This window comes from Nanchangia anserum (genome assembly GCF_015240065.1).
In the GTDB taxonomy this organism is placed as follows: Bacteria; Actinomycetota; Actinomycetes; order Actinomycetales; family Actinomycetaceae; genus Nanchangia; species Nanchangia anserum.
Genome location: NZ_CP060506.1, coordinates 979311 through 1036981, shown reverse-complemented (window position 1 = coordinate 1036981; position 57671 = coordinate 979311). Strand labels below are relative to the sequence as shown.

General features: G+C 66.3%; 49 protein-coding genes and 5 pseudogenes (2 of these 54 cut by a window edge). 40 read left to right on the top strand and 14 right to left on the bottom strand.

All coding sequences use genetic code 11. From position 1 onward, the window contains the following. From H8R18_RS04780 to H8R18_RS04745, 9 genes and pseudogenes are all read left to right on the top strand, one after another. Nucleotides 1-1095, top strand: a pseudogene (locus H8R18_RS04780) (SLC13 family permease); it begins 352 nt to the left of the window's first position. A 9-nt stretch (nt 1096-1104) separates the two neighbouring features. After that, nucleotides 1105-3078 carry a sensor histidine kinase gene (locus H8R18_RS04775; RefSeq protein WP_191070961.1) on the top strand — a complete coding sequence of 658 codons (1974 nt, stop codon included), beginning with the start codon at nt 1105-1107 and terminating at the stop codon, nt 3076-3078. Between the two features lie 4 nt (nt 3079-3082). Then, nucleotides 3083-3562, top strand: a complete 480-nt coding sequence (locus H8R18_RS04770; protein WP_191070960.1) for a response regulator — start codon at nt 3083-3085, stop codon at nt 3560-3562. Nucleotides 3563-3673: 111 nt separating this feature from the next. Beyond that, nucleotides 3674-3889 (top strand): annotated as a pseudogene (locus H8R18_RS09960) (trigger factor family protein); the annotation flags it as partial. A 46-nt stretch (nt 3890-3935) separates the two neighbouring features. Next, the gene (gene tig, locus H8R18_RS04765) at nt 3936-5024 is read left to right on the top strand and encodes a trigger factor (protein WP_265087362.1); all 1089 of its coding nucleotides are present in this window, start codon (nt 3936-3938) and stop codon (nt 5022-5024) included. Nucleotides 5025-5153: 129 nt separating this feature from the next. After that, a complete protein-coding gene (locus H8R18_RS04760) occupies nt 5154-5792 on the top strand; it encodes an ATP-dependent Clp protease proteolytic subunit (RefSeq protein WP_191070958.1) in 639 nt (212 codons plus the stop codon). 8 nt (nt 5793-5800) lie between these two features. After that, nucleotides 5801-6422: pseudogene (locus tag H8R18_RS04755) on the top strand (ATP-dependent Clp protease proteolytic subunit). A 130-nt stretch (nt 6423-6552) separates the two neighbouring features. After that, nucleotides 6553-7803 carry an ATP-dependent Clp protease ATP-binding subunit ClpX gene (gene clpX / locus H8R18_RS04750; protein ID WP_191070957.1) on the top strand — a complete coding sequence of 417 codons (1251 nt, stop codon included), beginning with the start codon at nt 6553-6555 and terminating at the stop codon, nt 7801-7803. A gap of 7 nt (nt 7804-7810) precedes the next feature. Further along, nucleotides 7811-8164 (top strand): chorismate mutase, encoded by a 354-nt coding sequence (locus H8R18_RS04745; protein ID WP_191070956.1) that lies wholly within the window; start codon nt 7811-7813, stop codon nt 8162-8164. On the opposite strand, the gene H8R18_RS04740 is transcribed toward H8R18_RS04745, so the two are convergent. After that, nucleotides 8147-8980 (bottom strand): HAD-IIB family hydrolase, encoded by an 834-nt coding sequence (locus H8R18_RS04740; RefSeq protein WP_191070955.1) that lies wholly within the window; start codon nt 8978-8980, stop codon nt 8147-8149. The two genes, H8R18_RS04745 and H8R18_RS04740, sit on opposite strands and share 18 nt — an antisense overlap. Before the next feature lie 38 nt (nt 8981-9018). On the opposite strand from H8R18_RS04740, the gene H8R18_RS04735 reads away from it, so the two are divergent. Together H8R18_RS04735 and H8R18_RS04730 are read left to right on the top strand one after the other, a co-directional pair. Next, a complete protein-coding gene (locus H8R18_RS04735; protein ID WP_194189166.1) occupies nt 9019-9954 on the top strand; it encodes an AEC family transporter in 936 nt (311 codons plus the stop codon). Between the two features lie 29 nt (nt 9955-9983). Further along, nucleotides 9984-10742: an HAD-IIB family hydrolase gene (locus tag H8R18_RS04730; RefSeq protein WP_191070953.1), complete on the top strand. Its 759-nt coding sequence runs from the start codon at nt 9984-9986 to the stop codon at nt 10740-10742. On the opposite strand, the gene H8R18_RS04725 is transcribed toward H8R18_RS04730, so the two are convergent. Next, complete coding sequence (locus tag H8R18_RS04725) at nt 10719-11558, bottom strand: TrmH family RNA methyltransferase (RefSeq protein WP_191070952.1); 840 nt, start codon at nt 11556-11558, stop codon at nt 10719-10721. The two genes, H8R18_RS04730 and H8R18_RS04725, sit on opposite strands and share 24 nt — an antisense overlap. 136 nt (nt 11559-11694) lie before the next feature. Here H8R18_RS04725 and H8R18_RS04720 point away from each other — a divergent pair, with 136 nt between their 5' ends. Together H8R18_RS04720 and H8R18_RS04715 are read left to right on the top strand one after the other, a co-directional pair. Continuing rightward, the gene (locus H8R18_RS04720; RefSeq protein WP_191070951.1) at nt 11695-12249 is read left to right on the top strand and encodes a hypothetical protein; all 555 of its coding nucleotides are present in this window, start codon (nt 11695-11697) and stop codon (nt 12247-12249) included. Nucleotides 12250-12273: 24 nt separating this feature from the next. Next, complete coding sequence (locus H8R18_RS04715) at nt 12274-13332, top strand: quinone-dependent dihydroorotate dehydrogenase (protein WP_191070950.1); 1059 nt, start codon at nt 12274-12276, stop codon at nt 13330-13332. Here H8R18_RS04715 and H8R18_RS04710 read toward each other — a convergent pair. Beyond that, nucleotides 13313-13906: a DUF3043 domain-containing protein gene (locus tag H8R18_RS04710; protein WP_191070949.1), complete on the bottom strand. Its 594-nt coding sequence runs from the start codon at nt 13904-13906 to the stop codon at nt 13313-13315. The two genes, H8R18_RS04715 and H8R18_RS04710, sit on opposite strands and share 20 nt — an antisense overlap. 55 nt (nt 13907-13961) lie before the next feature. Here H8R18_RS04710 and H8R18_RS04705 point away from each other — a divergent pair, with 55 nt between their 5' ends. The 4 genes from H8R18_RS04705 to H8R18_RS04690 all read left to right on the top strand — a co-directional run bounded on the left by H8R18_RS04705 (nt 13962) and on the right by H8R18_RS04690 (nt 17693). Beyond that, complete coding sequence (locus H8R18_RS04705; RefSeq protein ID WP_191070948.1) at nt 13962-15320, top strand: M20/M25/M40 family metallo-hydrolase; 1359 nt, start codon at nt 13962-13964, stop codon at nt 15318-15320. Further along, nucleotides 15320-16201: a hypothetical protein gene (locus tag H8R18_RS04700; protein ID WP_191070947.1), complete on the top strand. Its 882-nt coding sequence runs from the start codon at nt 15320-15322 to the stop codon at nt 16199-16201. The genes H8R18_RS04705 and H8R18_RS04700 overlap by 1 nt, the downstream gene beginning before the upstream one ends. Nucleotides 16202-16281: 80 nt before the next feature. Next, nucleotides 16282-16635, top strand: a complete 354-nt coding sequence (locus H8R18_RS04695; protein WP_191070946.1) for a HesB/IscA family protein — start codon at nt 16282-16284, stop codon at nt 16633-16635. Between the two features lie 119 nt (nt 16636-16754). Next, nucleotides 16755-17693, top strand: coding sequence for an FKBP-type peptidyl-prolyl cis-trans isomerase (locus H8R18_RS04690; protein WP_191070945.1), 939 nt, complete (start codon nt 16755-16757; stop codon nt 17691-17693). Between the two features lie 68 nt (nt 17694-17761). Here the strand turns inward: H8R18_RS04690 and H8R18_RS04685 are convergent, their stop codons facing one another. Further along, on the bottom strand, nt 17762-18388 hold the full coding sequence (locus tag H8R18_RS04685) for a superoxide dismutase (RefSeq protein WP_191070944.1): 627 nt from the start codon (nt 18386-18388) through the stop codon (nt 17762-17764). A gap of 174 nt (nt 18389-18562) precedes the next feature. Here H8R18_RS04685 and H8R18_RS04680 point away from each other — a divergent pair, with 174 nt between their 5' ends. From H8R18_RS04680 to H8R18_RS04655, 5 genes are all read left to right on the top strand, one after another. Next, nucleotides 18563-18949: a response regulator gene (locus tag H8R18_RS04680; RefSeq protein WP_227712753.1), complete on the top strand. Its 387-nt coding sequence runs from the start codon at nt 18563-18565 to the stop codon at nt 18947-18949. A gap of 15 nt (nt 18950-18964) precedes the next feature. Then, nucleotides 18965-20275, top strand: a complete 1311-nt coding sequence (gene trpD / locus H8R18_RS09740) for an anthranilate phosphoribosyltransferase (protein ID WP_338089183.1) — start codon at nt 18965-18967, stop codon at nt 20273-20275. Nucleotides 20276-20458: 183 nt separating this feature from the next. Next, nucleotides 20459-21247: a lysophospholipid acyltransferase family protein gene (locus tag H8R18_RS04665; RefSeq protein WP_191070940.1), complete on the top strand. Its 789-nt coding sequence runs from the start codon at nt 20459-20461 to the stop codon at nt 21245-21247. A 61-nt stretch (nt 21248-21308) separates the two neighbouring features. Beyond that, nucleotides 21309-22526: a pyrophosphate--fructose-6-phosphate 1-phosphotransferase gene (locus tag H8R18_RS04660; protein WP_191070939.1), complete on the top strand. Its 1218-nt coding sequence runs from the start codon at nt 21309-21311 to the stop codon at nt 22524-22526. An 80-nt stretch (nt 22527-22606) separates the two neighbouring features. Beyond that, entirely contained in the window at nt 22607-23998 is a 1392-nt protein-coding gene (locus H8R18_RS04655; RefSeq protein WP_191070938.1) for a class II 3-deoxy-7-phosphoheptulonate synthase, read from the top strand. Between the two features lie 3 nt (nt 23999-24001). On the opposite strand, the gene pknB is transcribed toward H8R18_RS04655, so the two are convergent. Next, entirely contained in the window at nt 24002-25900 is a 1899-nt protein-coding gene (gene pknB, locus H8R18_RS04650; protein WP_191070937.1) for a Stk1 family PASTA domain-containing Ser/Thr kinase, read from the bottom strand. 85 nt (nt 25901-25985) lie between these two features. Here pknB and H8R18_RS04645 point away from each other — a divergent pair, with 85 nt between their 5' ends. Next, a complete protein-coding gene (locus H8R18_RS04645) occupies nt 25986-26330 on the top strand; it encodes an Rv2175c family DNA-binding protein (protein WP_191070936.1) in 345 nt (114 codons plus the stop codon). On the opposite strand, the gene H8R18_RS04640 is transcribed toward H8R18_RS04645, so the two are convergent. Further along, the gene (locus tag H8R18_RS04640; protein ID WP_191070935.1) at nt 26327-27385 is read right to left on the bottom strand and encodes a polyprenyl synthetase family protein; all 1059 of its coding nucleotides are present in this window, start codon (nt 27383-27385) and stop codon (nt 26327-26329) included. The two genes, H8R18_RS04645 and H8R18_RS04640, sit on opposite strands and share 4 nt — an antisense overlap. A 207-nt stretch (nt 27386-27592) precedes the next feature. Here H8R18_RS04640 and H8R18_RS04635 point away from each other — a divergent pair, with 207 nt between their 5' ends. Beyond that, the gene (locus H8R18_RS04635) at nt 27593-28957 is read left to right on the top strand and encodes an RNA polymerase sigma factor (RefSeq protein ID WP_420846902.1); all 1365 of its coding nucleotides are present in this window, start codon (nt 27593-27595) and stop codon (nt 28955-28957) included. Nucleotides 28958-29034: 77 nt separating this feature from the next. On the opposite strand, the gene H8R18_RS04630 is transcribed toward H8R18_RS04635, so the two are convergent. Further along, nucleotides 29035-29244 carry a DUF7455 domain-containing protein gene (locus H8R18_RS04630; RefSeq protein ID WP_191070933.1) on the bottom strand — a complete coding sequence of 70 codons (210 nt, stop codon included), beginning with the start codon at nt 29242-29244 and terminating at the stop codon, nt 29035-29037. Between the two features lie 120 nt (nt 29245-29364). Between H8R18_RS04630 and H8R18_RS04625 the strand changes: the two genes are divergently transcribed. The 3 genes from H8R18_RS04625 to H8R18_RS04615 are packed head-to-tail and all read left to right on the top strand — an operon-like array spanning nt 29365 to nt 33549. Further along, complete coding sequence (locus H8R18_RS04625; protein WP_227712752.1) at nt 29365-31485, top strand: DNA gyrase/topoisomerase IV subunit B; 2121 nt, start codon at nt 29365-29367, stop codon at nt 31483-31485. A gap of 57 nt (nt 31486-31542) precedes the next feature. Beyond that, on the top strand, nt 31543-32559 hold the full coding sequence (locus H8R18_RS04620) for a GNAT family N-acetyltransferase (RefSeq protein ID WP_191070931.1): 1017 nt from the start codon (nt 31543-31545) through the stop codon (nt 32557-32559). Nucleotides 32560-32589: 30 nt separating this feature from the next. Further along, on the top strand, nt 32590-33549 hold the full coding sequence (locus H8R18_RS04615) for a GNAT family N-acetyltransferase (RefSeq protein ID WP_191070930.1): 960 nt from the start codon (nt 32590-32592) through the stop codon (nt 33547-33549). Here H8R18_RS04615 and H8R18_RS04610 read toward each other — a convergent pair. Then, the gene (locus H8R18_RS04610) at nt 33546-35990 is read right to left on the bottom strand and encodes a DNA gyrase/topoisomerase IV subunit A (RefSeq protein WP_191070929.1); all 2445 of its coding nucleotides are present in this window, start codon (nt 35988-35990) and stop codon (nt 33546-33548) included. The genes H8R18_RS04615 and H8R18_RS04610 overlap by 4 nt on opposite strands. A gap of 62 nt (nt 35991-36052) precedes the next feature. Between H8R18_RS04610 and H8R18_RS04605 the strand changes: the two genes are divergently transcribed. Next, entirely contained in the window at nt 36053-37201 is a 1149-nt protein-coding gene (locus H8R18_RS04605) for an alkaline phosphatase family protein (RefSeq protein ID WP_191070928.1), read from the top strand. On the opposite strand, the gene sepH is transcribed toward H8R18_RS04605, so the two are convergent. Beyond that, nucleotides 37198-38169 (bottom strand): septation protein SepH, encoded by a 972-nt coding sequence (gene sepH, locus H8R18_RS04600; RefSeq protein WP_191070927.1) that lies wholly within the window; start codon nt 38167-38169, stop codon nt 37198-37200. The two genes, H8R18_RS04605 and sepH, sit on opposite strands and share 4 nt — an antisense overlap. A gap of 192 nt (nt 38170-38361) precedes the next feature. Here sepH and H8R18_RS04595 point away from each other — a divergent pair, with 192 nt between their 5' ends. The 5 genes and pseudogenes from H8R18_RS04595 to H8R18_RS04575 all read left to right on the top strand — a co-directional run bounded on the left by H8R18_RS04595 (nt 38362) and on the right by H8R18_RS04575 (nt 40369). Next, nucleotides 38362-38667, top strand: a complete 306-nt coding sequence (locus H8R18_RS04595) for a DUF4193 domain-containing protein (protein ID WP_191071939.1) — start codon at nt 38362-38364, stop codon at nt 38665-38667. Between the two features lie 16 nt (nt 38668-38683). Continuing rightward, entirely contained in the window at nt 38684-39334 is a 651-nt protein-coding gene (locus H8R18_RS04590) for a DUF3710 domain-containing protein (protein ID WP_191070926.1), read from the top strand. A 5-nt stretch (nt 39335-39339) separates the two neighbouring features. After that, nucleotides 39340-39693, top strand: a complete 354-nt coding sequence (locus tag H8R18_RS04585) for an OB-fold nucleic acid binding domain-containing protein (RefSeq protein WP_191070925.1) — start codon at nt 39340-39342, stop codon at nt 39691-39693. Next, nucleotides 39690-39890: pseudogene (locus H8R18_RS09955) on the top strand (hypothetical protein); the annotation flags it as partial. The gene H8R18_RS04585 and the pseudogene H8R18_RS09955, both read left to right, overlap by 4 nt. Nucleotides 39891-39952: 62 nt before the next feature. Then, nucleotides 39953-40369 carry a DUF3159 domain-containing protein gene (locus H8R18_RS04575; protein WP_194189165.1) on the top strand — a complete coding sequence of 139 codons (417 nt, stop codon included), beginning with the start codon at nt 39953-39955 and terminating at the stop codon, nt 40367-40369. Here H8R18_RS04575 and H8R18_RS04570 read toward each other — a convergent pair. Continuing rightward, nucleotides 40366-41067 carry a potassium channel family protein gene (locus tag H8R18_RS04570; protein ID WP_191070923.1) on the bottom strand — a complete coding sequence of 234 codons (702 nt, stop codon included), beginning with the start codon at nt 41065-41067 and terminating at the stop codon, nt 40366-40368. The genes H8R18_RS04575 and H8R18_RS04570 overlap by 4 nt on opposite strands. Nucleotides 41068-41070: 3 nt before the next feature. Then, complete coding sequence (locus tag H8R18_RS04565) at nt 41071-41736, bottom strand: potassium channel family protein (RefSeq protein WP_191070922.1); 666 nt, start codon at nt 41734-41736, stop codon at nt 41071-41073. A gap of 106 nt (nt 41737-41842) precedes the next feature. Between H8R18_RS04565 and H8R18_RS04560 the strand changes: the two genes are divergently transcribed. The 5 genes and pseudogenes from H8R18_RS04560 (at nt 41843) to H8R18_RS04540 (ending at nt 50443) form a co-directional block, all read left to right on the top strand. Continuing rightward, complete coding sequence (locus H8R18_RS04560) at nt 41843-43867, top strand: APC family permease (protein ID WP_191071938.1); 2025 nt, start codon at nt 41843-41845, stop codon at nt 43865-43867. Next, entirely contained in the window at nt 43864-45090 is a 1227-nt protein-coding gene (locus tag H8R18_RS04555; RefSeq protein ID WP_191070921.1) for a class I SAM-dependent RNA methyltransferase, read from the top strand. The genes H8R18_RS04560 and H8R18_RS04555 overlap by 4 nt, the downstream gene beginning before the upstream one ends. A 139-nt stretch (nt 45091-45229) precedes the next feature. Beyond that, nucleotides 45230-47934, top strand: a pseudogene (acnA, locus tag H8R18_RS04550) (aconitate hydratase AcnA). An 83-nt stretch (nt 47935-48017) separates the two neighbouring features. Next, nucleotides 48018-49007 (top strand): NAD(P)-dependent oxidoreductase, encoded by a 990-nt coding sequence (locus H8R18_RS04545; RefSeq protein WP_191070919.1) that lies wholly within the window; start codon nt 48018-48020, stop codon nt 49005-49007. A gap of 11 nt (nt 49008-49018) precedes the next feature. Then, complete coding sequence (locus H8R18_RS04540; RefSeq protein ID WP_191070918.1) at nt 49019-50443, top strand: L-serine ammonia-lyase; 1425 nt, start codon at nt 49019-49021, stop codon at nt 50441-50443. Between the two features lie 18 nt (nt 50444-50461). On the opposite strand, the gene H8R18_RS04535 is transcribed toward H8R18_RS04540, so the two are convergent. Then, complete coding sequence (locus tag H8R18_RS04535; protein WP_191070917.1) at nt 50462-52447, bottom strand: S9 family peptidase; 1986 nt, start codon at nt 52445-52447, stop codon at nt 50462-50464. Between the two features lie 134 nt (nt 52448-52581). Here H8R18_RS04535 and dxs point away from each other — a divergent pair, with 134 nt between their 5' ends. Beyond that, a complete protein-coding gene (gene dxs, locus H8R18_RS04530) occupies nt 52582-54444 on the top strand; it encodes a 1-deoxy-D-xylulose-5-phosphate synthase (protein WP_191070916.1) in 1863 nt (620 codons plus the stop codon). Here dxs and H8R18_RS04525 read toward each other — a convergent pair. Both H8R18_RS04525 and H8R18_RS04520 read right to left on the bottom strand, forming a co-directional pair. Beyond that, nucleotides 54441-55649, bottom strand: a complete 1209-nt coding sequence (locus H8R18_RS04525) for an HRDC domain-containing protein (RefSeq protein ID WP_191070915.1) — start codon at nt 55647-55649, stop codon at nt 54441-54443. The genes dxs and H8R18_RS04525 overlap by 4 nt on opposite strands. A gap of 14 nt (nt 55650-55663) precedes the next feature. Next, on the bottom strand, nt 55664-56212 hold the full coding sequence (locus tag H8R18_RS04520) for a DUF3000 family protein (RefSeq protein ID WP_191070914.1): 549 nt from the start codon (nt 56210-56212) through the stop codon (nt 55664-55666). 146 nt (nt 56213-56358) lie between these two features. On the opposite strand from H8R18_RS04520, the gene H8R18_RS04515 reads away from it, so the two are divergent. Then, on the top strand, nt 56359-57671 hold the 5' portion of the coding sequence (locus tag H8R18_RS04515) for a hypothetical protein (RefSeq protein ID WP_191070913.1). It continues 10 nt past the right edge of the window; only the first 1313 of its 1323 coding nucleotides appear in the window; its start codon is at nt 56359-56361; the stop codon falls past the right edge of the window.

Here is a 57671-nt window from a genome sequence, read left to right as displayed (position 1 = left end):
ATGCTGTTCCTCGGCGGCTTCCTCATCGCCGATGGTGCCGCCAAATACGGGCTTGACCGGGGCATCGCCGCCGTATTTCTCAAGCCGTTTAAGGGTTCGCCGCGCGCGACGGTGCTCGGCATCATGCTCGTGACCGGTGTCTTGTCGATGTTCATGTCGAACACGGCGACGACGGCGACAATGTTCGCCGTCCTTACACCCGTCATTGCCTCGCTGCCACCCGGCAAGGCTCGCACCGGTGTGGCTCTATCTATCCCCGTCGCCGCCAATATCGGCGGCATCGGCACGCCCGTGGGAACCCCGCCCAACGCCATCGCTCTGGCGGCGCTGAGTCAACGTGGCATCGACGTGTCCTTCTTTGACTGGACGCTGGCCGCCACGCCGTACATGCTCATCATGCTGTTCCTGGCGTGGGCACTCATCGCCTTCACGATGATCCCGAAGGACGCAGTCATCGAGGTCGGGCTCGACGCCCACTTCGGCACGTCCAAGAACGAGATCATCTTCTACGTCACGGCCGGCGCCACGATCTTGCTGTGGATGACCGAGGTCTTCCACGGGGTGTCGTCCTACATCGTCGGGTTCGTGCCGGTCGTCGTTCTGCTCGGTGCCTCCGTCATGACGGGCAAGGATTTGAAGGCGCTCGACTGGCCCGTGTTGTGGCTCGTCGGCGGCGGTATCGCCCTGGGCGACGGCGTGGGCGCGACGGGGTTGGACAAGTGGCTGGTCGGGTCGATCGACTGGGCGAGCCTGCCCGGCGTCGCGCTCTTCCTCGGGCTGGCGCTGTTCGCCCTCGCCCTGTCAAACGTCATCTCGAACTCGGCCACGGCGAACCTGCTGGTTCCGTTGGGGCTGTCGCTGGCGACGGGATCGCTGGCCGATTCCGCGGTCCAGATCGGCGTCGTCTTGGCGATCGCGTGTTCGCTGGCCATGTGCCTGCCGATTTCGACCCCGCCCAATGCCATTGCCTACTCCTCGGGCGAAGTTACGACGAAGTCGATGGCGATCAACGGCCTCATCGTTGGCGGCGTGGGCGTGCTGGTGCTCGTCTTCCTCATTCCCGCCTATTGGTCCCTCATCGGCTTCATCGGATAGGACAGCGCCGTGGCATCACAGATTCAGCCGTCCGCGTCGGCGGGGATTCCGCGCCTCATCGTCCCCGTCATTGGCGAATTGTCGGCCCTTGACGAAGCGCGCGCCCACGTTGGGGCCATCATCGATTTTCTCGAGCTGCCCGATTTTCCCGACGTCGAGGCAGCGCTCGCTGGCTTGCCGCCCATCGGGCGCGAGGCCCATACCTATATTCCCGCGTGTATCGTCACCTCCTCGGTGGGCAACATCGACGATGCCATTGATCGGTTGGCCGCCTCGGAACAATTTGCCGAGGCACGCTTCATCCTCGTCACCACCCGCGAGAGCCACGACGACCTGGCTCGTTCGCTGGATGCCGGGCAGATGCTGTCGGTCATGACCGATCCCGTGACGACGCAGGTGCTCGGGCGCCAGCTCGCACGCCGCCTCGTGCGGTGGGCCACGTATCGCCACCCGGACGATCCGTGGTCGCCCGAGCTCGATCAGCGTGCCCACCACCTGCTGACCCACGGCGCGGTCGAATTCTCGCGCCAGCTCGAGATGACGTCGGCCCAGCTTGCCGCGCACCTGCTCTCGGTCATTGAGGAGGAGCTGGGACCGCGTCCGCGCCTGGAGCTTCCCGCAGGGGTTCACCTGACCCGGCAGGGCTGGCCCGTGCACGGCGTGTTCCTTGTCCTGTCGGGTTCGGTCGCGCTGCACCAATCCTCGTCTGAGGGCGCCGATGTGCTGTTGCACCACGCGTCCTCGGGGCCGCTCATCGGACTGAACTCGTTCACGCGGCGCTCGCTGGCGTCGTTTACGGCGAAGACGACGACGCCCGTGCAGGCCGTGCGCATCACGATGGAGCAGCTCGAGCGCGTCATGGCGAAGCAGCCCGGCATCGCCTCGCTGCTGGCGATGGTGTCGATGCGGGCGCTGTCGGACCGGCTCGTGCGTGCCGAGCAGCTGCACATCGAAAAGGAACGCCTAGCCGATCAGCTAGAAATCGAGCACGAGACGACGGCGAGGGCCACGGCCGAGGAGCTCAAGGCCGCGCGCAGTGAACTTGAGGAAGCGGCCCAGTTCGCCATGCTCGGCCAGATGGCGGCGGGTATCGCGCACGAGCTGAACAATCCCATCGCCGCGATCACCCGCTCGGCCGACCACCTGGCCACCGATACGGCGGCCCTGGTCAGCGCCCTACCGGCGCTCGAGGCGGGGCGCAGCGTGCTGGACGCGGCACGTGAGGGGGAGTGGCTGGCCCCGCGCGAACAGCGTCGCCTCACTCGCGACCTCGCCCAGACCATCGGGGATCGCCGTGTGGCAGCGCAGCTTGTTCAGATGGGAATCACCGACGTTGCCGCAGCACAGGCGCTGGTGCGTCGGGGCGACGATTTCGCCCCGCTACAGTCGCTGCACCAGATCGGCTCATCTATCCGTGACATTGAGCTAGCCGCGCGGCGCATCACCGGTCTCGTCCAGTCGCTGCGCTCCTATTCGCGCTCCGGGGACTATCTCGTCCACGACGTCGACATCCACGAGGGAATCGAGGACACGCTGCGCCTTGCCGGCCCCCAGCTGGCGGGCGTGACGATAACGCGCCACTATGCCCCCGACCTGCCACCGATCACGTGCTACCCCTCGCGGTTGGAACAGGTGTGGACCAACGTCGTCATCAACGCCGCCGAAGCCATGGCTGAGGTGACCGATTACCCGGAAATCGCCATCACGACTGCCCGGCGCGGCAACGACCACATCCGCATTCGCTTTGAGGACAACGGTCCGGGGATTGCCGAGGACCTGCTCGAACGGATCTTCTTGCCACGCTTCACCACCAAACAGGGCACGGTCCACTACGGCCTGGGAATGGGGCTGGGGATTTGCCGCCAGATTATTGACGCCCACGACGGGTCCATCAAGGCGTCCAACGGCGCGCACGGGGCCTGCATGACCATCACGCTGCCAATCGCGGGGCCTGCCCCCGAGGCAGCACCGATTGAGGAGTAACACCATGAATCTTGCCGTCATCATTTTGGAAGACGAACCCGAAGTCCGCCACGCCCTGCTGCGAGACCTCGATCCGTTCGCGTCGCTGATCCGCATCGAGCCGGCCGAGGACGTTGACGACGCGTGGGACGTCGTCGAGGAGGTTGATGCGGATGGCGACGTCGTCGCCGTCGTCATGGCCGATCACCGCATGCCGGGAAAGACCGGGGTCGACTTCCTCGTCGAGATGCAAGACGACGAACGCACCGTCGACGCGCGCACGGTCCTCGTCACCGGTCAGGCGGATCTGGCCGACACGATTCGCGCGCTCAACGAGGCGAGCCTCGACCACTACATCACCAAGCCGTGGGATCCCGAGGACCTGCGCTCTACGCTACGCGATCAGCTCACGGAATACGTGCTGCGCACCGATCTCGAGCCGCTGCGCTACCTCAAGGTGCTCGACTCCCAGCGCGTCCTTGACCACATGCGCGGGGCAGACTAGGGGGGAAGAATTGTCTGAGGGCCGTCAACGTCACTAGGATGGGGCGCGGATTGTGCCCACACTCGTGGGGCTCCCATCGGGAGTGAGAGACCAACGTTTGGAGCGAACTGCATGAAGAGCAGCGTGGAGACCCTGGAAGCCACCAAGGTCAAGATCTCGGTTGAGGTTCCCTACGACGAACTGAAGCCGGCCCTCGACTCGGTGTACAAAGACCTGAGCGACCAGGTCAACGTTCCCGGGTTCCGCCGTGGCCACGTGCCCGCGCAGATCATCGACCAGCGGATCGGTCGCGGCTATGTCATCGAGCAGGCCGTCAATCAGAACCTGCAGGACTACTACGCGCAGGCGATCACCGAGAACGACCTCGACGCCGATGGGCGCCCCCGAGGTCGACGTCACCGACCTGCCCAACGTCGAGGGCAAGCGCGAGGGCGACCTCAAGTTCACGGTCGAGGTCGAGGTCCTACCGACCCTCGAGATCCCCTCCTTCGAGGGCGTGGCCATCGAGGTCGCTCCGGTCGAGGTAACCGACGCCCAGGTGGATGACGAGATCACGGCCCTGCGTCAGCGCTTCGGCACCCTGAAGGCCGTCGAGCGCGCCGCCCAGGACGGCGACTTCACGTCGATCGACCTGAAGGCCGAGATCGACGGCGACGAGATCGATTCGATGTCGGGCGTGTCCTATGAAATTGGCTCGGGCACCCTGCTCGAGGGCATCGACGAGGCGCTGACCGGTCTCGAGGTCGGTCAGGATGCGACGTTCACCTCGCAGATGCGCGGTGGCGAGCATGCCGGCGAGGACGCAACCGTGACGGTGAGCCTGAAGGCCGTGAAGGAACGCGAGCTGCCCGAGCTCGACGACGACTTCGTCCAGATGGCGTCCGAGTGGGACACCGTTGACGAGCTCAAGGAATCGGTGCGCGGCGACGTCGCGAAGTCGATGGTGTCCGAGCAGGCTGTCGAGGCACGCGACAAGGTCCTCGATCACCTGCGCGAGGCCGTTGAGGTGCCCCTGCCCGCCGGCGTGTTGGCCGACGCGCTGAAGAATCGCGTCGCCGAGGACGCCTCCGACGAGGACAAGAAGCAGGCCGAGGACGAGCTGCGTGCTGGCCTGCGTGACCAGATCCTCCTCGACAACGTCGTGCGCGCCCGTGGCGTTGAGATCGACCAGAAGGAACTGTTCGACAACATCCTCGCGATGACCCAGTCCTATGGCATCGACCCCATGCAGCTGCTGGGCGATCGCAACCAGGTGGCGATGATCCACGACGAAATGGCCCGGTCGAAGGCCGTCGGCGAGCTGCTGAAGGAAGCCGATATTCGCGACACCGAGGGCAACGAGATCGACATGTCCGTCGTCTTTGGCTCCTCCGCGCAGGATGCCGAGGCGAACGCGGCGGCGGCCGCCGAAGCCGCGGCCGAGGCCCAGGACGAAGCCGACGAGGAGAACTCGGAAAACTGACGAGGTGAGGAGTGGCGGGGCGCCCGGTGCCCCGCCACTCACGCCAACAGCGAAACCACGCCGCCCCGCTCCATTCGGGGCGGCGTGCTGCGTTAAGTTGGGTGGGAATCACATAGGAGGACAAAGCTCGTGACGACTCAGGTACCGCAGTCCCATGGCGAGGAGGCCCGCCCTAGCGCCTTCTCGGACGGGGTATTCACCAAGCTCATGAAGGAACGCATCATCTGGCTCGGTGAGGACGTGCGCGACGACAACGCGAATCGCATCTGCGCCCAGATGATGCTGCTGGCTGCCGAGGACCCGAAGGCGCCCATCTACCTCTACATCAACTCGCCCGGTGGTTCCGTGACGGCGGGCATGGCGATCTACGACACGATGCAGTACATCGAGCCCGAGGTCGTCACTGTCGCCATGGGGATGGCCGCCTCGATGGGGCAGCTGCTGCTGACAGCCGGTGCGCCCGGCAAGCGATACGCGACCCCGCACACGCGCATTCTCATGCACCAGCCCTCGGGCGGTGTCGGAGGCACGGCCTCGGACATCCGCATCAACGCCGACCTCATCTTGCAGATGAAGCGCGAGCTGGCGGGCATCAACGCCGAACGCACGGGCAAGACCGTCGACCAGATCAACGCCGACTCGGACCGCGACCACTGGTTTACGGCGGAAGAGGCGCTCGAATACGGCTTCATTGACCACATTGTCTCCTCCGCTGCCTCCGTCTCGGGCGGCGGTTCGGCGTCGGCAAGCTCGAAGGAGGACGCGTGAACCCTCAGATGATCTCCGGTCCCACCCCGACCTCGCGCTACGTGTTGCCGCAGTTTGAGGAGCGCACGAGCTACGGGTATCGCCGGCAGGACCCCTACGGGAAGCTGTTCGAAGACCGCATCATCTTCCTCGGCGTGCAGGTCGACGATTCCTCGGCCGACGACGTCATGGCACAGCTGTTGGTGCTCGAGGCCCAGGACCCCGACGCCATGATCACGATGTACATCAACTCGCCGGGTGGGTCGTTCACGGCCATGACGGCGATCTACGACACGATGCAGTACATCAAGCCGCAGATCCAGACGGTGTGTCTCGGACAGGCCGCCGTCGGCCGCGGCCGTGCTGCTCGCCGCGGGTGCGCCGGGGCGCCGCCTCGCACTACCGAACGCGCGCGTCCTCATTCACCAACCGGCGATGGAGGGCATGCGTGGGCAGGCCTCGGACATCGAGATCGTCGCCGCCGAGATCGACCGGATGCGCGGATGGCTCGAGAACACCCTGGCCGCGCACTCGAACCGCGACGTCGAGCAGGTGCGCCGTGACATCGAGCGCGACAAGATCCTGACGGCTGCGGATGCCCTCGACTATGGGCTCGTCGATCAGGTGCTGCAGCCGCGTAAGGCCGACTAGGCGGCGATAATATGTGCTCGCGCGGGCCGGTGCTTTTGCCGGCCCGCGCGAGTGTCATGTCGCAAGGTTGCCAGCGGGACTCTAGGGTGGAAAGGACGACGCGGAAAGAGAGGCGCACGTGGCCCCGACCATGCCTGACAACATCGAGTTGCTGACCTGTTCGTTTTGCGGCAAGTCGCAAAAGCAGGTGCGCAAGCTCATTGCCGGACCCGGCGTGTATATCTGCGATGAGTGCATCACGCTGTGCCAGGAGATCATGGAGGAGGAGCTGAGCGCGGCGGCGAGCTCGCAGCTGACGCGCCTGCCGACTCCGCGTGAGATCACGGATTTCCTCGACCAGTACGTCATCGGCCAAGACCGCGCCAAGAAGTCGCTGGCCGTCGCCGTCTACAACCACTACAAGCGCGTGCGCGCCAAAGGCCGCGGCGACGACGTCGACATGGCGATGACGAAGTCGAACATCTTGCTGCTCGGCCCCACGGGGACGGGGAAGACCCATCTGGCGCGCTCGCTCGCCAAGCTTCTTGACGTCCCCTTCTGCATCGTCGATGCCACGGCGCTGACCGAGGCCGGTTACGTCGGCGAAGACGTCGAGAACATCTTGCTGCGCCTCATTCAGGCTGCGGACAACGACGTCGAGAAGGCTCAGCACGGCATCATCTACATCGACGAGATCGACAAGGTTGCGCGCAAGGGCGAGAACGCCTCGATCACGCGCGATGTCTCGGGTGAAGGCGTCCAGCAGGCGCTGCTGAAGATCATCGAGGGGACACAGGCCTCGGTGCCGCCGCAGGGCGGACGCAAGCACCCGCACCAGGACTTTATCGAGATCGACACCTCGGGCATCCTCTTCATCGCGGCAGGGGCATTTGCCGGAATTGAGGAGATCGTCAAGGCGCGCCTGGGGCAGCGCTCGACGGGCTTCGGTTCGGACCTGAAGAGCGCGAAGGAGCACGGGGACCTGTACGCGAAGGTCACCGCAGACGACCTGCACAAATTCGGCCTCATCCCTGAGTTCATCGGGCGGCTGCCGGTGCTCACGACCGTGACGGCATTGGACGAGGACGCACTGGTCCGAGTCCTCACTGAGCCGAAGAACGCGCTGATTAAGCAGTACCAGTATCTGTTCTCGCTCGACGGGGTCGATCTGACATTCACCCCCGATGCGATTGCCGCGCTGGCCCATCTCGCGCAAGAGCGGGGGACGGGTGCACGTGCGCTGTCCACGCTCATGGAAGACGTCCTCAAAGACACGATGTACGAGGTGCCCTCGCGCCCGAACGTGCGCGCGGTCACGATCACGGCCGACGTGGTCAACCGCGAGGCCGAGCCGACCATGCTCGAGTCGGTGAGCGACACCGGCGAGCGCCAATCGGCCTAGGAGAGCCATGAGTCCGCACGATCGCCCCCTCCGCGAACCCGCCGACATCCCCGCCGAGCTGGCTCAGGCCCGGCGGACGATCGACAATATCGACGCCGCCCTCGTCCATCTCCTCGCCGAGCGCTTCGCCTGCACGAAGCGCGTGGGCGTGTTGAAGGCCGAGAAGAACCTACCTCCGGCCGATCCCGAGCGCGAAGCGCGCCAGATCACGCGGCTGCGTGGCCTGGCCGACGATTCGGGGCTGGACCCCGTGTTTGCCGAGAAGTTTCTGCGTTTCATTGTCGACGAAGTCATTCGCCACCATGAGGCCATCGCCGTCGAGGTTCGCGGCGACGAGGCGAACTCAGGCGAGACCAAGTAGACGCTGAAGCACCTGAATGACTCCCGCCTCGGTGTTCGCCGGTGCCTCGTAGGCGGCTGCCGCTCGAACGTCGGGGTGTGCGTTGGCCATGGCGAATGACCACGGGGTGAGCGTCATGAGCGACATGTCGTTGAGGAAATCGCCAAACGTCACGATGTCCTCGGCTGCGATGCCCAGCGACTCGGCGAGTTCCAGGCTCGCCCGGCCCTTTGAGGCGACAGTGGGCATGATGTCGAGCCAGTTCTGGCCCGAGACAATGAACTCTGCGCACTCAGCGATCTCGCCCAGCTGGGCTACCCGTGCCGAGGCGTCGACGGCATCGTAGATGGCGATTTTGACAACCTGATCTTCGATCTCGAGCAGGTCCTCAACGGTGCGCAACCGGTGATAGTAGCGGGATGCCTCGCGGGTGATGTCCTCTCGCGAATCCTCGATATAGGCCGAGGCCACGCCGCACACGATGATGCCGACGCGCGGGATGCCGGCGAGCGTGCGAGCGCGCTGAACGACGTCGCGCCACACGCCGTCGGGCAGCGTGGTTGTTGCCCGCGCCCGGCCAGCATGCGAGATGATCGTCCCGTTTTCGGCCACAAAGCTATCGAGGTCGGGAAACATGTCGGTAAGCGTCGCCAGCTGTCGTCCAGATGCCGGGGCGAAAACGATGCCACGCTCGGCCAGCTCCCGCGCGATATCGGCAAAACCGTCGGGGATACGGCCCTCGCCATCCAACAGGGTGCCGTCCATGTCGGCGACGACGAGGCGCATTGTCGGCAGGGCGGGCAAGGTGGACCAGGATCGGGAACGGGAAGCGGTCATGTGTCCTACCGTAGCGGGCTGCGGCATATTCTGGCCGCATGGATCAGGCAGCACAGGGCGTCAGCGTCATCGCGCTCCTCATGGTGTGCGGATTCGTTCTTCAACGCACTCGTGCTCTCCCCGCCAACTCCGTCGCCGCGTTGACGGCCGTCGTGTACTGGGCGACGACCCCCGCTCTGCTCTTTCATCAGCTGGCGACGGCGAACGTGCGCGAGCCCTGTCCGGCCCGCTCCTCGCTCCTCGTCGCCGCCGCCTCGGGCACCGCGACGGCGCTGCTGTGTGCGCTGGCGATGGGAATCGCGCGGTGCGGGCGCGAGGACATCGTGCTGGGGACGATGGCGGGATCGGTGACGAACGCCGTCCATATCGGCCTGCCGATCGCCATCTACGTGCTCGGTCGGGGCGAGGCCGTCGCGCCCATCGTTATCTTTCAGCTGGCATTTCTTACTCCGCTGTTTTTCACCCTGGCCGAGTGGGTCGGGCAGGCGAGGCCGTTTTCTCTGACGTCATTTGTGCACACTCTCGTGACCAACCCCATGGTCATTGCGATGGTTGCCGGGGTCGCTGTGGGACTCAGCGGCATCGCGTTGCCCGGCCTCATCGAGAAATCGACGAATATGCTCGGCCAAGCTGCACCGCCGCTCGTCCTCATCGCTTTCGGCGCGTCGTTAGTTGGCAATCGCCTGCACATCGAGGCTCGTGACGCCCGCGCAATCACGATCTCGGTGCTGGCAAAACTTGTCCTGCACCCACTGTTGGCCTACGCGATCGCCGTGCTCATCGGTCTCAGTCACGCCCAGGTATTCCAGGTGTGTGTTATGGCGGCACTGCCGTCGGCACAAAACGCCTTCATTGCCGCTCAACGCAGCCGTTCCGGTCTCGACGTCGCGCGCGCGGTGGTGGCGCTAACGTCGGTAGCCTCGCTCGGCGTCGTGCTCGTCATTGCGTGGCTCATGCACGCTCCGGCTTCATAGACTGGTCACAGCTGTTAGGAAGGAACCGGATGTTACCCGCGCTTGTCGCTTTCGATCTCGACGATACCCTCACCGCCTCGAAGGCGACCATTGACCCCGAGATGGCCGCCCTCTTCGCCGACCTCGCCGAGCGCACCCAGGTGGCCATCATCTCTGGCGGAATGCTTAGCCAGTTCCAGCGCCAGGTTCTCGATCACGTGAGTCTGAGCGAGCGCGCTCGCGAACACCTGCACCTGCTGCCGACGTGCGGGACTCGCTACGTGCGCTGGCGCGGCGACAGATGGCAGGAACTGCGGGCGGTGAGCCTTACTCCCGACCAGGTGGAGGCGGCGTGCGCCGCGATCGAGCGGCGGGCACGCGAGCAGGGCATATGGGAGGACGAGACGTGGGGACCGGCCATCGAAAATCGCGGTTCACAGATCACGTATTCGGCACTTGGACAGTCCGCCCCCGGTGAGCGCAAGGCGGCCTGGGACCCCGATGGAGGCAAACGGGCCCGGCTGGCGCGAGCCGTCGGTGCCGATCTGCCCGAATTGTCGGTGCGCTCGGGCGGGGCGACGTCGGTCGATATTACGCTGGCGGGAATCGACAAGGCCTACGGGATGCGTCACCTCCTGGCCGACGCGGGCCTTGATCCCGACGATGTCGTCTTCTTCGGGGATCGGCTGGATCCCGATGGCAACGACTATCCCGTCTTATCCACGGGGGTCACCTGCCGCGAGGTCACCAATCCCGCAGATACGGCAGCGCAGCTGCGCGCGCTGTTAGGAGTTGCGGGGTCGCAGTGACCAGAACGTCACGGCCGCCGCGGCAGCGACGTTGAGGGAATCGACGCCGCCGGCCATGGGAATGCGCACGACGTAATCGGCGGACGACGTCGTGCGCGCGGGCAGTCCGTCGCCCTCGGTGCCAAGGATCACGGCCAGACGCGACCTCGGGTCGCGAACGACGTCGAGGCGCTCTGCCTCGTCGAGCGATAGCGAGTTCTCGGACAGCGCCAGTGCCATCGTCGTAAACCGCTCGCGAGCGAGCACCTCGGTCGCGGGCCACGAGTCCAGGCGTGTCCACGGCACTTGAAAGACCGTCCCCATCGAGACGCGCACGGCGCGTCGATAGAGGGGGTCGGCACAGCGAGGCGTGCATACGATCGCATCGATTCCCAGCGCTGCGGCCGAGCGGAAGGCCGCCCCGACGTTCGTGTGATCGACGAGGTCTTCGAGAACACAGATGCGATGGGCATCGCGCACAAGCTCGCTGAGATCGGGCAGCGGCGGGCGGTGCATGGCGGCGAGCGCGCCGCGATGCACGCGGAAGCCCGTGAGCTGGCGCACGGCGTCTTCGCTGCCGACGAAAATGGGCACGTCCCCGCCCGTCGGATCGCCGAGCGTACGGGTGAGCAGGGGAGCGGCGTCGTCGAGCCAGCGCGGCGTCAGCAGCATCGAGCGCGGTCGCATGCCGGCTTCGAGGGCACGCGTGATGACGGTGAACGATTCGGCCATGAACAGGCCTTCGCGCGGCTCGATAACCCGGCGTAGGGCGACGTCGGTGAGGTCGCGGTAATCGGTGAGACGGGGATCATCGAGGCAAGATAGCTCCACAAGCACGCCCCGATTGTGTCACGTGTCCCCATGAGGGAATAACGGGATCCTCATCCGGGGAGCCCGAGTGCCGCGACGCGAGCACAACGATGTGTGAGCGAAGCTGGGAATGACCACGCGAGAACGAGTTCAAGGACATGCCATGACGACACAGCTGACGGGGACGCCCGCGAAGACCCTCTATGGGCCGGCGGGGTGGACGCGTGCCATCGGAGCCGCCTCCCTCTTGCTTCCGGGCCGAATCGAGGCCACCCCCTCGTTCGCGCGCTTCGACCATCTGCAGGCCGACCACGCGCGTATCCTGCTGGATCGCATGCCGCACGCGGCGTTGGCAGATAGACAAAACGAGGCGCCCAGCGTCGGTCATCTGCTCAAGGCTGCGATTGCTCACCCGGACGAAATCGAGCTGGCCGGTTATCTCATCGGTCCCACTCGTGCCGATGAGCGCATCAGCCTCGACATGATGGCCATGCGCTCGCCGTGGAGTCACTTTGCCCGCACAGGCGACAGCGAAATCGACAGCTTCGCAAAAATGCCGGATTTCTGGCTGAATCTGCCCTATCACTGCACCCGCTCGCAGTTGTGGAGTCGCGTCGTTGAGTATTTGGATCTTGGCGAGTGCGGCGAACCAGACGAGATCGAGTTCTTTACCCCGCTCACCGGCACGCTCGGTGGCTGGTGGATGTGGTGGGACTAGCTAGCGTCCTTCTAAAGTGGAGGCATGATCTATCGCGTTGCCTTCGATGCCGTCATCTCCAAGCTTGACCCCGAGCAGTGCCACGAGGCCGCAATCGCAGCGATGGATATCGCCGGGCGGATCCCCGGGGTGCCCCGGCTCGTGCGGGGATTTTACGGGCGTGGCATCGCGACGCAGCGCGGCGCGGAGGCCGTTGCTCACTCGCCGGCACTGGCTCGTCACTTCGCCCGTCCCGTTCCATCAGCGCTGGGTGTAGCCGCGGGGCTCGACAAGGACGCTCGCGCGGTGAGTATCTTGTCGGCCCTGGGGTTTGGCTTCGTCGAAGTCGGCACGGTGACGCCGAAGCCGCAACCCGGCAACGAGCGCCCCAGGTTGTGGCGACTCCTCGACGAGAGGGGCATCCGCAACCAGATGGGGTTCAACAACGACGGTGCCGAGGCGATGCGTGAGCGTTTGCGGAAGCTGCGTTCCACCCCGGCCGGGCGTCGACTTATCATCGGGGTCAATATCGGCAAGAACAAGACGACGCCGGCCGCCAATGCCGTGGCCGACTACGTCACCTGCGCGCGCACGCTCGCCCGCTACGCCGACTACCTCGTCGTTAACGTTTCGTCGCCGAATACCCCGGGTCTGCGTGACCTACAGGCCGTCGATCAGCTGCGTCCCATTCTCACCGCGACGCTTGAGGCCGCACGCGAGGCCGCCGGGCGGTGTATTCCCGTGCTCGTCAAGATCGCGCCGGACCTCGCCGATGACGACATCGCCGCCGTCGCCGCGCTCGTGCGCGAGGCAGGCCTGGCCGGGGTCGTCGCAACGAACACGACGATCGCCCACGACTTCGGTTCCGGCGGCGTGTCGGGGCCGCGCCTGCGTCAGCGGGCCCTCGATGTCGTCGCGGCGCTGCGCGACCGGCTCGGGGACGACTACGTCATCATCGGCTGTGGCGGCATCTCAGATAGAGAATCGGCCCAGGCGCTCATGGATGCCGGGGCCGACCTCGTCGAAGAACTCACCGCTTTTATCTACGCCGGCCCGTCACAGCCGGCCCAGATCGCGCGCGGACTTACTTCTCGCCGCGCTTGACCATGGGAACGGGCTGGCGCAGCCGGCGCGGGGTCGTCATCCGATAGGCGACGTAGCGACCGTTGCCGCGTTTGACCGACTTGTCGCCACCGGAGCGGGAAACCAGGTGGGCGTTGACTCGACGCGTCGTGATGACCCATTCGAGGAAGCACGCGATGAAGACGATATAGAACGCGTACATGGGGATCATGCGGGCAACCGTCGGCGCACTCGACCACGCATAGGGCAGCACAAACATCGCGATGATGATGAGCAGGAACAGCGGCATGACGAATTCGGAGAGCGACCAGCGCGCATCGATGAAGTTCCGAATATATTTGCGATGATCGCCGCGATCGTTGACCGGCAGGTAGCGTTCGTCGCCGTGACCCTCGAGTGCGGCGCGCTGACGAGCGTACGCGACTTCGCGCTGGCGGCGACGACGCTCTTTGCTTTCCTTCTTTGAGCCGACCAGAGGGCGCTGGTTGCGCTTCTCGGCGTCGCGACGTTTCGGAGTGGGGCGGCCCTTGCCGACCGGCGTCGTCGATGCGGCGGGTTCGGGGGCCTCGTCGGTACTCTTCCAGGGCAACTTCACCCCGCCAGGGTAACAGGTGAGACGCCCTCGCCGGCCCCGGGCGTAAGCTGGCGACATGGTCAGCATCAACACGATCCGCGAGCGCGCGGAGCAGCTTTTCCCGTCCCTCACCGATGACCTCGCGTCCCTCGTCGCGATTCCGTCGGTGTCTTCTGCCGCCGATCAGGCTCCGGTACAGCGTTCGGCTGAGCACGTGCGCGACCGCTTCGCCTCGCTCGGTTTGGATGTGAGCATCCGCCGAGCCGCGTGCCCAGATGGCTCTGACGGGCGGCCCGCTGTCATCGGGCTGCGCCACGTCAGCGATGACGCGCCCACCGTCCTGCTCTACGCCCACCACGACGTTCAGCCTGCCGGTGATCCGCAGCGGTGGGATACCGATCCCTTCACGCCCACCATTCGCGACGGGCGCATGTACGGGCGAGGCAGCGCCGATGACGGTGCGGGCATCGTCGTGCACCTGGGGGCGTTGAGCGTGCTCGGGGACGACCTGCCCGTCAATGTCGTCGTCTACATCGAGGGTGAGGAAGAGGTCGGGTCGCCGTCGTTCACCGCGTTCATCGATACCTACCGCGACGTGTTGAAGGCTGATCGGATCATCGTGTGTGATGCCGACAACTGGCGCGTCGGTGAGCCGGCCGTGACCTCGACGCTGCGCGGCGTCGTCAGCGCCGACGTCACCGTGTCGGTGCTTAAGACAGCTCAGCACTCGGGTGCTTTCGGCGGCCCGATCCTCGACGCCGTGACGCTTGCATCGCGGTTGATCGCCACCCTGCATGACGAGCGCGGTGACGTCGCCGTGGCGGGCCTGCCCGGTGTCGACACCGCCGACGTCGATTACCCCGAGGACCTGTTCCGTGCGGACGCCGGGCTGCTTGATGGCGTCGAGCTGGCGGGCACCGGCGACATCGCTGCCAGGTTGTGGACGAAGCCGGCACTCGCCGTCATCGGGTGGGACCAGCGAAGCCTCGCCGATGCGGCCAACGCAATTGCGCCCGCGACGACGTTCCGCCTGTCGCTGCGCACGCCGCCCGGATCGGATTCGCGCGCGTGCTTCGAGGCGCTGAGGACCCACCTGGTTGAGCACGCCCCGTTCGGCGCCCACGTCGAGGTCAGCCTCAATGAGGCCGGACCGTCGTTTGAAGCCGAACACACGCAGGCCGTCGATGATCTGCGCGCCTCGCTGAAGGATGCCTGGGGTGTCGAGCCGGTGACGATTGGGTGCGGCGGATCGATTCCGTTCATCGCCGATTTTAAAGCGGCTTTCCCCGAGGCCGACGTGTTGGTGACGGGCGTCGAGGACCCGAACACGCAGGCGCATTCCGAAAACGAGTCCATGCACCTGGGCGACCTCAAGGCGGCAATCATCGCGGAGGCGGCGCTGCTGGCCCGCACGGGCGCGGCGTTGGACGCGTAGTGCGCGTCCTCATCACCGCTGAGGCCACCTCGGCCGCAGATGGGGGAGCACGCGCGCACTCGCTCGCGAGCGGTTGGGCACAGGTGGCGCCCGAGGACGACATTCGTGCGAATGCGCTCGGGCGCGCCGCGTGCGATTTCCCCGGCGACCGGCCGATCGTGCGCATTGACGAGACGTGGGAGGACGACAACGACGTCCCGGACACTACCGGGTGCGCGATTGTTCTCGGTGACGTGGCTGCGAGCGTCGATTTTGCCGCCCGGTGGCGCCGGCTACGCGACCGGTGTGGCGGCTGGTCCGGCGTTCGCGAGTGGTTGACCCGTCCCGGCGCACAGGTCTTTGCCGCGAGCCCGGCTCCGCTGCTCGGAGCCGACTCGGTGTTGGCCACCCTCGCGCTCACCGATCCGGCTGCTGCCGAGACACAGCGGAGAGCCCTCACGGAGTTGAGCGATGATATCGAGCGAGACCAGGGGCGACGTAACCTCCTTGCCGAGCGCTCCCGCGGGCGAGGACGCGGCACGGGGGCCGGATTCGGCATTGGCGAGTTGGCGCATCTGCTGGGCGTTGACGTGCATGACAGTCTCGCCTACAGCCTCCGGCTACTAGAGGAGCGGGGTGGGTGGGACGACGTCGACCTGCACGTTCACGTCGGCGCGAACCTCAACACGTGGGATCTGCCCGACTCCGTCGTTGCCGCCCTCGCACGCCGCGCCGGTGCCCACGCCGTGCCCGTCGTCGCGGTGGGGCGCGAAATCACCATCGGTGCCCGCGAGCGCGGCAGCTGGGGAATCGACGGCACTCTCGAGAGCGACGACACCCCGGAGGCGCTGGGCGCCGCCGGTGTCCGCCTCGGGCGAACATGGTCGATCGGTCGGCGCTAGCGTTTGGCACACGTTGTGGCGGCTCGTAGGCTGAACATGTCTAGCCGGGGCAAACCGGTGAGAGCGAAATAGGAGACACGATGACTGATACGACGCAGGTTGCTCCCACCCACGAGGTGCTCCTGACCGATGCCGCTGCCGAGAAGGCGAAGGCGCTGCTGGCTCAAGAAGGCCGCGACGACCTCATGCTGCGCATCGCCGTCCAGCCCGGTGGCTGCTCGGGGCTGATCTACCAACTGTTCTTCGACGAGCGCGTCCTCGACGGCGACGCTCGCCGAGACTTTGACGGGATCACCGTTGTCGTCGACAAGATGAGCGCTCCCTACCTGGCCGGGGCGACGATCGACTATTACGACACGATCGAACGCCAGGGCTTCACCATCGATAACCCGAATGCCCAGGGATCGTGCGCCTGCGGCCAATCGTTCCACTAAAGACCCCGTTCACGCGCGCCAGGCAGGTCGAGTTCCTGCTTGGCGCGCGCGTATGCGGAACCCGTAGTGTAGGAGCGACACTGACCGCCCGTATGGGACTGATCTAAGGAGTCGCTTTCGTGAAGTGGAGCCGTCTGGCGGCCGCAGCCGCCGCCCTCGCCCTGGCCGTGCCCGGTTTGACCGGATGCTCGAACAGTGATGAGGGTGCCGAGAAGACCGCACAGTTCCCGGCCGTCACCGGCGAGCGCGAGCACCCGACCATCGAGAAGGGCGCCGGCACACCGTCGACGACGACGATCTCGCGCGTTCTCACGAAAGGCACGGGAGCCGAGGTCAAGAAGAGTGACACCGTGTGCGTTGACTACATCGGTCAAACGTGGCAGGGCACGGTGTTCGACCAGTCCTACAACGCAACCGAAGGTCCGCGCGTCTTCAGCTTGAATCAGGTCGTGCCCGGGTGGCAGAAGGGCCTGGCCGGCAAGCACGTGGGCGATCGCGTCCAGATCGTCATTCCGCCCGAGGACGGCTACGGCGAGCAGGGGCAGGGAGACCTCATCCCTGCCAACGCGACCCTCGTCTTTGTCGTCGATATCATCGGCGCGATCGACGTCACCGACACCTCCGCGTTGACGAAGGCGAAGCCCAACGACAAGGCCGATATTCCCGCCTGGCTGAAGGTGGGCGGCAAGCTCGGCCAGAAGCCGACGATCACCGTCGGTGATAACCCGGAGATTCCGACCGAGCAGAAGGTCATCATCCTCGCCGAAGGCACCGGAGAGACGATCGAAGCTGACGACTACGTGGCCGCGCACATGAGCGTCGTCCCGCTCGGTGACGGCGAGGGGCAAGCTGCCCAGTCGACGTGGGACATGAAATCTATGCAGGTGACCAATGGCCCCGTCGGCCAGTCACCCGTCTACACCGGAATGAAGATCGGTACCCGCGCCATCATCCTCACCCCCGGCGGCCAGTCGTCGGACGGGCAGAAAGTGCCCGCGGCCGTCTACGTCATCGATTACGGCGCGAAGATGACGGCGACGCGAGGTGGCTCGAAATAACACCTCGGACACGCGCGTGAGCGGCCGGCCCCATATGGGACCGGCCGCTCACGCGTTAACGCTATCGGTTAGCCGGCGACGATGAGGTCGCCGTAGCCGGAGCGGGCGCGCTCAAAGCGCTCGGCAACGTTCGCCCAGTTGACGACGTTCCACCACGCCTTGACGTAGTCGGCCTTGACGTTGAGGTAGTCGAGGTAGAACGCGTGCTCCCACATGTCGAGCATGAGCAGCGGCACAACCCCAACGGGTACGTTGCCCTGCTGGTCGAACAGCTGGAACGTCACGAGGCGATCCGAAATCGTGTCCCACGCGAGCACCGCCCAGCCCGATCCCTGCAGTCCGGTCGCGGCAGCGCCAAACTGGGCCTGGAACGACTCGAAGCTACCGAAGTACTCGGCGATGGCGTCGGCCAGGTCGCCCTCGGGGCGCCCGCCGCCGTCGGGGCACATGTTCGTCCAAAAGACCGAGTGGTTGGTGTGACCACCGAGGTTGAACGCGAGGTTCTTCTCGGCGAGGTTGATCGCGGCGAAGTCGCCGGCCTCGCGAGCCTTCTCAAGCGATTCCAGGGCGGCGTTGGCCCCGGCCACGTACGTCGCGTGGTGCTTGTCGTGGTGCAACTCCATGATGCGCGCCGAAATGTGCGGCTCGAGCGCGGCGTAGTCGTAGGGCAGTTCAGGCAGTGTATAGACGGCCATACCAATCTCCTCACAATCATCGGTGACAGTGGCCAGGAAAGTGACCTTACGGGTAAAGGCTACCTAAGTGTGCTCCTGCGCGCCTTTTATAGCGATGACCGAGCGCTCGGTTGGTTACCATGGAACCCAGACACGGGATAAACGTGACAATCCCTGATGACCCAAGGAGATGACGTGGCTGATACCGACTACCTTGACCTGCTCGTCTACAGCGAAGATTCCGCGTTGCGCGAGGCCGTGATTTCCGCCGTGGGCTCGCGCCCGGGCAAGGGCCTGCCGCGTGCGCGCTGGACCGAGGCAGCAACGGCCGCGGGGGCACAGGACAAGATTCACCACGGCAACTTTGCCGCGATCGTCCTTGACGCCGAGACGACGAAGGTCTCCGGCATGGTGTTGGCGAAGACGCTGGAGCAGGAAGAGGACACGGTTCCGCCCGTCATCATGCTCGTCGCCCGCCCGCAAGACGAATGGCTGGCGCGGTTCTCGGGGGCGATGACGTGCGTCGCCCTGCCGATCGATCCGCGCGAACTCCAAGAAGCCGTCGCGGGTGCGGTCGCCTAAGCGAGGCCAGTGATCATGACGACGTTCCCCGAGCTGTTCGACAAGCTGCGCAACCACGAGGACCTCAGCTACGACGAGGCCTCGTGGGCGATGGACCAGATCATGACCGACCGCGTCCCTCCCGCCCAGATCGCCGGCCTACTCATGGCGCTGGGCACGAAGGGCGAGACGGCGACGGAGATCCGCGGCCTCGCCGACCGGATGCAGGCCCACGCGCTGCGCGCCGACCTGCCCACCGACGTCCTCGACATCGTCGGCACCGGTGGGGACGGCCTTAAGACGGTCAACATTTCGACGTCCGCGGCCATGGTGTTGGCGGCGGCGGGAGTTCCCGTCGTCAAGCACGGTAACCGCGCCACCACCTCGGCGTGCGGATCGGCCGACGTCATGGAAGCTTTGGGGGTCGACCTGTATTCCGATCCCGGCGATGTCGCGGCGGTCTTTGCCTCGCTGGGCATCACGTTCCTCTTCGCCAACGTCTTCCACCCGGCGATGCGCTTCGTCGCACCGGTGCGTCGCGAACTCGGCTACCCAACGGCATTCAATATCCTCGGCCCGCTGACGAATCCTGCCAGGCCGCGAGCCTCGGCTGTCGGTGTCGCCTCAGAGCAGGCCGCGCCGGTCGTCGCCGGCGTGTTCGCTGAGCGTGGCGCGGATGCGATGGTGTTCAGGGGTACGACGACGCGCCTGGACGAGATCTCGCAGACCGACATCAACGACGTGTGGGAGACCCACGACGGGGTCATTGAGCACTATCAGTGCGACGCTCGCGACGTGGGGATCGAGCCGGCGAACGTCGAGTGCCTGCGCGGGGGGACGCCGAGCACAACGCCGCCGTTATCCGGCGCGTCTTCGCCGGGGAACCCGGTCCCGTCGCGGATGCGGTCGCCCTCAACGTGGCTGTCGGCCTCATGGCGTATAACCGCACCGAGGGTTGTCGCGTTGGTGACGGCACCCCGAGCGAGAGGCTGCGTCGCGGCGTCGAGGTGGCGCGCGAGACCATCGCTTCGGGCAAGGCCCAGGCGCTCCTCGAAAAGTGGGCGTCGTTCACGCGCGAGAGCTAGCGGCGCATCGTCTTCTCAGGTCCTCGCCCCGTCGTCGCCGGGGTCCCTCTCGCGCGGCGCGTGGCGGACCATGAGGGCGACGATGATGACGAGCGCGGCGAGCCACATCGCGCCCGCCCACCACGGCCGGGCAGGCAGCAGGATCAACGCACACACGGGAATGATGAGCAAAGCGGCGATGACGAGCAGCCAGCGCCGCGTCGAGCGAGCGAGGCGAGGCGGTGGCGGAAGTGGCTCGTCGGCGGCCTCGGCGAGGTCGTAGTCGCGCGGCCCGCGTCCCAGGTCGGACAGGTCCGCGACGAGGCGAGCGAATTCCGCATCGACGCTGTCGGGATCGTCGGGATTGGGACGAGGACGCCCCCGAGAAGACTCTTCCGCCATAGGGTGAAGAGTAGTCTGGATACCACGCACGAAAAAGCGCTCGGCAGAAGGGAAACGCGGCACGATGCTCTACCGCCTGCTCAAGGGAGTCGCCGGACCCCTGTTGAAACTCATCTACCGGCCATGGATCAGGGGAGCCGAGAACATTCCCGCCACCGGACCGGCGATCCTCGCGTCCAACCACTTGGCGGTCATCGATTCCTTCTTCCTGCCCATGCTCATCGACCGCGAGGTCGTGTTCATGGGCAAAGCCGACTATTTCACGGGGACGGGCATCAAGGGGCGTCTCGTCGCCAATTTCATGCGCGCCGTGGGCACGATCCCCGTCGATCGCTCGGGCGGCAAGAAGTCGCTCGCCGCGCTGCGCACGGGCTTGAAGCGCCTTGACGAGGGCGGCCTGTTCGGTATCTATCCCGAGGGCACGCGCAGCCCCGATGGCAAGCTCTATCGCGGCAAAACCGGCGTCGCTCGCCTCGCTCTCGAATCGGGGGCGCCGGTGCTCCCGGTGGCGATGATCGAGTCCAACATCGCTCAGCCCATCGGTACTCGGATCCCGCGTCTGCATCGTGTCGGCGTCATCATCGGCGAGCCGCTGGACTTCTCGCGCTACCGCGGCCTGGAAAACGACCGCTTCGTCCTGCGCGCCATCACGGATGAGATCATGTATAACCTCATGTGCCTGTCCGGACAGGAATACGCGGACGTCTACGCCGCCGATGTGAAGAAGCAGCTGGCCGCCGAGGGCAAATTCGCCGGTCCCGTGCCCGGCGGCGCGCCAGGTGGACGCCAGGTACCGCAGCGGGGCGATGGCGACGAGACGGCGGCATCGCCCGATAGTCCCGAGGCCGAGTGAGGGCTCCCGCTAGACTGGGGGAGTCCACGCGCATGAGCGCTTAACGAGATCTGGAGGATCAATGACCATTCGTCGCGTCGCCCTGCTGACCGCAGGCGGTTTCGCTCCGTGTTTGTCGTCTGCCGTCGGCGGGCTCATTCAGCGCTACACCGAGCTCGACCCCAGCATCGAGATCATCTGCTACCTGCACGGGTATCACGGTCTGCTCAGCGGCAACTACCTGGTCGTTGACGAGGAAGGCCGCGAGAAGGCCGGACTGCTGCACCGCTTCGGCGGTTCGCCGATCGGCAACTCGCGCGTCAAGCTGACGAACAAGGCCGACCTCGTCAAGCGCGGCCTCGTCGGCGAGGACGAGGACCCGCTGAAGGTTGCGGCCGAGCGCCTGGTCACCGACAAGGTCGACGTCCTGCACACCATCGGTGGCGACGACACGAACACGACGGCCGCCGACCTGGCCGCATACCTGAAGGAAAACGACTACAACCTCACCGTCGTCGGTCTGCCCAAGACGATCGACAACGACGTCGTGCCGATCCGCCAGTCGCTCGGTGCATGGACGGCCGCCGAACAGGGTGCCCAGTTCGCCCGCAATGTCATCGGCGAGTGCCGTGTCTCCCCGCGTATGCTCATCGTCCACGAGGTCATGGGCCGCAACTGCGGTTGGCTGACCGGGGCGACCGCTCGAGCCTACGAAGAGTGGCTGGACACCCAGGAATGGGCGCCCTCGCTGGGACTGTCGCGCGACTCCTACGAGATTCACGCGGTGTTCGTGCCCGAGGCCCGCATCGACATCGAGGCCGAGGCCTCGCGCCTACGCAAGATCATGGATCGCACGGGCAACGTCAACATCTTCCTGTCCGAAGGTGCCGGGCTGTCCGAGATCGTCGCCCAGCTTGAAGCCGAGGGCGAAGAGGTCCAGCGCGATCCCTTCGGCCACGTCAAGCTCGACACGATCAACCCCGGTCAGTGGTTCGCCAAGCAGTTCGCCGCGAAGATCGGTGCCGAGAAGGTCCTGGTCCAAAAGTCCGGCTATTTCTCGCGTGCCGCGGCCGCCAACGCCGAGGACCTGCGCCTCATCCAGTCGATGACCGATTACGCCGTCGATGCTGCCCTGCGCGGCGAGGCCGGTGTCGTCGGCCACGATGAGGAGAACGGCGACAAGCTGACGGCGATTCCGTTCCCGCGGATCAAGGGCGGAAAGCCGTTCGACATCTCGCAGCAGTGGTTCGTCGACATGATGAGCCGCATCGGGCAAAAGCTCGAGCCGGCTGGCGAGTAGAGTCTTGCGCTATCGCGGGGGCGGGTCCGGTAAGCGGATCCGCCCCCGGCGCATGTGTGCCCCTGTCTTAGGCTGGAGACATGCGCCCCGAAAACGCTCACGCCCTGTCCACGTGGCGGGATTGCCCCGTTTCTCAGCAGCCCGCTTATCCCGACGCCGAGGCCGTGGCCGACGTCGTTGCCGATCTGCGTGACCGCCCACCTTTGGTATTTGCCGGAGAGGTCGATCAGCTGCGGACTAAGCTGGCCGAGGCCAGTCGGGGCGATGCGTTTGTGCTGACCGGGGGTGACTGCGCCGAGACGTTTGCCGAGTCGACGGCCGTACGCCTGCGGCTGAAGATCCAGGCCATTTTGCAGATGGCGATCGTGCTCACCTACGGCTCGTCAATGCCCGTCATCAAGATGGGGCGCATGGCCGGCCAATACGCAAAACCGCGCTCGTCCGACATGGAGACGATCGACGGCGTGACGTTGCCGTCCTACCGCGGTGACGCCGTGAATGAGTTCACCTTCACGAACACCGCGCGCGAACCCGATCCGCGTCGGCTCATCGAGATGTACACCCGCTCGGGGACGTCGCTCAACCTCATTCGCGCCTTCACGCGCGGCGGATACGCCGACCTGCGTCTCGTCCACCAGTGGAACAAGGGATTCACGTCGAATCCCGCCTATAAGCGCTACGAGGAATTGGCCGCAGAGATCGATCGAGCCGTCCGCTTCATGGCGGCAGCAGGCGCACAATTCGATGCCATGAGCTCGGTAGATTTCTATTCCTCGCACGAGGCCCTGCTCATGGAGTACGAGGCGGCGATGACGCGCGAGGACTCGCGCACGGGATGCCTCTACGACACCTCCGCTCACTTCCTGTGGATCGGCGAGCGCACGCGCGATCCCGAGGGTGCCCATGTGGCGCTGCTCAGCCAGGTGGCCAATCCCGTCGGCGTGAAGATCGGTCCGAGCACGCGTGAGGACGATCTCAAGGCGCTCATCGATCGCCTCAACCCCGATGGCATTGCCGGACGGCTCACCTTCATTACTCGGATGGGTGCGGATCGCATCGGCGACGTGTTGCCCGGTCTCATCGACGCGGTGCGCCGGGATGGACGACCCGTCGTGTGGGTGTGCGACCCCATGCACGGCAACACGACGACGTCGGCGACGGGCTACAAGACACGCGATTTTGCGACGATCATGCGCGAGGTCCACCAGTTCTTCGACGTCCACGCCGCGGAGGGCACGGTTCCCGGCGGTATTCACGTCGAGATGACGGGCGATGATGTGACCGAGGTACGCGGTGGGGCCGACACGATCGACGACGAGCGACTGGCCGAGCGCTATGAGACCCGCGTCGATCCTCGCCTCAACCACCAGCAGTCCCTGGAGTTGGCGTTCCAACTGGCTGAGCTGTTGCAGGCCCACCCTGTCGCTGAGCGTCACCGCTCGGCGATGACTGAGGACTTGCGCGTCTTCTAGGGCCTAGACGTAGTCGAGGGTGATCGTCGAGCCGACCTTGACCGAGGTGCCCGCCGAGGGCGACTGGTCGTAGACGTGGTTGGGATCGAGGCCCAACAGTCGCTTGCGTGTGGTCACGCGAAGCCCGAGGGCCTCCAGGCGCGACGTCGCCTCGTCCATCGACATGCCGCGCACGTTTGGCACGGTGACGACCTCGGGTCCCTTAGAGACGGTGATGGTGACGACGTCGCCGGTGAAACCGCCGGCTCCGGCGACGGGCTGTTGAGAGATGACGTGTCCCTTCTCGACGGTGTCCGAGAACGCCTCAACCACGCTGACCCCAAGCTTGGAATCGGCAAGGGCCTTCTCGGCGTCGGCGCGAGCAAGACCGGTCAGGGGAGGAATCTTCTGCGGCTCACGGCCCTTGGAGAAGACGAGGTCGATGCGTGAGTCGTGCGCGAGCGACGTGCCTGGCTCCGGCGAGAGCCGAATGAGGAGTCCCTCGGCGACGTCATTGGAGTATTCCTCGCTGACGTCGCCGATCGCCAGCGGCACTTTCGCCAATGCGGCCTCGACGTCGTCGCGGTTCTTTCCCTCGAGTCCCTTGGGAACGTTCACCATGTGCACCCCCTGCGAGACGTAGATCCGCACGCGCGCATGCTTCTTCACCTTGGTGCCAGAGGTGGGATCGGTGCGCGTGACGTCACCGGCCTCGACGGTGTCGGAGTATTCGACGTCGCGGGTGGTCTCGAGATCGAGCGCACTCAGGCGCCGCTCGGCTTGTGCGGGACTCATTCCCGCAACATCGGGGACGGCCACGCGCGCTCCGGGTCCGGCGAGAAACCACCAGGCGATGGTTGCCGCGGCGGCAATGAGAAAGACAATGAGGACGGCGACGAGGATTCGGCGCCGCGACCGGGTACGGGGGCGCCGAGACGACGCGGCCGCAGCCGGGGCACTGGGGAGCGCATGAGGCGCAACCTCGGTCGGCATGCGCGTCGTCACCTGTGGACCGGACTCGGCTACTCGCGGGGCACGCAGGTGATCGAGTGAGGTGCCGATCGCGCGGCGCAGTCGGCGCAACTCAGCAAGTGCAGCCGTACCATCGGCGAGCCGCGCCGCGGGGTCGGTAGCCGTGAGCGCGGCGACGAACTCGTCGACCTCGGTGGGGATCCACTCTTGCGAATCGGAGGGTAGCGGCAGCGCGTCATTGACGTGATGCCACGCGATGCGAATGGGCGGCTCGTCGGCGTAAGGGACTTCGCCCGTCAGCAGTTCGTACAGGAGAATTCCTGTGGAATAGATGTCGGCGGCGGCATCCGAGGTGCCGCGCGACACGACTTCCGGTGCCAGATAGGCGACCGTGCCCATGACCGTTCCCGTCGTTGTCCCCGTTGCGGCGCTCACAGCGTGGGCCAGCCCGAAATCAGCCACCTTGACCTCGCGCTCGGGCGTGAGGAGCACGTTTTCCGGTTTGATGTCGCGATGAACGATGCCGCGTCTGTGGGCCGCCGCGAGCGCGGTGAGGATGGCCTCGACGATATCGAGGGCGTCGCCGAGGCTCAGTGCGCCCTCGGTGATGAGCTCCGTGCGAAGGTTGTGACCGTCGACGAGCTCCATGACGAAATAGCCGCGCCCGTCAATGTCACCTTGATCGTGGATGGCGACGATCCCGGGATGGTGCAGTTGGGCGGCGGCGGAGGCCTCGCGGATGAAGCGCTCGGCCAGGGCCGGGTCGAGCGCCAGGTGGGGGTGAATGACCTTGAGGGCGACGTCGCGCCCGAGCCGGGTGTCGTGGGCGCGGTAAACCGAGGCCATGCCGCCGGCGGCGAGGAAGGAATCGACGCGGTAGCGCCCATCGACGAGCGTGCCAACGAGCGGGTCCGCGGCGGGCACCGGCGTCGTCTTACGCGTGTCAGTCATACGCGCCAGTTTAGAGGAGGACGTTTCCGGGTCCGGCGAGGCCGCGCGGGCGAGCGCGGGCGTGGCATCCCGTAGGCTATGACGCATGGATAATCAGGCCCTGCCTCTGCCCGATGTCGCCGAGGCGCTCGGCATCAAATACACGCGCGTGCGCCAGCTCGTGGCCGATCACAAGCTCGTGACGTTCCGCGACGATCGCGGAATCCTCAAGGTTCCCGCCGGTTGCCTCATTGAGGAAGAGGGCCGGATGCGGCCGCTGCCTGATCTGCGCGGAACGGTGTTGACGCTGCTGGATGCGGGGTTCAGCGAGGACGAAGCATACGCGTGGCTGACAAGTACCCACCCGGCTTTGGGCGAGGTACCCCTCGAGCTCTTGCGCTCGGGGGCCCACAAGCGGGTGAACCGCCAGGCGCGTGCGGAAGCCTTCTAGGCATCGCGCTCGACGAGGGCTGATCCGAGCCAACGGCACGCATCGCGCCCGGCGTCGGGCAGATTCGCATCCTCGAGGATGGCGTCGCCTTCGGCCACCAGGGCGCGGATGCGCGCCTCGTGTTCCTCGCGCGCCCCGCACGCGATGATGAGGTGGCGAGCCCGATCGATTGCCGCGTCGTCCCACGCGCCGTCGCGCAGCTGAGCCAGCAACCAGTCGCGCTCGCTCGCCGCGGCGCGCTGAAGGGTTAGTGCGAGCAAGACGGTGCGCTTGCCCTCGCGCAGGTCGTCTCCGCTGGGTTTGCCGGTCAGGTCGGGGTCGCCGAAGACGCCCAGGTCGTCATCGCGCAGCTGGAATGCCTGTCCCCACGGCGTCGTCAGGGCGTCGAGGGTGGCGATGAGGTCGGTGTCGGCGCCCGCGACGAGCGCCCCCAGCGCCACCGGATGAACGACGGAATAGTTCGCCGACTTGTGTGTGAGCACCCCGAGGGCGGCTGCCAGGGCGTCGGCGGGATCCGGTTCGTGTTCGGCGCGCACGTCGAGATACTGGCCAACGGCGACTTCACGGGTCAGCAGCGCGAAGCGCGCCCATGCTTCGGGCGCGTTGATGCAGGCGGCGTAGGCGGCGTCTGAGGCGGCCGAGAGCAGGTAATCGCCGGCAAGGATTGCGCTCGCCACACCGTAATCGTCGCCGCTGCCGGCCCAGCCGGCCTCGGCGTGGGTGCGGGCATAGGCGACGTGGAGGGCGGGTAGGCCACGGCGGGTACAGGCGTGATCGATGATGTCGTCGTGAACGAGCGCGTGGAGTTGGTAGAGCTCAAGCGCGAGCGCGATAGAGAAGAGGGGATCGGTGACGTCCTCGTCGCCACCGGCAGCCAGCCATCCGCACGCGGCGGCCAGGGCACGGGTGCGTTTGCCGCGCGCGAGGCGCTCGGGAAGGGGCGCAAAGAAGCTATCGGCACCTAGCGCTCCGAATTCGCTCGTCGCCGCCGCGAGCAGGCGCGGAATGTGCTGGTCAAGGGCCCGGCGAAGCTCCTCGGCGAGGGGAAACGGCATGGTCCGAAAGTCCTTTCGTCGCTGTGTATTACCACGGCCGGCACACATTGTCTAGGTCTTAACATGAGCGAATCGGGCTGAGCGGCTATAATGGTCGGTCGTACCCGCGCGGCTCGGGCCGCGACCCGTTGACCGTCTCAGAGGAAAGGTTGTCGTGGCGACTAAGACCCCTCAAGCACCTGCCAGCCAGGGTAGCACCGACCAGGTATCGCAGACCGAGGCAGCGGCTGCCCCGAAGACGAAGACGGCCTCGACGACCAAGAAGAAGTCGGCAGCGACGAAGAAGAAGGCGACCTCGGCGCGTCGGCGAAGACGACGACCAAGAAGACGGCCGCGAAGAAGACAACCAAGAAGGCAGCGACGGCGAAGAAGAAGTCGACCGCCAAGGCAACCTCGACGTCGACGCGCCGGCGTGCCCGCCAGCAGGCCGAGGCCGAGGCGAAGGCCCAGGAGGCGCAGGCCAAGGCGAACATCGAGGTGGCGAAGGATCTCCAGGAGCTCGACGAAGCCCCGAAGGCCCCGCGCAAGCCGAAGAAGCGCGCGGTTGTCAAGCGGCGCCGTGCGGCGCAGCCCGATGCGAAGGCCAAGAAGACGGGAACCTTCACGCTGTCCGAGAAGGACGAGACCGACGAGCCGGCCCAGCAGGTCACCGTGGCGGGCGCGACCGCCGACCCGGTGAAGGACTACCTCAAGCAGATCGGTAAAGTGCCTCTGCTCAACGCTGCCGAGGAGGTCGACCTCGCTCGCCGCATCGAGGCGGGACTCTACGCCGAGCACCGGATCCACACCGACGGCGAGGAAATGTCGTCGAAGGAACGTCGCGACCTGAACCAACTGGCCGTCGACGGCCAACACGCGAAGAACCACCTGCTTGAGGCCAACCTGCGCCTCGTCGTCTCACTGGCCAAGCGATACACGGGACGCGGGATGCTTTTCCTCGATCTCATCCAGGAAGGCAACTTGGGCCTCATCCGCGCGGTCGAGAAGTTCGACTACACGAAGGGCTACAAGTTCTCTACCTACGCGACGTGGTGGATCCGCCAGGCGATCACACGCGCGATGGCCGACCAGGCCCGCACGATCCGTATCCCCGTCCACATGGTCGAGGTCATCAACAAGCTCGCGCGCGTCCAGCGCCAGATGCTGCAAGACCTCGGGCGCGAACCCACTCCCGAAGAGCTGGCAAAGGAACTCGACATGACCCCGGAGAAGGTCGTCGAGGTTCAAAAGTACGGACGCGAGCCCATCTCGCTGCACACGCCGCTGGGTGAAGATGGCGATTCCGAGTTCGGCGACCTCATCGAGGACTCCGAGGCCGTCGTTCCCGCCGACGCCGTCAGCTTCACCCTGCTGCAAGAACAGCTGCGCCGCGTTCTCGACACCCTGTCGGAACGCGAGGCCGGCGTCGTGTCGATGCGCTTCGGTTTGGGCGACGGTCAGGCCAAGACGCTCGACGAAATTGGCAAGGTCTACGGCGTCACGCGCGAGCGCATCCGCCAGATCGAGTCGAAGACGATGTCCAAGCTGCGCCATCCCTCGCGCTCGCAAGTGCTGCGCGACTACCTGGACTGATAGCGGAAAGCTACGAGTGAACCCGCCAACCGACAGGCTGGCGGGTTCACTCGTTCGTGCTCGAGCTCAGTAAGGAGCTAGATAAACATGCCGTCGCGCCCGTCTTCGACTCGGTCGGCCTGTTCGAGTGCGGCCGGGTAGGCGCGGGCGTGGTGGGCGCAAAACAGCAAGATGCCCGTGGAGAGGAAGGCACGCACCCAGGCCTGAGCGCCGCACACGTCGCAGCGGTCAGCCGTCGTAAACGCTTCGGCGGCCTCGTGTGTAGAGACCTCATTCGTGTGTGTCATGTTTCCATGATCGCCACCGCGCATCCCGACTACCAGCTGACGCGCTCGACGTTCGCCACGGGCCAAACGCCGCGACACGCGAAACGAGCCTGTCGGCGCCGTGGCCTAGCATGGGTGGACGTGACAGGTGAATCTTCGACGCGCTACGACGGATCGAATCTGCAGGTTCTCGAGGGACTCGAGGCCGTGCGGATTCGTCCAGGCATGTATATCGGTTCCACCGATCGCGGCGGCCTCATGCACTGCCTGTGGGAGATCATCGACAACTCGGTCGATGAGGCCCTCGTGGGGCACTGTGATCGCATCGAGGTGCGCCTGGAAGCCGACGGGTCGGCGAGCGTGCGCGACAACGGCCGCGGGATCCCCGTCGACGAGGTGCCGGGCACGGGGCTGAGCGGTCTGGCCGTCGTCTTCACCAAGCTGCATGCCGGTGGCAAATTCGGCTCATCCTCCTACGCCTCGGTCGGCGGCCTGCACGGCGTGGGCGCCTCGGTCGTCAACGCGCTCTCGCAGCGCCTCGACGTCGAGGTCACTCGCTCCTCGAAGCGCCACCGGTTGCAGTTTCGCCGTGGCGAGGCCGGGACCTATGCCGATGCCGGTGATCCCGATCCGCGCTCGCCTTTCACGCCCGAGGACGCCGCACACGCGCTCCACCAGGTCGGCAAGGCCAAGCGGGGCCTCAGCGGTACGTATGTGCGCTTTTGGCCCGATCCCGACATCTTTCCCGACGCCGCGGGCGAGGGATTCGACCTCGATGGCGTGCTCGATCGGCTGCGCCAGACGGCCTTCCTCGTTCCCGGACTGCGCCTCGTCGTTGAGGATCACCGCGGCGACGACGTCGTTCGCGAGGAACTCATTCACACCGGTGGGGTCGTTGACTACGTCGACTACCTGAGCACCGACGCGCCGATTACCGACACATGGCGCTACACGGGCGAGCGGGTCTACACCGAGACCGTCCAGCATCTCGACGAAGAAAGCGGCCACGTCCACACCCGCGAGATGGAGCGCACGTGCGTCGTCGACGTTGCCCTGCGGTGGGGGATCGGCTACGACACGCTCGAGCGATCCTTCGTCAATATCGTCGCCACGCCCAAGGGGGGCACCCACGTCGCCGGGTTCGAGGCGGCGGTCGTCAAGGTCATCCGTCAAGCGATCGCAAAGAACCGCAAATCAAAGCGCCTCAAGCTCGGCGCGAAAGAGGCGAAGATCGAAAAGGACGACGTCATGGCGGGCCTGAGCGCCGTCATCACCGTGCGCCTGCCCGAACCTCAGTTCGAGGGGCAGACCAAGGAGATCTTGGGAACGCCGCAGGTGCGCCAGGCCGTCAATTCGGTCGTCACCGAGGGCCTGGCGGCGCAGTTGGCCTCGACCAAGCGCGACGACAAGCAGCAGGCGTTCGCCCTCCTCGAGAAGGTCGTCGGCGAGATGCGTGCCCGCGTGTCCGCGCGTATGCACAAGGAGATTTCGCGGCGCAAGACTGCCCTCGAGACCTCCTCGCTGCCGGCAAAGCTCGCCGATTGTCGCTCGAACGACGTCGACGGCTCCGAGCTGTTTATCGTCGAGGGCGATTCGGCCCTGGGGACGGCGAAGCAGGCGCGCTCGGCCGAATTCCAGGCGTTGTTGCCCATTCGCGGCAAGATCCTCAACGTCCAGAAGGCCTCCACCTCCGACATGCTCTCCAACGCCGAATGCGCGGCGATCATCCAGGTCGTCGGTGCGGGTTCGGGACGCAGTTTCGACGTCGACGCTGCTCGTTACGGCAAGGTCATCATGATGACGGATGCCGACGTTGACGGGGCCCACATTCGCACCCTGCTGCTGACGCTGTTCTTCCGCTACATGCGCCCCCTCATCGAGGCCGGACGCGTCTATGCGGCCGTGCCGCCGCTACACCGTATCGAGGTCATGGCCAAGGGACGCAAGCCGCGCGAATACGTCTACACGTATTCCGAAGATCAACTCCACGCCAAGCTGGCCGAGCTCCGCCGGGCCGGGCGTACGTGGAAGGACCCCGTCCAGCGTTACAAGGGCCTGGGGGAGATGGACGCGGACCAGCTGGCCGAGACGACGATGGATCCGGCCAAGCGCACCCTGCGGCGCATCACCCTGGCCGACGAGGCAATCGTCGCCCAGGCCGAGGAGGTCTTCGAGCTGCTCATGGGGCAGCAGGTCGCCCCGCGGCGCAGCTTCATCGTCTCGGGTGCCGCGGAGCTCACGCGCGAACAGATCGACGCCTAGCGCCTGCACAGTGGCGCGAAACCCGGAGGCTGCGCGGCGCCACGTATGATGGGACCTATGGCCGTCAGCCTTGTCGAGCGCCTCGCGCCCCCGCCCTCAGCCCCGCTTCCCGGTCGTCACCTCGGCTTGACCTGGAGGGATGTTGCCGCTCGCGACATCGACGCCATCGACAACCTGACGCGGATTACCGAGAAGGACAACGCCGTCGTGCGCCGCACACCGTCGAGGCAGCTGCGTGGCTTCCTCGACGAGGCGTGCCAAGGACACCACGCGAGCGCAATCGTCGGCGTTGATTCCGATGGGGATATTCAGGCCTTTGGGCTGGTGCGCCTCTACCGCGAAGACCGCGAGGTCGCTCGCGCCGAGCTGTTTGCCGCGACCATGCCCAAGTGGCGCGGGCGCGGTATCGGGCGGGCCCTGTTGACGTGGCAGGATGCTCGCGCGCGCCAGCTTCTCGTCGAGTCGTGGGGACCCGAATCGACGCTGCCGGCGCGAATCTCGAATGTCGTCGAGTCCCATCAGCGTGACCGCCGCCAGCTTTACGTGGCCGCAGGCTACGCGCCGACATCTTTTCTCGGGGTCTACCGTCACTCGTTGCGCCCGCTTCCCCCCGCCCCCGTCCTTCCCGACGGATATCGGGTGCGGGCGCTGGACCTCGATGGGGATCTCGTCGACGTGCGTCGCCTCCACGATGCCAAGGCGGCCGGTCAGGGGGCCTCACGCGTTCAGGCCGAGCGGTGGTGGCGCCGCGTCATCGACTCGGTGGATGCGGAGCTGTCCTCGGTGTGCGCCGACGCCAACGGGCGCATTAGCGCCTTCGCCCTCGTGTGCCGGCACTCCACCAGCTGGATAGCTGGTGTCGATGCGGACGCCGCGATCGAGGCGTCCGGACCGACGAGCGACGACCAGTGGGCAGGCGCCATCGCACGAACGCTGCGCGGAGCCGATGCCGAGAACTTTGAAGGCGTCTCGATCGAGACGGTGTTGCGCGGTGTCGACGGGCGCGATGTCGCGCTCGAGGCCGTGGGATTCACCAAGATCGGCGTGCGCATGGTCTACACCGTCGACCTGTAATATGACGGTGTGTCGGCGAGGGGAACGCGTATGAGTCAGCTGCCTGACGGTGTGCAGCGCGTTGACCTTGATGGCGCCGATACCCGCAGACTCGCCGTCCTCGTCGAGGCCATCGAGACCCACGACAATCCGCCCTATCGGACCTCGCCCGACGAGATCGACCGGTGGTTTCGCCCGCATTCTGGTTCGCGGTGCAGCGGGTGGGTTGCCGCGGGCGAGCTCATCGCCTACGCCCACGTGCAGCCGCGCTCGATGGACGCCGGAGTCATCACGTGTCAGGGGGGAGTTGCCCCGCACTGGCGCGACCGCGGCCTCGGTGAGGCCTCCTCGCAGTGGCAGACGGCAACTGCCACCCGGATTCTGCGGGAGAGTCCCGGGGGTGGTGGGCGCATCGTCACCCACGTCGAGGGCGAAAATACCCGCTTCGAAGCGCACGTGTCACGGTTGGGCTACACGCGCTCCCACACCTACGAAGAGTGGACGCGACCGCTGTCCCTCCCGCTCGAGGACTACACCGTTCCCTCGACGATCGACGTCACGATGTGGCGCGACGAGCTCTCGGACAAGGTGCGTCGCGCGCTCAATCAGATGGGGGAGACTCTGGGGGCGACGCCGCTGAGCGCCGATCAGTGGTTGGAGACGATGTCGGCTTTCCTGCCCGAGGCATCCGTCGTCGCGCTAGATCGCTCGAGCGATCGCAGCCCCGTCGTCGGTTTTCTCATCGCCTCGATCTATTCCCAGGACTGGGACGCGCTCGGGCAGCGCCAAGGCTACATCGACATGTACGGCCTTGACGGCGAGCATCAGGGGCAGGGCATCGTGCGGGCGATGATCACCGAGGCAGTGCGCAGCTTCACCGCGCTGGGCCTCGACACCGTGGCGATTTCGTCCGCGGACACCGAAGCCGCTGCCCGTCAGCTGCTGCGTGACCTCGGCTTCGATGTGGCCTCGGTGTCGCACGAGTACATTCTCGACGTCGAGCCGGCCTAACCGATGGTGGCGATGGGGGCCGAGATCGCGGCTCCCGAGCCGTCGCGGCGATCGTCAACAGGCGGGAGTTCGACCGGTTGACCGTCGTCGGCGAGGGCACGCGGGGCACCGACGCCAACCCACGCCAGCGCCAGCACGTCCTCGCCCCGCAAGAACCGCTGCACGCGCACGCCCTGGCCGCCCCGCCCCTTTGACGGATAGGCAGCCGCGGGGGTGACCTTCGCTGACGTTTGCCCGGTTCCCGGCAGCGCCGTGCCATCGGCCGCCACCGTCGCGACGAATGCCTCGGGGAGGTCCCCGGGTTCGATCGCCGCGGCGGTGATGACGCGCGCGTCCTCGCCGCACTTGATCCCCGCCATGCCCTGCGCCGAGCGCCCCTGGGGACGGATCTTGGCGGCGGGGGTGCGCAGCAGCTGGGCACCCGAGGTGACGATGAACAGCTCGGCGTCATCGGTGCACGTGCCTCCCGCGACGACCCGGTCGCCGGGATCGAGGCCGATGATTTCCCACGCGTCCTTATTCGCCGGATACTCCGGGCGCACGCGCTTGACCGTGCCGCGCTCAGTCATGAGCCATGCGGGGGTACTCTCGGCATCGAGCGGGACAATCGTGACGACCTCGCTGCGTGGCGGCAGTGCCGCGAGCCGGTGGGCATCGACCCCCGCGCGCAGTGACGGCGCGGTTTGGGTGCGTGGCACCTGGGGCGCGTCGACGACGCTGAAGCGCGTGAGCGTGCCGTCAGAGGTGACGATGCCGACCTCGGCACGCGCCGTCGTCGCCAGGCAGGCGCGCACGCCGTCGTCGACCTGGCGGGCGCCGTCGCGCGAGACCGGCTCGTCGCCGGGAACTCGGACGAGCGAACCCGTGCTCGACAACACGAGCACGCAGGGATCGTCGGCGATCTCGAGGGGAACCTCGGAGACCGCGGCAATGTCGCGGGCCTGGGCACCATCGAGGAGCAGAGTGCGCCGCGGGGTACCGAGGCGGGCGGCCACGTCACCCAGTTCGTCGCGGACGATCGCGCGGCGGGCCTCGTCGTCGGTGACGAGCCTACGCAGCTGCTCGATGGTCTCAGCCAGTTCGTCGCGCTCGGCTTGTAGCTCGATCGTCGAGAACCGGGTGAGGCGGCGCAGCCGCAGGGCGAGGATGTGATCGGCCTGGATCTCGTCTAGCCCGAACGCCTCCATGAGGCCGGCGCGCGCCTGCGCGACGTCGTCGGAATGGCGGATGAGGGCGATCGCCCGATCGATGTCGAGCACGGCGACGAGAAGCCCCTCAACGAGGTGGAGGCGCTCGCGCGCCCTGGCCAGGCGATAGTGGGAGCGACGCAGCACGATCGAGAGCCGGTGGGCAAGAAAGACCTCGAGCATCTGTTTCAGCGACATCTGCTGGGGCTGGCCATCGACGAGGGCGACGGCGTTGATCCCGAAGGAATCCTCCAGAGGAGTGTATTTGTAGAGCTGAGCGAGCACGGCTTCGGGGTTGAAACCGTTTTTCACCTCGATGACCAGGCGTAGGTCGTTCGTGCGGTCCGTCAGGTTCGTCAGCGCCGAGATGCCTTTGATGCGTCCCTTCGTCACCGCCTCCTTGACCTTCTCGATGACGCGCTCGGGGCCCACCATGTAGGGCAGTTCTGTGATGACGATGCCGCGTTTGCGCGGACTCACCCGTTCGATGCTCGCCTTGGCACGGGTGCGGAAAATTCCGCGACCGGTCTCGTAGGCCTCGCGGATGCCGGTGCGATCGACGATGATGCCGCCGCCGGGCAGATCCGGGCCGGGCAGATAGGCCATGAGATCCTGAACGCTGGCCTCGGGACGGTCAAGCAGATGCGTCGCGGCGTTGACGACCTCGACGAGGTTATGCGGGGGGATATTCGTCGCCATGCCCACGGCAATGCCCGAGGCCCCGTTGACCAACAGATTGGGAAATCCCGCGGGCAACACCTCGGGCTGGGTCGTCTGATTGTCGTAGTTGGGAACGAAGTCGACGACGTCCTCGTCGAGATTCGCCACCATATCGAGGGCGGCCTCGGCCATGCGCGCCTCGGTGTAGCGGGGGGCCGCCGGGCCGTCGTCGAGCGAGCCGAAGTTGCCATGACCGTCAACGAGGGGCAAGCGCAGCGCGAAGGGTTGAGCCAGGCGAACGAGCGCGTCGTAGATCGCCGTGTCCCCATGTGGGTGCAGCTTGGCCATGACGTCGCCGACGACGCGCGAGGACTTCACATGCGAGCGATCGGGACGCAGGCCCATGACAGACATCTGATAGGTGATCCGCCGCTGAACGGGTTTCAATCCGTCGCGCGCATCCGGGAGGGCACGCGCGTAGATGACGGAGTAGGCGTACTCGAGAAACGACGTGCGCATCTCGTCCGAGACGTCAATGTCGACAATGTGTTCGCTCGCGGGGGACAGATCGGTCATGGCCTCTATTGTCTGCATCGGGCATCGCCGCACCTAACTGACTCGCCCGCGTAGGGGTGTTGCGTGCGACAATGGACGCCATGACTTCGCCCGCGTTGCTTCCCGCCGATTTGCGCATCGATGGCGACGGCCGACGTGAGCGGGCGGGAACCCACGACGTGATGGCGGCGATCCTCAGCGCGCTGGGACACGGCAGCCCCGTTGCCGGGATCGAGCTGCCCCGGGCACGCCGGTGCGTCCTCGTCGTCATCGATGGCATGGGCTGGCACCAGGTCGGCCAGCGGCTCGCCCATGCGCGCGCGTTCGTGCGTTCGGCGTGGGAGAGCGCGCGTCCCATCCCCACGTGTGCGCCGGCGACGACGGCGGCGGCCATCACGACGCTGACGACGGGGGCGTGGCCCGGAGAGACGAACATGCTCGGCTACGAGGTCGTCGATCCCACGGCAGGACCCTTTAGCCTCATCACCTTCCGCGCGCGCGGGACGCAGCGGGTGTTGCCCGTCGAGGGCTGGAATCCGCAGCCGAGTGCCTTTGCAACGGCAGCAGAGCTCGGCGTGCGCAGCATCGGCGTCGTTCCGCCCAAATTCGCCGGGTCGGGGTTGACCTTGCAGGCGCTCGGTGGCCTGGAGCTGCGTTATGCCCGCAGTCTTGACGAACGCGTCCACCTCGCGGCGTTGGCCTGTCGCGAGGCCGCTCTCACGTACCTCTACGTCGAGCATCTCGATCACGTTGGACATCACGCGGGATGGGACAGCCCCGACTGGCTCGCTCAACTCGACGAGATCGACCGCGCCCTCGCGACACTCGCCGCGCGCCTGCCGGCAGAAACGCTCCTCGTCGTCACCTCCGATCACGGGATGATTAATCCCGATTCGCACGCGATCTACGACCTGGCCGATTCTCCGCTCGCTCGCGACGACGTCATGCTGGGGGGCGAGCCGCGAGCGCTGCACGTTCACGTGCGTGGCGGCGATAGCGAGGAGATCGCCGAGCGATGGCGCATCGAGTTGGGGGAGCACGCGGACATCGTGCGTGCGTGCGACCTGGCGCCCTATGTCGGGCCGATCGCGCGAGCGGACCTCATCGGTGACTTCTGGGTGTGGTCACGCGAGCGTGCGAGCGTCGTGGATTCGCGCGTGCACACGGCATCGGCGAGGGCCATGAAGGGAATTCACGGTTCGCTGACCCCCGAGGAAATCGAGGTGCCCCTGCTAGTCGAGCTGAGCTAGCGGGGCTGGGAACCGAACATGATCTCTTCCCACGACGGCACCGAGCGGCGCTGACGCGAGCGCCGTGGGGGATGGGACGCCGGCGTCTCGGACGTCGCCGGTTCCTCGGCCTCCAGCGATTCCAACCCGGGAAGCGGCCCCGTCGTCGGGGCGGGCTCGTCGTCTTGGTCCTCCGCGGCGGTGGGGCTTGCCGGCGCGGGAATCGTCGTGGGCGTCAGCGCGAGTACGGGGGAGGGCGACGACTCGGCCTCGGTATCGTCATCGGCGAATTCGCTCATGTCGATTTCTTGGCGAATGCCGCGTTGGGCGTTGAGAGATTCGACGAGATCGGCTGTCTGCTCGCTGGCACCGATTTCGGGGCTGGGGCGCGATGCCAGGTAGCCGCGATCTCGACCGGCGGGCGCGCTGCGCTCGGTCAGCCACGCCGCTTCTTCGTCGATAGCCGAGACGTGGCGGGCCTCGAAGTCGGCCGACCAATGGGCCTCGTGCTCCTCGGCGTTTTGGACAAAGCGCACGAGGATCTCCCACTGCTTGGAGTGTCCCGAACGCTGGGCGTCCCACGACAGGGAGTGGGGCGAGACCCCGCGCGCGGCCAGGCGGTCGACGACGAGGTCGCCAAGCGTAGGCGAATCGGCCTCCACACCGATCGGCAGGGCCTGGGCACGGCGGGCCGCGTAGGCGCGCTCAGCCAGAATGGGACCCTCGTAGCGGCGGATCTTTTCGATTGCCGTGCCAAATTCGTGCGAGATCTGCTCGGCCGAGGCGCCGGCGCGGATAAGTTCTTGAATCTCGCGAGGGCTGGGGTCCTCGCCCTCGGAGCGGGTGGAGACGGGACGCAGAGGAGGCGTGACCTTGCAGGCATCGCGCAGCGCATCGGTGATCTGCAGGGAATAACGCGCCCCGTCGGCATCGGACAGGATCAGCTGGTTACCGTCCGGGTGAACACCGAGCACGTGCACGTCTTTCATACCGTCGTATCCCTCCTGCGGCCCGGCCAGCACTGGATGCCGAGACTGGTTGTATCTGGCCACTCTATCGCCTCAGCCGATTAACCGGGCGAACGTGGCGCACGCCTCGGCAAAGTGCTACTATCCCCGCGCACAGTGTTTGCGGAGCCGGCTAGGCACGCACGGGACATGAGGCGCAGAAAGGCGGACACGATGGCCACCGATTACGACGCACCGCGCAAGAAGGACGACGACGTCGAGTCCGATTCCCTCGAGGAGCTGCAGGCGCGCCGCGCCGAAGCATCCGGCTCGCCCGAGGTCGATGGCGATGAGGAAAATGCAGCTGCCGAGGAGTTTGAGCTGCCCGGTGCCGACCTGTCGAACGAGGAGCTGTCGGTTCAGGTCGTTCCCCGCCAAGACGACGAGTTCACGTGCTCGATCTGCTTCCTCGTCCACCATCGCTCGCAGTTGGCGGACACCGACGACGGCCAGCCCGTGTGTGCGGACTGCGCTGACTAGGAGAAGGTGAGAACCCGTGGCCTGGTTTAGGCGGAGCGCGTCCCATCCCGTCACGACAGCTGACCCCGGTGGGGCCGCCGAGACCCGCCGCGATCGCGCGGTGGCGCTCGCCGGGGCCCTTCCCACCGGGCAGGGCCCCTGGGATGCGGCAGATCGCGATATTGAGGAGCGGCCTCGACTCGACCTGGGAGCCCTGCAACTGCCGGCGATCTCGGGAATGCAGCTCGTCCCCGTCCCCGATCCCGCCGACCAGCAGCGCATAGGTGCCCTCGAAATCGTCGTCGCGGCCTCGCAGATGCAGATTTCGCTCGTCGCCACGAAACGGTCGGGCGGGCTGTGGGCCGGGATGGTCGAGGAATTCGCCGAGGCGTTGGCGGCCCAAGACATTCCGCACGAGATCGTCTTAGACGCCGACATCACCCGCATGACGGCCGAGCCCCAGAGCGAGCAGGGAGCCATGCCGATGTTGGCCGAGGCCTACCAGGGACGCGGATGGCTCATGCGCGTGATCTACCGCGGGGCGGCCGCCACTGACGAGGCGGCGCGGGAGTGCCTGAGCGACGTCGTTCGCGGTTGCGTCGTTCGCCGCGGCGAGGAATTCCTCGCTCCCGGCGACACGATCGCCCTGTCCCCGCCCCAAAACGTCGCTGACGGTACCGAAGGCTGAGCGGCGTGGGAATTCGAGAACGCTTTCGCCGCTCGGCCAACCGCATGGAGGCCGACGCCGGGGAGCAGCAGCGCTTGAGCGCGGCGCGCGATGCCGTGCCCGTCAGAGACGTGCAGCTGCGAAGCCGGGTGCGCGTGTGCGGAGTGCTGCGGGCACTGACCTACCCGGCACCTGGCGCCGGAGGGTCCTTTAAGGCGACCCTGTGGGACGGGACGGGAACGATCGATCTCATCTGGTTGGGCCAATCGCGCGTCGAGGGCATCCGCCCGGGCCTCAACGTCATCGCGTCGGGCGTCGTCGCCGAGCGCGGCGGCGTGACGTGCATCTACAACCCCGCCTACGAGGTCATCACGCCATGACATCGACGCCCTCGCCGTGGGCTAGCGCCGAGGCCGACGCGTTCTCGTTTGCCGACGCCGTCGGCGGTTGGCGAGGAGTGTTCGAGTCGAGCGCGCCGATGGTCGTCTTTATCGTGGCGACGCTGCTCAGCCCGCGCCTCGACATCGCCGTCGTCGCGGCGCTGGCCTGCGTCGTCGTCGCCATGGTCATTCGCCTCGTTCAGCGCCAGTCGCTGCGCCCGCTGGGCGGGGGACTCGCCGGCGTCGTCATCGGCGCGCGGTGTGGGCGTGGCAGAGCGGGACATCCGCCAACTTCTTTGCCTTCGGGCTCATCATCGACATCGTCTACGGCGTCCTCATCGCCGCGAGCATCCTGGCTCGGCGAAACATCGTCGGGTGGGCGATCGCGATCGGTCGCGGCCTGGGGCCGAACTGGCGCAGCGAGCATCGCGACTTCGTTCGCCGCTCACGATGGGCGAGCATCATTTGGGTCGGCCTCTTTGCGTTGCGCCTGGCTGTGCAGGGCCCGCTTTATCTCGCCAACATGGGCACGGCGCTCGGGGCGGCGAAGCTCGCCATGGGCCTGCCGTTATTTGCGCTTGCGGCCTACCTGACGTGGGCACTGCTGGCCGGGCACATTCCGGCCGCTCCCGCCTCCGAACCGGCTGACCCGGAGGCGGGCAACAGCCGCGACTAGTCCTCCTGGGCCAGATCCTCGGGCTCGGGCGCCGGGGTATCGAAGATCTCACGCAGCGCCGTGAGCGCGGCGTCGGCCTGGGTGGGGATGAGCAGCAGCAGTTCGTCGCCGATCTCGATCGTCGAGTCGATGCCGGGCGTGAACGGGTGGGTGTCGCGCAAAATGGCGACGAGAGCCGTCTGGACGGGCAGCTGCAGGTCGGATAGGCGTCGACCCGTGGCGGGCGAGCCGTCGGGAACGGTAACCGAATACAGCGATGTCCCCGAGCCGTGGAAGCGGAACAGGTGCACCGGCGTGCCCTCGGCGACGACCTCCTCGACCAGCGACGTCATGATGCGCGGGGTCGAGACGGGAATATCGACGCCCCACGTGTCGTCGAACATCCACTCGTTCGTCGGATTATTCACGCGCGCGACGGTGCGTGGCACGGCAAACTCCGTCTTCGACAGCAGCGACACGACGAGGTTGACCTTGTCGTCACCGGTGGCGGCGACAACGACGTCGGCACGGCGGGCCTCGGCCTGGTGCAGCGTCTGCGGGTCACAGGCATCGGCCAGCAGCCAGTCGGCGTCGGCAAGCTTGGCCACCTGCAACTTCTGGGCCGCCTGATCGATGAGAGCGACCTCGTGGCCGTAGGACAACAGTTCGCGAGCGATTGAGCGACCGACAGAGCCGGCTCCAACGATGATGATGTACATGACCTAGTCCTCCTGACCCGGGGCCCGACCGAGGGCGTAGCGCACGTCGGCGACGCGCGAGCGCTCACAGGCGACGTAGACGGTGTCGTCGGACTGGACAACGCCGCCGTGGACATCGAGGACGGGATGCCCCGCACGAACGATGTAGGCAATTGAGATCTCCAGGCGCTCGGTGAGCGAGGCAAAACTCACTCCGACCCAGCCGGCGTGCGGGCGGATCTTGATGATGGAGATTCCCGAATCGGGGTCCGTATGGAGCGTGCGCGCCTGATCGGGCAAGATCTGATCGATGATCTGGGCGCTCGTCCACGTTGCCGCGCCGATGGTGCGCACGCCGAGGCGCTCGTAGACCTCGGCGCGGCGCGGATCGAGGATGCGGGCGACGACGTGGCGAACGCCAAACGTCTCGCGGGCAACGCGCGCGGCAACGATGTTCGTATTGTCACCGCTGGAGACGGCGGCGAACCCGTAGGCGTCCTCGATCCCCGCTTTGCGCAGCACGGCCCTATCGAAGCCGATGCCCTTGATCCTCTGTCCCGAGAAATCCTCGGGAAGCTTGCGAAATGCGGCGGAATTGATGTCGATGACGGCGACGGAATGGCCGCGCTCATCGAGGGCGGCCGCCACCGTGGAACCCACGCGGCCCGAACCCATGACGACAAAATGCATACTGTCACGCTACCTCACCGGCTGCGGTCGCACTTGGCGTGAGTGGCATGATGAGGTTGTGACGTCAATCGTTCCCGGCCTCAAACGCGTGTTATTGGGCCGCCCCATGCCGACTCGGGCGATGGGACGCACGCTCTTGCCCAAGCGCATCGCCCTCCCCGTTTTCGCCTCCGACGCACTATCCTCGGTGGCCTATGCCCCCGACGAGGTGATCCTCACGCTGGGGCTCGCCGGGGTGGCCGCATCGGGCATCTCCCTGTGGGTCGGCGTGGGCGTGCTGGGCATCCTCACCGTCGTCGTGTTGTCGTATCGCCAAACGGTTCACGCCTACCCCTCGGGTGGCGGCGACTACGAAGTGGCCAAACATAACCTCGGCGCCAAGGCCGGGCTTGGGGTCGCTTCGGCACTGCTCATGGATTACATCCTCACCGTGGCGGTCTCGGTGTCCTCGGGGGCGCGGTATCTGTCGACCGCGCTGCCGATGTTGGCCGGGTACGAGGTCGTTATATCGCTGTGTGTCATCACCATCCTCGCCCTGTTGAATCTGCGAGGCATGCGTGAATCGGGCACGGCGTTCGCCATCCCCACCTACATCTATATGGGTGCCGTCGGCCTCATGGCGGTCACCGGACTGGTTCAGCAGGCAATGGGGACGCTCGGACGCGCGCCGAGCGCCCACTACGAGCTGGCCGCGGCCCCGGGCTACGAGACCGGGCTGATCGGCATCGCCGGCTTCTTCCTCGTGCTGCGGGCTTTTTCTTCCGGGTGTGCGGCGCTGACCGGCGTTGAGGCGATCTCGAACGGTGTCCCGGCGTTGACGAAACCGAAGTCGCGCAACGCGGCGACGACGCTCGCGCTGCTGGGCACCATTTCGGCGCTCATGCTGTTTTCCATCCTTCATCTCGCCCGCGCGACGGGGGTCAAAATCGTCGAACCCGGTTCACACCAGCTGCGCGAAGCAGGGCGGGTCGTCGACGGGGTGACGACCGATCCCGTCATCGGTCAGTTGGCGGCAACGATTTTTGCCGACGCGAAGCCGCTGTTCTTCCTCGTGACGGTGGTGACCGGACTCATCCTCGTCCTCGCGGCGAACACCGCCTTCAACGGCTTCCCGCAGCTGGCCAGCGTCCTCTCGCGCGACCGGTTCCTGCCAATCCAGCTGTACAACCGCGGGGATCGACTGTCCTATTCCAACGGCATCGTCGTTCTCGCCGCTGCTGCCGGCGTCCTCATCGTCGTCTTCGACGCCGAGGTGACCCGACTCATCCAGATGTACATCGTCGGCGTCTTTATCTCGTTCACGACGTCGCAGCTGGGCATGATCCGCCACTGGAATCGAGAGCTGCGCGTGTGTGTCGATGCCGCGAAACGGCGTCGAATTCGCCGCTCGCGTCTCATCAACTCCATCGGGCTGGTGTGCACCGGCCTCGTCCTCATCGTCGTGACGATCACGAAGTTCACGCACGGAGCGTGGCTGACCCTGCTGCTCATGGCCATCGTCTTCGTCCTCATGCTCGGCATCCACCGCCACTATGCCGTGACGTCGCAGCAGATGGTTGTCGAGGACTGGGACACCGAACACGTGTTGCCGTCGCGGGTGCGCGCTCTCGTCCTCGTCTCGAAGCTCGATCGTCCGGCAATGCGCGCCATCGCGTATGCGAGGGCGACGAATCCCTCGGCTCTCCAGCTCGTCACGGTCGAGATCGAACCGGGGGATGCCCAACGCCTGCTTACGCAGTGGGAGGAGTCGGGGACGGACGTCGCGCTCACCGTTCTTGATTCGCCCTTCCGCGACATCACGGGTCCCGTCGTCACTCACGTGCGTTCTCTGCACAACCGCTCTCCGCGCGACATCACCGTTGTCTACATCCCCTACTTCCTGCTGCATCACTCGTTTGAACACCTGTTGCACAATCATTCGGCAGCGAAATTGCGCCGCGAGCTTCAGCGCGTTCCCGGCGTCGTCGTGGTCCTCGTGCCCTATAAGCTCCACCGCGGGCTGCCGAGCGCGGCGACGGTCGCGCCCGAGGATCGCGATCCGTTGTGGAGTGGCGGGGAGCTGCCCTCGCGTCCGCTGCGCCCGCTGGGCGCGCGTGAACCGGTTGACCCGCGATGGGAACACGGTCGATGAGTGAGGTTCTCGACAACCTACGCATTCTCAAGCCGGTCCACGGTGGCTACGGGCTGGCTTTCATCGACGGGGCGACGGTCTTCGTCGCGGGCGCCATCGCCGGTGAGCGGCTGAGCGCTCAGGTGATCCGACGCAAAGGCCGGGTCGTCTGGGCGCGAGCGTGCGCCATCGATGAAGCGTCACCCGATCGGCGCGATCACGTGTGGCCGCAGGCCGAGCGTAGCGGCGTGGGCGGGGCCGATCTCGGCCACGTCAGCCTGGCGGGCGGGCGCCGCTGGAAGGCAGCGGTGATTGCTGATGCACTGGAGCGATTGGGGTCGCGCGAACTTGCCGACGAGGCGGGTCCGGTTATGGTCCACGCGGCACCGGGCGATGCCGAGCGCGACGGCCTCGGGTGGCGCACCCGCGTCGAATTCACCGTGGATGAGAGGGGACTCGCCGGCATGCACGTGCCGGGAAGCCAGCGTGTCGTCGCGCTTACCGATATGCCGCTGGCGAGCCCCGATATCGCCGAGCTCGGCCTGCTCGGTGGTGACTCGCCGTGGCGGTCGCGGTGGAAGCCCGGCCAGCGCATTCGCGCCTGGGGCGGGTACATCCGGATCGATCGCACGTGGCACGATGCAGCCGGTGAGGTCGTCGCCGACCCGATCCTGTCAGTGACAGCGGGTGAGGATACCTATGAGGTCCGTGCCGACGATTTTTGGCAAGCTCATCGCGAGGGTGCAGGCGTCCTGCACGAGGCTGTTGCCCGCGCGGTCGCTGGCCGGGGCGACGCCAGCGTTGCCGAGCTCTATTGCGGGTCGGGACTATTCACCCGCGTCCTCGCGCGCGAAAGCGCCGCCGTCTTTGCCGTCGAGGGTGCCGGGGGTGCCTGCGCGCAGGCGCGCGCCAACACTGCCGATCAGGGCAACGTTGAGGTCCGCCAGGCTCGCGTAGATCGGCGCTTTGTCGAAGACGAGATCATTGCGCGCAGGCCGGGACTCGTCGTCATGGATCCTCCGCGCACGGGCGCGGGGCGGGAGACGACTCGCGCGCTTGCCCGGGCCGGCGCTGAGCGCATCGTTCTTATCGCGTGTGATCCCGCCGCCCTGGCACGCGATGCTCAGGTGCTTCTCGAGGCCGGATATCACATTACGCAACTCGATGGTTTCGATTTATTTCCCTATACCCATCACGTCGAGTGCGTGGGAGTTTTTGATCGTGCTCGCTCCGGCGCGGTCTGACGCCAGAAACTCTGCGGCCACCGCTTGCGTGTCTACGTGTTGTTCATTCGGTTGTGAGCACCTAGGCGCCGCGGTATCTTGATATCGAGACACTGTTGTGGCGTCGCGGCGGCGGCGCGCTCGATGAAGAGGAGTCCGCATGAGCCTGAACTCGCTGGGAGCCAAGACGACCCTGAGGGTGGGGGAGACCACCTATGACATGTACGCGCTCAGCGCCGTGGACGGCCTGGAGAAGCTTCCCTACGCGCTGAAGGTCCTCGCCGAGAACCTCCTTCGCAATGAGGACGGCGCCAACATCACCGCCGACCAGATCCGCTCGCTGGCCAATTGGGATCCCGATGCGGAGCCGAGCGACGAGATCCAGTTCACGCCCGCCCGCGTCGTCATGCAGGACTTCACCGGGGTTCCGTGCGTCGTCGATCTTGCGACAATGCGCGAGGCCGTGACCGAGCAGGGCGGTGACCCGACCTCCATCAATCCCCAGGTCCCCGCCGAGATGGTCATCGACCACTCGGTGCAGATCGACGTGTTCGGCGAGCCAACCGCGCTCGAGCGCAACATGGATATCGAATACGAGCGCAACCGCGAGCGCTATCAGTTCCTGCGTTGGGGACAGGGCGCGTTTGATAACTTCCGCGTTGTCCCGCCGGGAACCGGCATCGTTCACCAGGTGAACCTCGAGTATCTGGCCCGGACGGTCTTCGTCAACACCGACGGCGACGTGCCCGTGGCCTACCCGGATACGTGCGTGGGCACGGACTCGCACACGACGATGGTCAACGGGCTGGGCGTACTCGGCTGGGGTGTCGGCGGTATTGAAGCCGAGGCCGCGATGCTGGGGCAGCCCGTCTCTATGCTCATTCCGCGGGTCGTCGGCTTCAAGCTCACCGGCGAGATCCCCGCGGGAGCGACGGCGACCGACGTCGTGTTGACGATCACCCAGATGCTGCGCGAACACGGCGTCGTCGGCAAGTTCGTCGAATTCTACGGCGAGGGCGTGGCGGCGGTGCCGTTGGCGAACCGCGCGACGATCGGCAACATGTCTCCCGAATTTGGCTCCACAGCCGCGATCTTCCCGATCGATGCCGAGACGATCTCGTATTTGCGCTTGACGGGGCGCAGCGACGAGCAGCTTGCTCTCATCGAGGCCTACGCGAAGGCAAGGGCCTGTGGCACGATCCGGCACGCGAGGCTCGCTACTCCGAATATCTCGAGCTCGATCTATCCACCGTCGTTCCCTCGATCGCCGGCCCGAAGCGTCCGCAAGACCGCATCGAATTGAGCGCGGCGAAGACCGCGTGGCGCGAGGCGTTGCCGTCGTATCTGTCGGGCGATGCCGGTGTCGATCCGCAGCTGGGACGTCCCTCGCGTGAGGTCGAGGTGACGATCGACGGCGAAGCGACGACGATTGATCACGGCATCGTCGCGATTGCCTCGATCACCTCGTGCACGAACACGTCTAATCCCTCGGTCATGCTCGCCGCGGGCCTACTGGCCAAGAACGCGGTCGAGCGCGGGCTGCGCTCGAAGCCGTGGGTGAAGACGTCGATGGCGCCGGGGTCTCAGGTGGTGACCGACTACTATCGCTCGGCGGGTCTGTGGGACGCCCTCAACACGCTGGGATTCAACCTCGTCGGTTATGGATGCACGACGTGCATCGGCAACTCCGGGCCGATCATTCCCGAGGTCCACGACGGCGTCGTCGACAACGACCTCACCGTCGTCTCGGTGCTCTCGGGCAACCGCAACTTCGAGGGACGCATCAATCCCGACGTAAAGATGAACTACCTCGCGTCCCCGCCGCTCGTCATCGCCTACGCGTTGGCCGGGACGATGGATCACGATTTTGCGACACAGCCGCTGGGCACCGATGCCGAGGGCAACGACGTCTATCTGGCCGATATCTGGCCGTCGAACGAGGACGTCCAGGCCGTCGTCGACTCCTCGATTACGCGCGAGATGTACCTTGAGGACTACGCCGACGTCTTCGCCGGTGACGAGCGCTGGCGCAGCCTGGATGCGCCGACGGGCGACACGTTCGCGTGGAATGAGGACTCGACGTACGTCCGCAAGGCACCGTTCTTCGATGACATGACGCCCGAACCCGAACCGGTAAGCGACATTCAGGGTGCCCGGGTGCTGTTGAAGCTCGGGGATTCGGTGACGACCGACCACATCTCGCCCGCAGGCGCATTCGCCCAGGCGACACCGGCCGGGCGCTACCTGAGCGAGCACGGCGTGGAGCGGCGCGATTTCAACTCTTACGGCTCGCGTCGCGGCAATCACGAGGTCATGATGCGCGGGACGTTTGCCAATATCCGCATCAAGAACCAGCTGCTCGACGGCGTCGAGGGCGGCTTCACCCGCGACTTCACGCGCGAGGGTGGCCCCCAGGCCTACGTTTACGACGCGGCCCAGAACTATCAGGCGCAGGGCGTGCCCCTCGTCGTCTTGGGCGGCAAGGAATATGGCTCCGGGTCCTCGCGTGACTGGGCGGCCAAGGGAACGCTGTTGCTCGGTGTCAAAGCCGTCATCGCCGAGTCGTTCGAGCGCATTCACCGCTCTAACCTCATCGGCATGGGAGTGCTGCCGCTGCAGTTCCCCGCCGGCGAGTCGGCGGATTCCCTGGGGTTGGACGGCACCGAGGTGTTCTCACTCACGGGGATCGAGGCGCTCAACGACGGCGTGACGCCGCGCACCGTTCACGTGCAGGCCACGCGCGCCGACGGCCGGGACATCGAGTTTGATGCGGTCGTGCGCATCGACACCCCCGGTGAGGCGGACTACTACCGCAACGGTGGCATCTTGTCGTACGTGCTGCGTCAGCTGGCGCACCGCGACTAAGCGCTGAGCGCGACGGCCGGGACCGGAATCTTCTGGTCCCGGCCGTACAATGTCTGCACACCATGATGGCGAGGGGAGAACACATGCGAATCATCGTTGGCGACGTCGATCCTGACGAAGTGCCCTTTTTTGACCAGTGGCGTGCCGACAATCCCGGCGTCACCCTGGAGTTGCACGCGGGGCATCTGAGCGTCGAGGATCTGCGCTGCGGTGGCGACTTCGCGGGCGTGTGCGTGCTCGGCACCCCGATGACGCGCGAGATGATGACCGAGATGGTCGCTCATGGCGCTCGCTACATTTCCAACCGCTCGATCGGGTATGACAACATCGATTTTGCTGCGGCTCGCGACCTGGGAATTCGCGTCGCGCACGTGCAGTACTCACCGGGCTCGGTTGCTGAGTTCACCCTCATGCTCATGTTGATGACGCTGCGCAAGGTGCGCCAGATGCGTGAGCGTTTCGCCGCCCAGGACTTTGTCCCGGCGGGCTTGGACGGGCGTGAGCTGGCTTCGCTGACCGTCGGTATTCTCGGTGCTGGACGCATCGGCGGCCGGGTGGCCCAGCTGTTATCGAGCTTCGGATGCACGGTTCTCGCCCACGATCCCGTGCAGCGTCCCGAACTCGACGGAATTGTCACCTACGTTGACGCCGAAGAGCTGTTCCGCCGCAGCGACGTCGTGACGATCCATGCCCTGCTCGATGACTCGACGTATCACCTGGTCGATGCCGAGGCGCTGGCGGCGCTGCCCGAGGGCGCGATCGTCGTCAATGCCGCGCGTGGGGCCATCATCGACACGCCTGCGCTCGTCGACGCCTTGGAGTCGGGGCGCCTCGCCGGTGCCGCCCTTGACGTCGTCGAGGGCGAGGTCGACTATTACTTTGCCGATTGCCGCGGTCGCGCTATTGCCGATCCGCTGTTTGCCCGCCTGCGTGCGCTGCCGACGGTTATTCTCACCCAGCACCTGGCCTATCTCACCCGCGAGGTCGTTGAGGAAATGGTGCGCGATGGCTTGGATCACATGCGCGAATTCGTCACGACGGGACGTTGTGACGACGAAGTCAGCAGCGACTAGGGGAGTACGACGTGACCGTTTCGGTCTTTGACCTATTCTCGATCGGGATCGGCCCCTCCTCGTCGCACACGGTCGGACCGATGAGCGCCGCCGCGGATTTTGCGGCACTTCTCGACGAACGGGGATTAGCTGGCGAGGTAGCCGAGGTCCACGTGGACCTCTACGGCTCGCTTGCGGCGACGGGGCGCGGGCACGGCACGCTTGGGGCCGTGCTGTTGGGACTCGAGGGGCATCGCCCGGCCCTCGTCGCTCCCGACACCATCGAGCAGCGGCTGAGTGAGATCGCCGCCGGATCTCCGCTGCGTCTGGGCGGAGGCGAGACGCAGGTGCGGCTCGGAATCGACGACATCGTCCTGCATCCGCTGACGTTCTTGCCGCGCCACTCCAATGGCATGCGCTTTCACGCGGTAGATGCCGCGGGCGCGCTGCTGTGCGAGCGCTATTCCTATTCTATCGGCGGGGGATTCGTCGTTCACGATGACGAGGATTCCTCCGCGTTGACGATGAGCGAGGCCGCTGTGCCCTACGATTACGCGACCGCAGGCGAACTCGTCGCCCACTGCCGGACGTCAGGGCGCTCGATCGTCGATGTTGCGCTCGCGAATGAGGCCGCCCGGCTGGGCGAGGACGAGGTGCGCGCGCGCCTGCTCGAGATCGCTCGCGTCATGGACGAGTGCAAGGAACACTCGTTGAGCCGCACGGGGGTCCTCCCCGGCGGACTGGGAACGCGCCGGCGTGCCCCGTCGTGGTATCGCCAGCTCAAGGCCGCCGATCCCAATCGGGACATTCGCTATTGGGTTGAGTGGGTCAATCTCGTGGCCCTGGCCGTCAACGAGGAGAACGCCTCGGGCGGGCGCATCGTCACCGCCCCGACGAACGGCGCTGCGGGCATCATCCCCGCGGTGCTGTTTTACGCCACCCATTACACCGATAGTGCGCTCGCCCTCATCAACGATCCGGGCTATTCGGCCGCTGATCGGCGCCGCGGGATGGACGACATCACCGTCGACTTTCTGCTGGCCGCTGGCGCAATCGGCTCCCTCATCAAGGAACAATCCTCGATCTCGGGCGCCGAGGTTGGGTGCCAGGGGGAGGTCGGGTCAGCCTCGTCGATGGCCGCGGCGGGCCTTGCGCAGGTCATGGGCGGCACCGTCGCGCAGGTGATGATGGCCGCCGAGATCGCGATGGAGCATCACCTGGGACTCACCTGCGATCCCGTCGGCGGTCTCGTTCAGGTTCCGTGCATCGAGCGCAACGCCATTGCGGCCACGACGGCGGTCAACGCGGCACGCATGGCGCTGTTTGATAAGGATCAAACGCCCCTGGTATCGCTCGACGCCGTCATCCAGACGATGAAGAAGACGGGCGCGGACATGTCGGAAAAGTATAAGGAAACGGCCCAGGGCGGCCTCGCGGTGACGATCGTCGAGTGCTGAGGCCGCCCCGGGACGCGCTCACACGGTGTCGGGGGTGGGAATTCCCCACACCTTGCGATAGAACGCCAGCTCGGCAAGCGCGGCGCGCCGGCGCGAGTCGTCGCGGATGAACCCGTGTCCCTCGCCATCGAAATACTCCACGCTGGCGGCGACGCCCCGAGCCCGCAGCGCCTCGACCATCATTTCGGTCTGGTTGGGCGGGACGACCGTGTCGTCGGTGCCCTGGAGCAGCAGTAGTGGCGCATCGAGGGTGTCGACGTGGGCAAGGGGAGAGCGCTCGACGAAGCGAGGATCATCCCCATCGGTGGCACCGAGCAGGCGATAGACGTAGCGCGATTCGAACTTGTGGGTGTCCTCGCTCAGCCGCTTGAGGTCGGCGATCCCGTAGTGGGAGACGCCCGCGCTGAAGACATCGGTGGTTGCCAGCGTCTGCAACACGGTGAATCCACCAGCAGAGCCGCCGCGAATGGCCATGCGACGGGGATCGACGAGCCCCGCCTCGGCCAGGAACTGCGCGCCGGAGGCACAGTCGGCGACGTCGAGCACGCCCCACTTGCCGTCGAGGGCATCGCGGTAGCTGCTCCCGTATCCGGTGGAACCGCGGTAGTTGACGTCGAGAACGGCGAAGCCACGCGAGGTCCAGTACTGGATCGTCGGGCGCAAGCCCTGGCGCGTCGCTGCGGTCGGTCCGCCGTGAACCATCGTGATGAGCGGCGGCAGCTCCCCGGAGGGAGCACGCCACTTCAGCGACGTCGGCGAATAGAAGAACCCATGCACCTGGCCACCGTCGCTGCTCGTCCACGTCAGCGGTTCGCCAACGGCGATCTCGGTGGTGTCGATGGCGACCTCAGCGGAGGAACGCAGCACGCGGATCTCGCCGTCGCTGACTTCGACGACCGACTCGAAGGCGAAGGGGTGATCGGCGAGCATGACGACACGCCCATCGGCGGCGGCGACGTTGCCCGAAGGCGACCACTTGCTCGGCCACTCCTCGAGTTGCCCGTTGTCGAGGCGCACCGTCCCGATGCGCCAGCTGCCGCGGTCGCACCAGGCGGTGATGAGGTGATCGGCGTCGAGGATGTCGAAAGAATGCAGCCCGAGTTGCCACTGCGGGGTGGTGAACTCCCGCTGGGCCGGGTGCAGGGCACGGGTGTGCAGATCGTCGGGCCACGTGCCCTTGCCCGAACAGATGCCCTCGGTGCGATAGAGGTTTGCCCATCCCGTCGAGTCATCGACGTGGATGAGGTCGCCGGTCGGGCTCCACCGCGGTTCCGAGGCGGCGACTCCGGGAGCATCGACGAGGGTGACGATGCGGGCGATCGTCCCATCATCCGTCAGCTCGGCCACGCGCAGCGTCGTCTGCTGCCAGGGCATGTGCGGGTGCGACCACGTGATGAAGGCGAGGAAACGCCCGTCAGGCGAAAGCGCCGGGGCGGCGACGAAATCGGAGTCACCCCACAGCTCGACGATCCGTTCGTCCTCGCGGGCCGCCGAGGCGTCCAGGGGCACCCCCACGAGCGCATTCGTCGGCTCGCCGTCGTCGTGATGACGCTCACGCACGGCCCACACGAGGCCGCGATGGGTATCGATCGTCATGTCGGAGTAGCGATCGCTGACCCGCGGGGTCAGCCGCGTCAGCTCAGAGGTCTGGGTATCGAGATCGAAGCGGTAGAGGCAGCCATCGCCTCCGTGCGACACGACGACAACACCGCTGGCCAGCGCGTAGGCCTTGCCGCCGTACTCGTGCACGCGCGAGCGCACGTCGACGAGCTCGGAATCGGGCGTGAGCGGCAGGATCTCGCTCACCTGGCCGTCTCCGCGCCGGCGCAGCAAGACATTGCGTCCGTTATCGCTCGTTCGTGACTCGACCCAGAACGTGTCCGCGCCGAGAACACGCACCTGTGACAAGGTGAGGAGCTTGCGGGTGATGATGTCGACGGTGAGGTCAGACTGCCACGCGCCGTAGGGCGCGATGCGGCGAACAGGTGTGGACGTCGAAGTCATGTCGCTCAGTCTATGACGGTGCTTCGGGCGGCGTCGGGGAGCACCATCCCGCGGGCACGTCGACCGGGGTGTTTCCCGGGTCATTTGTCGTTAGGCTGGGCAGGTTAGAGCCTAGGTAAGGAAGGTGGGCGATCGTGTCGCTGCTGTCGAGCATCGAGTCCCCTGCTGATGTGCGCGAGCTCACGGCGCTACAACTGGAAGATCTAGCGGCCGAGATTCGCAGCTTCCTCATCACCAACGTCTCGCGCACCGGCGGACATATGGGGCCGAACCTCGGCGTCGTTGAGTTGACCATTGCCCTGCACCGGGCGTTTCACTCGCCAACCGACACGATCATCTTTGACACGGGGCACCAGGCCTACGTCCACAAGCTGCTGACGGGACGCAAAGACTTCAGCCTGCTGCGCAGTGCCGGGGGACTGTCCGGCTATCCCAGCCGCGCCGAGTCGATTCACGACGTCGTCGAGAACTCCCACGCCTCCGCCTCGCTGTCGTGGGCCTTTGGCGTCGCCTTAGCGAAAAAGCTCTCGCACGACCCCTCGTGGACCGTCGCCGTCATCGGGGACGGCGCGCTGACCGGCGGGATGGCGTGGGAGGGGCTCAACACCATCGCCGACCATCCCGACCTGCGACTCGTCGTCATCGTCAACGACAACGCCCGCTCCTATGCCCCCACGATCGGCGGGCTCGCCCATCATCTCGATGCCCTGCGCACGTCGCAAACCTACGAGCGCGCTCTCGAATGGGGCAAACGCAAGCTGCGCTCGTCGGGTAAACCGGGCAACCTGGCCTACGATGCCTTGCACGGGTTCAAGAGGGGGGTCCAGGATGTCCTTGTCCCCGATGCCATGTTCACCGAGCTGGGATTGAAATACACCGGCCCCGTTGACGGCCACGACATCGTCGCGACGGAATTCCAGCTCACGCGTGCACGCGAGTTCGCCGGCCCCGTCATCGTCCACACGATCACCGACAAGGGACGCGGGTACAACTTCGCCGAGGAACACATCGCCGACCGATTCCACGCCATCGGCCCCATTCACCCCGAGACCGGCCTACCCATCGAGAAGTCCCGTTTTGGCTGGACCGCCGTCGTTGCCGAGGAGATTGCGCGCCGCGGCGACGAGGACGACTCGCTCGTCGCCCTCACCGCAGCCATGCTCGAACCCGTTGGGCTGGCCCCCTTCGCGCACAAGCATCCCGATCGGGTTATCGACGTGGGCATCGCCGAGCAAAACGCCCTCGCCGCCGCCGCCGGACTGGCGGCGAAAGGCAAGCATCCCGTCGTCGCCCTGTACGCGACATTCATGAATCGCGGTTTCGACCAGCTACTCATGGACTGCGCGCTGCACCGCGCGCCCGTGACCGTGTGCCTCGATCGCGCGGGAATCACGGGTGCCGATGGGGCCTCGCACAACGGCATGTGGGACATCGCCCTGGCCGGGATCATCCCGGGCGTGCGCCTGGCTGCTCCGCGCGATGAACAGACGCTGCGCGCTCGGCTGCGCGAGGCGTTTGCCAGTGACGACGCCCCGACGATCGTGCGCTATCCCAAGGGCTCATTGCCCCAGCCGATTCCGGCGCTCGAGACGGAATCGGGGATCGATGTCCTCGTCGCGGCGTCGGGAGCCGATCCCGTCATGATCGTGTCCGTCGGTGCCCTCGCCGAGCGGGCATGTGAGGCGGCGCGATTGCTGGAAGAAGCCGGGATCGCGTGCGAGGTTGTCGATCCCGGGTGGGCGTTGCCGATCCCGCCGGCCCTCGTCGAGCGGGCTCGCCAGGCCCGCTACGTTCTCACTGTCGAAGACGGCGTCGTCACGTCGGGATTCGGCGCGCAGTTTGCCTGCGCGTGCGGTGAGGCCGGCGTCGAGACTCCCGTGCGTGCGCGCGGCATCTCCCGGGAGTTCTTCACCCACGACACCCGTGACGCAATCCTCACGCGCTGCGGGCTCGATCCGCACGACCTCGCCGCCGCGATCCGCGAGCGGCTGGGCTAACTCGCGAGTGCGCGCTCGAGCAGGTCGCGGGTCAGCCTGATCTGCCAGGGTCGCGCGTCGAGGTCGCGCAACCGCTGCTCGATGTCGCCTTCCGTCGCTCCCTCCCAGGCGAGTCGGCGCTGAGCGGCAGGTGCGAGCACGAGGTCGGCGCGGATGCCGAGAACATCGCTCACTGCGCGCAGGCCCGCCTTGATGGTCTCGAGACGGGCCAGAGCCGACGGGGCGCGGTAGCGCCAGTCTTTCATCGGCGCGAGGGCTCCCGGTTCGTGGGCGCGGCGCAGCGGCGGCAATTCGGTCTCGTCAAGGGCGCGGGCCTCGTCAAGGGCGTTTTGCCACACATCCAAGTGCTGACGCGTGCGCTTGAATTTCAGTTCGGGGATGCTGCGCATCGCTGAGCGCACAGATGTCGGATTGAGCTCGGCGAGGGGAACGAGCGCCCGCGTGGCCAAGTATTTTGCCGGTTCGCGATCGTCGCGACGCCCGAGTTCGTCGCGTGCCTGCCACAGGGCGCGCAGCGCGGCCAGCTGACGGCGATCCCGCAGCTTGCCGGCTCCCGAGACACGCCAGGGATCAGACTTCGCTGGCTTGGGGGCGGCGTGGAGAACGTGATCGCATTCCTGCTCGGCCCACTCCTCGCGACCCGCATCAACGAGTCGGGCCGCCAAGATGTCGCGTATCTGCCCGAGATAGTCGACGTCAAGGGCGGCGTAGGCGCGCCAGTCATCGGGAAGCGGCCGGCGCGACCAGTCTGAGGTCTGGTGGGCCTTCGCCAGGTGGATTCCCAGGAGGTCGCGATGGAGGCCAGCCAGACTCACGTTGGTCATGCCGAGAAGGCGGGCCGCAAGTTCCGTGTCGAACAGCCGCCCCGGCGCCATTCCTAGCTCGCGCAGATTCTCGAGGTCTTGGTCGGCGGCATGGAGTACTACCTCGTTATCTCCCATAAGTTCTCCGATGGCGGCAAACGCCGGCGCATCTGCTGCCGCGATGGGGTCGAGGAGCCAAATGCCCGACCCCGCCCGCGCCAGCTGGACGAGATAGGCGCGGTGGGAGTACACGTAGCCCGCCGCGCGCTCGACGTCGCACAGGAGCGGGCCGTGACCAGCCGCGAGGGCACGATAGGCGCGCTCAACATCGTCGGCATTCGCGCATACGTCGGGGATCCCGCCGCGTGGAGTCTCGGTGACGGGCACAGCAGATTCAGTCATGGAGTCCTTACGTCTCAGGCACCCAGTGCTTCGGCCGGATCGGCGATGCCCGCCAGGAAGGCCAACAGCTGGGCGATGGCGTGCGCGTGGGGCGTGAGCTCGCTCGTGTTGGGCGTCCACGAGGCGCGCAGCTCGATCTCCGTTTGTTCCCCGCGCAGTCGCAGATCACCAAACGATTGGGAATGAACCGCGGTCGAGGTGCCCGCGGCCGAATGGTAGCCGGCGCCGGCCCGGTTCAGTGCCGAGTGAAGCCACTGCCACGCCACTTGCCCCAGGCACGGGTCGGCCACCATTTCGGGTTCGACCTCGGCGTGGACGTGGGCGACCAAGCGCATGGTGCCATTCCAGCCGGCTTGATACGCCGGGTGGTGCAAGACGACGAGAAAAGCGGAAGCCGGGCGCAGAGCCTGAGAATCCGCACTATCGAATCGCATCGCTGCACTGTAGGGGGCGAGGTGTGCTGGAGCCTCAATTTCCTCCACCGACACGCGCGGGGGGAGGCGGAGGGTGCGTAGCGACTCCAAGGCCTCGACAAAGGCCTGGGGCGGATGGAGTGTGCTCACGTCTCCACATTAGGACCGGGGTGGCGCTATTAGGCGGTGCCACGCCGCAAATACGCGACGGCTGGTGGGGACAGGCAGCGGCAGCGGAAGACGAATGGGCACACACACTACACTGAGGGCATCGGGGACCACTGAAAGGAGCTGACGTGAGCACCTATTCTCTGCCGATCCCAACGTGGCCGTCCTACATGTCCCACCTTGCCAAGCGACGCTCGCGCTCCTACGCGCGTTCCTTTCCGAATCGTCCGGGACTCGTACCGGTCGTCATCGGGGAGGATCTGAGTGCGTACGCGATGGCGCGGTGTCTTCACCAGGCGTACGGGTCGCGTATCTCGGTTATCGCCTCAGAACCGGTGGCGGCGCTGCGGCACTCGCGTTTTCTCGACTGTCACCTCGTCGCCGATCTTGGCAACGACGAGGTCGTTCTCAAGGCCCTCCGAGCCATCACCGAGGCCACGGGGAGCGCCACGCGCGTCATCGTCGGGTCCTTTGACGGCCTCGTCGATTTCCTTGCGCGCCATCGCGACGAACTGAGCGCGTCCTACGCCTTTCCGACCTGCGACGAGGAGGCTGTGGAGACGCTCGTCGATCGGGCTGAATTTGCCCAGTGCTGCGCTGACCTCAACATTCCCGCGCCCTATCAGCAGCGGATCAATGCTGGTCACGAGGCTCCGGTGAGCTTCGACATTCCCTTTCCCGTCGTCGCTGCTGCGTCGGTATGGCGGGTGCGCGAGGAGCGTCGCTATGGGGTGAAGGAGCCGACCAGGGTGCTCGAGGGGCCTCAGGATGCGCGGCGGTTCTGGCGCGACCTCGAAGGCATCTCCTTCGACGGTGACGTCGTCATTGGCCCGGTGATCGAGGCCGCGGCAACGGAGACGACCCTGCTCTCGCTTTACGTCAACTCCCACGGTTCGGTCTCGGTGGCGTCATCGGTGCGAGTCCTTCTCGGGAGTGCGGATGCGAGCGCGGTGCGCCATGAGGTCGCGTGGCTGAGCGAGCGCCCAGATCCCGCGCTCGTGCAGCATGCGGTCGCGATTGTGACGAAGACGGGGTATCGGGGATTCGTGACGTTCACGATTCGTCGCGATGCCGGCACCGGCGAGCACCTGTTCGTCGAGGCGCGCCCCACCGGCGGGATGTATTCGTATTCCGCGATGGTTGGCGGCGTCAACCCCATGCGCGATCTCGTCGCCGATCTCGTCGACGGGGCGAAGCTGCCGTTGCGGTTGACGTACGAGGAATCCATCGTCACCGCGCTGCCGCTGACGTTACTGGCGCGCCAGATACCTGATCCCGAGCTGCGCCGCAGAGTGAGCCAACTGATCCGGCTGGGACGAGTGGCCAACCCGCTTGCCTACGCCCACGACTACTCGCTGCGAAATGCCGTGAGCACACACCTCTACCTCGGTGCCCTCATCGCCGCGGTCCGCCGCGGCTTGCCGCTGACGCACCACGTCTC

Bases quoted from the DNA above. Each gene is read 5' to 3' on its own strand.
- H8R18_RS04770 (WP_191070960.1), top strand. From the start codon at position 3,083: ATGAATCTTGCCGTCATCATTTTGGAAGACGAACCCGAAGTCCGCCAC.
- tig (WP_265087362.1), top strand. From the start codon at position 3,936: ATGGGCGCCCCCGAGGTCGACGTCACCGACCTGCCCAACGTCGAGGGC.
- clpX (WP_191070957.1), top strand. From the start codon at position 6,553: ATGCCTGACAACATCGAGTTGCTGACCTGTTCGTTTTGCGGCAAGTCG.
- H8R18_RS04745 (WP_191070956.1), top strand. From the start codon at position 7,811: ATGAGTCCGCACGATCGCCCCCTCCGCGAACCCGCCGACATCCCCGCC.
- H8R18_RS04740 (WP_191070955.1), bottom strand. From the start codon at position 8,980: ATGACCGCTTCCCGTTCCCGATCCTGGTCCACCTTGCCCGCCCTGCCG.
- H8R18_RS04735 (WP_194189166.1), top strand. From the start codon at position 9,019: ATGGATCAGGCAGCACAGGGCGTCAGCGTCATCGCGCTCCTCATGGTG.
- H8R18_RS04730 (WP_191070953.1), top strand. From the start codon at position 9,984: ATGTTACCCGCGCTTGTCGCTTTCGATCTCGACGATACCCTCACCGCC.
- H8R18_RS04720 (WP_191070951.1), top strand. From the start codon at position 11,695: ATGACGACACAGCTGACGGGGACGCCCGCGAAGACCCTCTATGGGCCG.
- H8R18_RS04715 (WP_191070950.1), top strand. From the start codon at position 12,274: ATGATCTATCGCGTTGCCTTCGATGCCGTCATCTCCAAGCTTGACCCC.
- H8R18_RS04705 (WP_191070948.1), top strand. From the start codon at position 13,962: ATGGTCAGCATCAACACGATCCGCGAGCGCGCGGAGCAGCTTTTCCCG.
- H8R18_RS04695 (WP_191070946.1), top strand. From the start codon at position 16,282: ATGACTGATACGACGCAGGTTGCTCCCACCCACGAGGTGCTCCTGACC.
- H8R18_RS04685 (WP_191070944.1), bottom strand. From the start codon at position 18,388: ATGGCCGTCTATACACTGCCTGAACTGCCCTACGACTACGCCGCGCTC.
- trpD (WP_338089183.1), top strand. From the start codon at position 18,965: ATGACGACGTTCCCCGAGCTGTTCGACAAGCTGCGCAACCACGAGGAC.
- H8R18_RS04665 (WP_191070940.1), top strand. From the start codon at position 20,459: ATGCTCTACCGCCTGCTCAAGGGAGTCGCCGGACCCCTGTTGAAACTC.
- H8R18_RS04660 (WP_191070939.1), top strand. From the start codon at position 21,309: ATGACCATTCGTCGCGTCGCCCTGCTGACCGCAGGCGGTTTCGCTCCG.
- H8R18_RS04655 (WP_191070938.1), top strand. From the start codon at position 22,607: ATGCGCCCCGAAAACGCTCACGCCCTGTCCACGTGGCGGGATTGCCCC.
- pknB (WP_191070937.1), bottom strand. From the start codon at position 25,900: ATGACTGACACGCGTAAGACGACGCCGGTGCCCGCCGCGGACCCGCTC.
- H8R18_RS04645 (WP_191070936.1), top strand. From the start codon at position 25,986: ATGGATAATCAGGCCCTGCCTCTGCCCGATGTCGCCGAGGCGCTCGGC.
- H8R18_RS04640 (WP_191070935.1), bottom strand. From the start codon at position 27,385: ATGCCGTTTCCCCTCGCCGAGGAGCTTCGCCGGGCCCTTGACCAGCAC.
- H8R18_RS04630 (WP_191070933.1), bottom strand. From the start codon at position 29,244: ATGACACACACGAATGAGGTCTCTACACACGAGGCCGCCGAAGCGTTT.
- H8R18_RS04620 (WP_191070931.1), top strand. From the start codon at position 31,543: ATGGCCGTCAGCCTTGTCGAGCGCCTCGCGCCCCCGCCCTCAGCCCCG.
- H8R18_RS04615 (WP_191070930.1), top strand. From the start codon at position 32,590: ATGAGTCAGCTGCCTGACGGTGTGCAGCGCGTTGACCTTGATGGCGCC.
- H8R18_RS04610 (WP_191070929.1), bottom strand. From the start codon at position 35,990: ATGCAGACAATAGAGGCCATGACCGATCTGTCCCCCGCGAGCGAACAC.
- H8R18_RS04605 (WP_191070928.1), top strand. From the start codon at position 36,053: ATGACTTCGCCCGCGTTGCTTCCCGCCGATTTGCGCATCGATGGCGAC.
- sepH (WP_191070927.1), bottom strand. From the start codon at position 38,169: ATGAAAGACGTGCACGTGCTCGGTGTTCACCCGGACGGTAACCAGCTG.
- H8R18_RS04595 (WP_191071939.1), top strand. From the start codon at position 38,362: ATGGCCACCGATTACGACGCACCGCGCAAGAAGGACGACGACGTCGAG.
- H8R18_RS04570 (WP_191070923.1), bottom strand. From the start codon at position 41,067: ATGTACATCATCATCGTTGGAGCCGGCTCTGTCGGTCGCTCAATCGCT.
- H8R18_RS04565 (WP_191070922.1), bottom strand. From the start codon at position 41,736: ATGCATTTTGTCGTCATGGGTTCGGGCCGCGTGGGTTCCACGGTGGCG.
- H8R18_RS04560 (WP_191071938.1), top strand. From the start codon at position 41,843: ATGCCGACTCGGGCGATGGGACGCACGCTCTTGCCCAAGCGCATCGCC.
- H8R18_RS04555 (WP_191070921.1), top strand. From the start codon at position 43,864: ATGAGTGAGGTTCTCGACAACCTACGCATTCTCAAGCCGGTCCACGGT.
- H8R18_RS04545 (WP_191070919.1), top strand. From the start codon at position 48,018: ATGCGAATCATCGTTGGCGACGTCGATCCTGACGAAGTGCCCTTTTTT.
- H8R18_RS04535 (WP_191070917.1), bottom strand. From the start codon at position 52,447: ATGACTTCGACGTCCACACCTGTTCGCCGCATCGCGCCCTACGGCGCG.
- H8R18_RS04525 (WP_191070915.1), bottom strand. From the start codon at position 55,649: ATGACTGAATCTGCTGTGCCCGTCACCGAGACTCCACGCGGCGGGATC.